The 57,671-nt window shown below is 57.6% G+C and carries 45 protein-coding genes (2 of these 45 cut by a window edge); 36 read left to right on the forward strand and 9 right to left on the reverse strand.

From position 1 onward, the window contains the following. Both QN062_RS00225 and QN062_RS00230 read left to right on the forward strand, forming a co-directional pair. On the forward strand, positions 1–358 hold the final stretch of the coding sequence (locus tag QN062_RS00225; RefSeq protein WP_369341649.1) for an L-lactate dehydrogenase. The gene continues 605 nt to the left of window position 1, outside the view; 358 of the gene's 963 nt are visible here — the last part of the coding sequence; its start codon lies off the left edge, out of view; the stop codon is at positions 356–358. Between the two features lie 195 nt (positions 359–553). Then, positions 554–1,492, forward strand: a complete 939-nt coding sequence (locus QN062_RS00230) for a cation diffusion facilitator family transporter (protein WP_369341650.1) — start codon at positions 554–556, stop codon at positions 1,490–1,492. Positions 1,493–1,721: 229 nt separating this feature from the next. Here the strand turns inward: QN062_RS00230 and lexA are convergent, their stop codons facing one another. Then, positions 1,722–2,546: a transcriptional repressor LexA gene (gene lexA / locus QN062_RS00235; protein WP_369342607.1), complete on the reverse strand. Its 825-nt coding sequence runs from the start codon at positions 2,544–2,546 to the stop codon at positions 1,722–1,724. A gap of 526 nt (positions 2,547–3,072) precedes the next feature. Between lexA and QN062_RS00240 the strand changes: the two genes are divergently transcribed. Then, a complete protein-coding gene (locus QN062_RS00240; RefSeq protein ID WP_369341651.1) occupies positions 3,073–3,339 on the forward strand; it encodes a LysM peptidoglycan-binding domain-containing protein in 267 nt (88 codons plus the stop codon). Between the two features lie 530 nt (positions 3,340–3,869). Further along, positions 3,870–4,346 carry a transcriptional regulator NrdR gene (gene nrdR / locus QN062_RS00245; RefSeq protein ID WP_369341652.1) on the forward strand — a complete coding sequence of 159 codons (477 nt, stop codon included), beginning with the start codon at positions 3,870–3,872 and terminating at the stop codon, positions 4,344–4,346. A 111-nt stretch (positions 4,347–4,457) separates the two neighbouring features. Here nrdR and serA read toward each other — a convergent pair whose 3' ends face one another. Both serA and QN062_RS00255 read right to left on the reverse strand, forming a co-directional pair. Next, on the reverse strand, positions 4,458–5,657 hold the full coding sequence (serA, locus tag QN062_RS00250; RefSeq protein WP_369341653.1) for a phosphoglycerate dehydrogenase: 1,200 nt from the start codon (positions 5,655–5,657) through the stop codon (positions 4,458–4,460). A 10-nt stretch (positions 5,658–5,667) separates the two neighbouring features. Continuing rightward, positions 5,668–7,947 carry a 3'-5' exonuclease gene (locus QN062_RS00255; RefSeq protein WP_369341654.1) on the reverse strand — a complete coding sequence of 760 codons (2,280 nt, stop codon included), beginning with the start codon at positions 7,945–7,947 and terminating at the stop codon, positions 5,668–5,670. Positions 7,948–8,408: 461 nt separating this feature from the next. Here QN062_RS00255 and mraZ point away from each other — a divergent pair, with 461 nt between their 5' ends. The 12 genes from mraZ (at position 8,409) to QN062_RS00315 (ending at position 23,276) form a co-directional block, all read left to right on the forward strand. Further along, positions 8,409–8,852 (forward strand): division/cell wall cluster transcriptional repressor MraZ, encoded by a 444-nt coding sequence (mraZ, locus tag QN062_RS00260; RefSeq protein ID WP_369342608.1) that lies wholly within the window; start codon positions 8,409–8,411, stop codon positions 8,850–8,852. Next, a complete protein-coding gene (gene rsmH, locus QN062_RS00265; protein ID WP_369341655.1) occupies positions 8,852–9,859 on the forward strand; it encodes a 16S rRNA (cytosine(1402)-N(4))-methyltransferase RsmH in 1,008 nt (335 codons plus the stop codon). The genes mraZ and rsmH overlap by 1 nt, the downstream gene beginning before the upstream one ends. Position 9,860: 1 nt before the next feature. Beyond that, a complete protein-coding gene (locus QN062_RS00270; protein ID WP_369341656.1) occupies positions 9,861–10,322 on the forward strand; it encodes a hypothetical protein in 462 nt (153 codons plus the stop codon). Beyond that, positions 10,319–12,118, forward strand: coding sequence for a peptidoglycan D,D-transpeptidase FtsI family protein (locus QN062_RS00275; protein ID WP_369341657.1), 1,800 nt, complete (start codon positions 10,319–10,321; stop codon positions 12,116–12,118). Before QN062_RS00270 ends, QN062_RS00275 begins: the two co-directional genes overlap by 4 nt. 90 nt (positions 12,119–12,208) lie before the next feature. Then, positions 12,209–13,297 (forward strand): UDP-N-acetylmuramyl peptide synthase, encoded by a 1,089-nt coding sequence (locus tag QN062_RS00280; RefSeq protein WP_369341658.1) that lies wholly within the window; start codon positions 12,209–12,211, stop codon positions 13,295–13,297. Between the two features lie 134 nt (positions 13,298–13,431). Next, positions 13,432–15,027 carry a UDP-N-acetylmuramoyl-tripeptide--D-alanyl-D-alanine ligase gene (gene murF / locus QN062_RS00285; RefSeq protein ID WP_369342609.1) on the forward strand — a complete coding sequence of 532 codons (1,596 nt, stop codon included), beginning with the start codon at positions 13,432–13,434 and terminating at the stop codon, positions 15,025–15,027. A 115-nt stretch (positions 15,028–15,142) separates the two neighbouring features. Continuing rightward, positions 15,143–16,246: a phospho-N-acetylmuramoyl-pentapeptide-transferase gene (gene mraY, locus QN062_RS00290; RefSeq protein ID WP_369341659.1), complete on the forward strand. Its 1,104-nt coding sequence runs from the start codon at positions 15,143–15,145 to the stop codon at positions 16,244–16,246. 60 nt (positions 16,247–16,306) lie between these two features. Beyond that, positions 16,307–17,737, forward strand: coding sequence for a UDP-N-acetylmuramoyl-L-alanine--D-glutamate ligase (murD, locus tag QN062_RS00295; RefSeq protein WP_369341660.1), 1,431 nt, complete (start codon positions 16,307–16,309; stop codon positions 17,735–17,737). Next, on the forward strand, positions 17,721–19,022 hold the full coding sequence (locus QN062_RS00300) for an FtsW/RodA/SpoVE family cell cycle protein (protein ID WP_369341661.1): 1,302 nt from the start codon (positions 17,721–17,723) through the stop codon (positions 19,020–19,022). Before murD ends, QN062_RS00300 begins: the two co-directional genes overlap by 17 nt. 164 nt (positions 19,023–19,186) lie before the next feature. Then, positions 19,187–20,362 (forward strand): undecaprenyldiphospho-muramoylpentapeptide beta-N-acetylglucosaminyltransferase, encoded by a 1,176-nt coding sequence (murG, locus tag QN062_RS00305; protein WP_369341662.1) that lies wholly within the window; start codon positions 19,187–19,189, stop codon positions 20,360–20,362. Between the two features lie 174 nt (positions 20,363–20,536). Then, positions 20,537–22,216 carry a UDP-N-acetylmuramate--L-alanine ligase gene (gene murC / locus QN062_RS00310; RefSeq protein ID WP_369341663.1) on the forward strand — a complete coding sequence of 560 codons (1,680 nt, stop codon included), beginning with the start codon at positions 20,537–20,539 and terminating at the stop codon, positions 22,214–22,216. 19 nt (positions 22,217–22,235) lie between these two features. Further along, positions 22,236–23,276 (forward strand): cell division protein FtsQ/DivIB, encoded by a 1,041-nt coding sequence (locus QN062_RS00315; RefSeq protein WP_369341664.1) that lies wholly within the window; start codon positions 22,236–22,238, stop codon positions 23,274–23,276. Positions 23,277–23,298: 22 nt separating this feature from the next. On the opposite strand, the gene dtd is transcribed toward QN062_RS00315, so the two are convergent. Together dtd and rpsT are read right to left on the reverse strand one after the other, a co-directional pair. Beyond that, positions 23,299–23,757, reverse strand: coding sequence for a D-aminoacyl-tRNA deacylase (dtd, locus tag QN062_RS00320; RefSeq protein WP_369341665.1), 459 nt, complete (start codon positions 23,755–23,757; stop codon positions 23,299–23,301). A 336-nt stretch (positions 23,758–24,093) separates the two neighbouring features. After that, entirely contained in the window at positions 24,094–24,354 is a 261-nt protein-coding gene (gene rpsT, locus QN062_RS00325) for a 30S ribosomal protein S20 (protein WP_094693493.1), read from the reverse strand. Positions 24,355–24,666: 312 nt separating this feature from the next. On the opposite strand from rpsT, the gene lepA reads away from it, so the two are divergent. The 11 genes from lepA (at position 24,667) to metF (ending at position 42,060) form a co-directional block, all read left to right on the forward strand. Continuing rightward, entirely contained in the window at positions 24,667–26,544 is a 1,878-nt protein-coding gene (gene lepA, locus QN062_RS00330) for a translation elongation factor 4 (protein ID WP_369341666.1), read from the forward strand. A 29-nt stretch (positions 26,545–26,573) separates the two neighbouring features. Next, a complete protein-coding gene (gene hemW, locus QN062_RS00335; protein ID WP_369341667.1) occupies positions 26,574–27,833 on the forward strand; it encodes a radical SAM family heme chaperone HemW in 1,260 nt (419 codons plus the stop codon). Between the two features lie 137 nt (positions 27,834–27,970). Next, positions 27,971–32,542: a glutamate synthase large subunit gene (gene gltB, locus QN062_RS00340; protein WP_369341668.1), complete on the forward strand. Its 4,572-nt coding sequence runs from the start codon at positions 27,971–27,973 to the stop codon at positions 32,540–32,542. A gap of 1 nt (position 32,543) precedes the next feature. Then, positions 32,544–34,076 carry a glutamate synthase subunit beta gene (locus QN062_RS00345; protein ID WP_369341669.1) on the forward strand — a complete coding sequence of 511 codons (1,533 nt, stop codon included), beginning with the start codon at positions 32,544–32,546 and terminating at the stop codon, positions 34,074–34,076. 113 nt (positions 34,077–34,189) lie between these two features. Then, a complete protein-coding gene (locus tag QN062_RS00350; protein WP_369341670.1) occupies positions 34,190–34,642 on the forward strand; it encodes a tripartite tricarboxylate transporter TctB family protein in 453 nt (150 codons plus the stop codon). Positions 34,643–34,685: 43 nt separating this feature from the next. After that, the gene (glgA, locus tag QN062_RS00355; protein ID WP_369341671.1) at positions 34,686–35,921 is read left to right on the forward strand and encodes a glycogen synthase; all 1,236 of its coding nucleotides are present in this window, start codon (positions 34,686–34,688) and stop codon (positions 35,919–35,921) included. 1 nt (position 35,922) lies between these two features. Next, entirely contained in the window at positions 35,923–36,768 is an 846-nt protein-coding gene (locus tag QN062_RS00360) for an ABC transporter ATP-binding protein (protein WP_369341672.1), read from the forward strand. A gap of 72 nt (positions 36,769–36,840) precedes the next feature. After that, a complete protein-coding gene (locus QN062_RS00365; RefSeq protein ID WP_394854708.1) occupies positions 36,841–37,956 on the forward strand; it encodes a tRNA (adenine-N1)-methyltransferase in 1,116 nt (371 codons plus the stop codon). A 62-nt stretch (positions 37,957–38,018) separates the two neighbouring features. Next, positions 38,019–38,579, forward strand: coding sequence for a histidine phosphatase family protein (locus tag QN062_RS00370; protein WP_369341673.1), 561 nt, complete (start codon positions 38,019–38,021; stop codon positions 38,577–38,579). Between the two features lie 317 nt (positions 38,580–38,896). Next, entirely contained in the window at positions 38,897–41,209 is a 2,313-nt protein-coding gene (gene metE / locus QN062_RS00375; protein ID WP_369341674.1) for a 5-methyltetrahydropteroyltriglutamate--homocysteine S-methyltransferase, read from the forward strand. A gap of 2 nt (positions 41,210–41,211) precedes the next feature. Next, a complete protein-coding gene (gene metF, locus QN062_RS00380) occupies positions 41,212–42,060 on the forward strand; it encodes a methylenetetrahydrofolate reductase [NAD(P)H] (RefSeq protein ID WP_369341675.1) in 849 nt (282 codons plus the stop codon). A gap of 140 nt (positions 42,061–42,200) precedes the next feature. On the opposite strand, the gene QN062_RS00385 is transcribed toward metF, so the two are convergent. Continuing rightward, entirely contained in the window at positions 42,201–42,740 is a 540-nt protein-coding gene (locus QN062_RS00385) for an N-acetyltransferase family protein (RefSeq protein ID WP_369341676.1), read from the reverse strand. A 116-nt stretch (positions 42,741–42,856) separates the two neighbouring features. Here QN062_RS00385 and QN062_RS00390 point away from each other — a divergent pair, with 116 nt between their 5' ends. The 9 genes from QN062_RS00390 (at position 42,857) to QN062_RS00430 (ending at position 55,787) form a co-directional block, all read left to right on the forward strand. Beyond that, complete coding sequence (locus QN062_RS00390; RefSeq protein ID WP_369341677.1) at positions 42,857–46,066, forward strand: bifunctional [glutamine synthetase] adenylyltransferase/[glutamine synthetase]-adenylyl-L-tyrosine phosphorylase; 3,210 nt, start codon at positions 42,857–42,859, stop codon at positions 46,064–46,066. Positions 46,067–46,444: 378 nt separating this feature from the next. Continuing rightward, on the forward strand, positions 46,445–47,428 hold the full coding sequence (gene pyrB / locus QN062_RS00395) for an aspartate carbamoyltransferase (RefSeq protein ID WP_369342611.1): 984 nt from the start codon (positions 46,445–46,447) through the stop codon (positions 47,426–47,428). Then, complete coding sequence (locus QN062_RS00400) at positions 47,428–47,847, forward strand: aspartate carbamoyltransferase regulatory subunit (protein ID WP_369341678.1); 420 nt, start codon at positions 47,428–47,430, stop codon at positions 47,845–47,847. The genes pyrB and QN062_RS00400 overlap by 1 nt, the downstream gene beginning before the upstream one ends. A gap of 14 nt (positions 47,848–47,861) precedes the next feature. Beyond that, the gene (locus QN062_RS00405) at positions 47,862–49,571 is read left to right on the forward strand and encodes a dihydroorotase (RefSeq protein ID WP_394854727.1); all 1,710 of its coding nucleotides are present in this window, start codon (positions 47,862–47,864) and stop codon (positions 49,569–49,571) included. A 207-nt stretch (positions 49,572–49,778) separates the two neighbouring features. Further along, positions 49,779–50,852, forward strand: coding sequence for an orotidine-5'-phosphate decarboxylase (pyrF, locus tag QN062_RS00410; RefSeq protein ID WP_369341680.1), 1,074 nt, complete (start codon positions 49,779–49,781; stop codon positions 50,850–50,852). Between the two features lie 71 nt (positions 50,853–50,923). Then, the gene (locus QN062_RS00415; RefSeq protein ID WP_394854728.1) at positions 50,924–51,844 is read left to right on the forward strand and encodes a dihydroorotate dehydrogenase electron transfer subunit; all 921 of its coding nucleotides are present in this window, start codon (positions 50,924–50,926) and stop codon (positions 51,842–51,844) included. Beyond that, positions 51,841–52,803, forward strand: coding sequence for a dihydroorotate dehydrogenase (locus tag QN062_RS00420; protein WP_369341682.1), 963 nt, complete (start codon positions 51,841–51,843; stop codon positions 52,801–52,803). Before QN062_RS00415 ends, QN062_RS00420 begins: the two co-directional genes overlap by 4 nt. Next, entirely contained in the window at positions 52,797–53,513 is a 717-nt protein-coding gene (gene pyrE, locus QN062_RS00425) for an orotate phosphoribosyltransferase (protein WP_369341683.1), read from the forward strand. The genes QN062_RS00420 and pyrE overlap by 7 nt, the downstream gene beginning before the upstream one ends. A 540-nt stretch (positions 53,514–54,053) precedes the next feature. Then, positions 54,054–55,787, forward strand: coding sequence for a pyruvate oxidase (locus QN062_RS00430; RefSeq protein WP_369341684.1), 1,734 nt, complete (start codon positions 54,054–54,056; stop codon positions 55,785–55,787). A gap of 215 nt (positions 55,788–56,002) precedes the next feature. Here QN062_RS00430 and QN062_RS00435 read toward each other — a convergent pair whose 3' ends face one another. From QN062_RS00435 to QN062_RS00445, 3 genes are all read right to left on the reverse strand, one after another. Further along, positions 56,003–56,368 carry an iron chaperone gene (locus QN062_RS00435; RefSeq protein WP_369341685.1) on the reverse strand — a complete coding sequence of 122 codons (366 nt, stop codon included), beginning with the start codon at positions 56,366–56,368 and terminating at the stop codon, positions 56,003–56,005. 56 nt (positions 56,369–56,424) lie between these two features. Continuing rightward, complete coding sequence (locus QN062_RS00440; protein ID WP_369341686.1) at positions 56,425–56,892, reverse strand: hypothetical protein; 468 nt, start codon at positions 56,890–56,892, stop codon at positions 56,425–56,427. Between the two features lie 104 nt (positions 56,893–56,996). Continuing rightward, positions 56,997–57,671, reverse strand: the 3' portion of a protein-coding gene (locus tag QN062_RS00445; protein ID WP_369341687.1) for a LysR family transcriptional regulator. Its footprint extends 249 nt past the window's final position; only the last 675 of its 924 coding nucleotides appear in the window; its start codon lies off the right edge, out of view — the gene reads right to left on this strand; it ends in the stop codon at positions 56,997–56,999.

The raw sequence follows: 57,671 nt of genomic DNA on the forward strand, positions 1-57,671 counted from the left end.
GAAGGCACTTGACGGGCACGCTCCGCTTGATGAGAAGACTCGCGAGAGCATCCATCAGGAGGTGAAGAACGCCGCCTACAAGATCATCGAGGGCAAGGGCGCTACCAACTACGCGATTGCGATGTCGGGCGTTGACATCATCGAGTCCATCATGCATGACACCAACCGCATCCTTCCCGTGAGCTCCTGGCTGAAGGACTTCCACGGAATCTCCGACGTGTGCATGTCGGTTCCGAGCGTTCTCAACCGTTCCGGTGTGAACACCCAGATCAACACGCCACTCAGCGACGGCGAGCTTGCAGCACTGACGCGTTCTGCCGAGACACTGAAGGAAACGGCCAGCAAGTTTGGCTTCTGATTCCTTTCGCCAAGGCGATGGTGGGGATTCCCTCTAGGGGGAGTCCCCACTTTCATTGTTGCGCGCAGGAGCTCCGATGATCTTGGTCCTTCGTGACCTATGGAGAAGCGCCGTCAGACTCGCCATATGACAACGATTGGGCTGGTAAATGGCCAACCAAGCCTGTATCGTGGGCAGTCCAGGGATTGGAGTGGCATGGAATCGGCACGTGAGCGGACAGATGAAAGACAGGCCAGACAGCATCAGCGAACGTTGAGCCTTACCCTCGGTCTGACCTTCACCGTATTCATTGCAGAATTCGTTGGCGTTGTACTTACCGGCAGCCTTGCCCTGCTCGTTGACGTCGGCCATATGCTGACCGACGTGTCCGTACTGATAGCATCCACCATAACCGCCGCATTGATGCGTCGGCGTCCAACCGAAAACAAGACCTGGGGCTGGGCCCGTCTTGAAGTGATCACTGCCGCTGCAGGGTCCACCGTATTGCTCCTCGTCGGCATATATGCACTCGTGGAATCGGCTTTGCGCCTGATCGGAGTCCAGACAGCCGAAGTGCGCGATATAGATCTGATGCTGGTGTTCGGCGTGATCGGTCTGCTCGCGAACATCGCGTCGCTGTTTATCCTGCAATCGTCACACAACGATAATCTGAACATGCGCGCAGCCTTTCTCGAGGTGACGAACGATGCATTGGGATCGGTTGGCGTCATCGTTGCAGCGCTCGTCGTGATCTTCACTGGATGGACGGACGCCGATGCGCTCGCCGGTGGCGTCATCGCCTTGCTCATGATTCCACGCGCGCTTCGACTGATTACGAAAAGTCTCAAGGTTCTTCTTGAGGAGACGCCACGAGGGCTGGATCTGAAGGCGGTCCGCGATCATCTTGACCGTGTGCCCGGCGTCGTGGCGGTTCATGATTTGCATGCCAGCACGGTTGCCACCGGCATGACACAGCTGAGTGCCCACGTCGTGGTGCATGGCGACCTTAGCGATGGTCAGCGAGCCGAGATACTCCGAAGCATGCAAGTCTGCCTAAGAACTCACTTTCCAGTGAGCATCGACCACACCACCTTCCAGATCGAGCCTGAAGGCTACGAGCAGCGATATGAGGCGACGATGCAGATTCACGTCTGAGTGCGGATCGTTTCTATTGCCTGATTCCATGTGAGCATGGGTCTGTCGTCTGTCATCTGTCATCTGCCGCATGTCATCTGTCGTCGGAGGGGAGTGCCGTCTGCGTCACGGTTCCTACGTTGCCATTGAGATAGGAAAGAATCGAGATAGAAAATAATCGAGGCAGGAATAATTGTGGCCAGACTATTTGTGGCCGGAGATAAAGGAAGAGACGAAGGAAGAGGAAGCCTCATACCTTACGCAATACGGTGACCACAATGCCCATGATTCTGGCATGCGTGCCATCGATGGGTGAATAGGCAGGGTTGTGGGGCATCAGCCAGACGTGTCCATGATCCTGACGGAAGGTCTTGACCGTGGCCTCATCATCAAGAAGCGCAGCGACGATCTCGCCCGTCTGCGCGGTGCTCTGTTCTCGAACCACGACAAAGTCACCATCGCATATTGCGGCATCGATCATCGAGTCTCCATGGACTTCGAGCATGAACAGATTTCCGTTGCCGGTAAGGCGTTGCGGCAGACGCATCACATCGTCGACATGCTGCTCCGCGGTTATCGGGGCGCCTGCGGCGATGCGGCCTACGAGTGGGACATCGCGGGATTCGGCTATGGAAGAGCTTTCGGATTCCATCGAGGGGAAGGGAAAGATCGTTGCTGTTCGAGGGAATTCGGGTGATTCGGTGTTGGCTGATGACTTGGTGCTGGCTGATGACTCGCTGTTGCCCGAACCCATCTGTGAAGCGTGGCGCGTCTGAACAAACCTGCCGTATTGAGAATCATCCGATTTGCCACCGCGGAGAGCACCATCGCTGGATCGGCGATTGGCTTCATCGATGTCGTGGCTTGGCGACTCGACAAGTTCGATTGCGCGACCCTTGTTCGCGCTGATTCGGATGAGGCCTCTTTCCTCAAGTGCTCCTAGCTGGTGTTTCACGGAGGAAGTGCTTTTCAGCCCTGCGGCATCGCCTATCTCTCTGAATGATGGAGCGAAGCCATGCTCGCTCACATGCTTGCGGATTGCCTGCAGCACCATTCGCTGCCGCTTCGAAAGCATGCTCTCGTCTACTGTGCCATGTTCGGCCTTGTTTTCGACAGCTTTGTTCTCGGACACTGTCTTCTCGACCACTGTGCCATGCGTCGGCATCTCTGGCATCGAGCCCGCTTCGTTCGCAGCGCGCGTCGCGAAGTTCTTCTTGGACACCGCTTCGTTGGTTTGCGGACGGAACGGGATGGTGCTCACAAGGGGCTCCTTTCGATTGACACTCCCGAGTCTACCGTGTCAATTCTGTGAAATCAAACATATGTTCGAAATAGTGCTTGGAAAAATCCCTGTCGTATGCCACAATGAGAACATACGTTCGATAGAACAAATGTTCGAAGGAGTCAAGATGTCCATGACTATGCAATCAGGAGAACTTCTCCCATCCTCCAATGGATCCAGATACGTGTCCAGGTATGGATCGAGCAATGCATCGAGCCACGTATTGAGCCAAGCATCTGGAAACGGTCCGAGATTTCGAAGCGATGCGCGCGCTGCTGCAGGTCGCACCCGCATGAGGCTGACTCTCCGAGGAAAGATTGTGACAGGGTTGCTCGCAGCATTGATGTGCTTTGCAGGATTGACTGTCGGCGTTCGTCAGGCACAGTCCTCGACCCTTCCTCAGCAGGTTACAAGCTACACGGTTCGACCGGGTGAAACGATGTGGTCCTATGCCTCTGACATCACCCCGGCAGGTGGCAACGTCAATGAAACCATCGACAGACTTGTCAGGCTGAACAAATTGCATTCCACCAATCTGCAGGTTGGTCAGAGGATTATCGTTCCGCAGCAGGATGCTGAAGGCTAGAACGAAGCGATAAGTATGGAACGAAGCGAAAATGCAGCGACACACGAAGCGATCTCAGCTTCTTGAACCACTCCCTGGTATATGCGGGCTCTGCAAACGCATGATGCCCATCATGCAGAGCAGCACATTAGGGGAGCATCACATTAGGGGGATCGTTATCGTGAATCCAGTGAGCAGGTACTCAACGCCACAGTGTTGTTATTGATACAGTGATGTTCTTGATTCAGTGATGTTCGTGATACAGGGATGCTCTTGATAGGAGGTCGGCCGATCGAAAGGCGTGTGCAACGGCGCGGTCGGACTTATTGAGCTTGCTTGACCTTTCACGACCTTGCCTGACTCTTCACTACATTGCCTGACTCTTCACGACAGTGTTTGGTCTGCGCTGCGATGGCTGGATTGGCATGATGCCATATGAAGCAATCCGTCGGAACTACTCGGTTCTATGACATCTTCACCATAGAGACATCTTCACCATAGAATTTCATTCACAGTGATGATTATTCGAGCTGTGGGTTACTCTTGTATCTATGCATTGTCCTTTTTGCCAGAATTCCGAAACAAAAGTAGTCGATACGCGAATCAGCGATGACGGTTTTGCGATTCGTCGTCGGCGCGAATGTCCAAAATGCGGGAGAAGATTCACCACAGTCGAAACCGCCAGCCTCATGGTGGTCAAGCGTTCCGGTAATTCCGAGGCATTCAACAGGGACAAGGTCATCTCCGGTGTGCGTAAGGCATGCCAGGGTAGGCCCATCAATGAAGATGATCTGAAGGCCCTTGGGCAGAAGGTCGAAGAGGACCTACGTGCCAGTGGAGCCGCGCAGGTCAATTCTGACGAGGTGGGCAAGGCGATCCTCAAGCCGCTTCGCAAGCTTGATGAAGTGGCGTATCTGCGGTTCGCGAGTGTGTATCAGAACTTCGATGGTCTTGCGGACTTCGAGCATGCCATCGATGACCTGCGAAGCGAAGACCGTTCGGAAAGGCATGATACGGAAATCGCCTGATGCTTCCGTCACTGATCCTGCGTCGCCATGATCGATGGCTGGAAGAGATCATATGGCAGGAAAAAATCAAGTTCCTGGAAAGCACCAATTGAAGCGGCGCAATCCCAGGGACTATTTCAGCGTTCTCATGCGAACCCTGCCATAAAGATTCTGCAATGATTCGAATGCGGCCTTGCTTGGCATGCTGGAGACATCGGTGACGACATAGCCCAATTCGTCTTCGGTGGCGAGGGATTGTGCGTTCACGTTGATGTTCTCCTCTCCGAGTATGCGATTTACCTGTGCGAGCACTCCCGGAAGGTTCTTGTGGAGGTGTGCTATGCGGACAACTCCTGAAATGGGTCCGAGCGTCAGTTCTGGCAAGTTGACGGACAGCGTTGTGGAACCCTTCTCCCAGTAGTCCAGGAGTCGCTGGGAGACAAAGTGGCCTATGGATTCCTGAGCTTCCAGTGTGGAGCCACCGATGTGTGGCGTCAGAATGATGTTGTCCTCAGTGTTGAGCGAGGACTCGAATGAGTCACCGCTCCTGCGTGGCTCACTTGGGAAGACGTCGATCGCCGCTCCCGAAAGGTGTCCGGACTCCAGATGACGTTTCAAGGCATCCAGATCCGCAACGAATCCGCGAGAGATATTGATGAAGATGGCGCCCTGCTTCATATGGGAGAACTGATCCTCGCCAAAGAAACCAGTGTTCGACTTTCTCCCGTCGACATGGAGCGTCACCGCATCCGATTGCAGCAGAAGCTCTTCCAGACTTCCTGCCCTGTGGGCATTGCCAAGTGCCAGCTTCTCGTCAAGGTCATAGAACACGACGCGCATCCCCAGGGCCTCTGCCAATACGGAAAGCTGGGCGCCTATGTTTCCATAGCCTATGATTCCCAGTGTCTTCCCTCGGACTTCGTGGGATCCTGCTGCAGACTTGTCCCACACGCCGTCGCGCATGCGATGCGAGTGGGCCGGAATTCTTCTCATCAGGCTGATGATGTCACTGATGACCAGTTCGACGACGGAGCGTGTGTTCGAATACGGCGCATTGAAGACGCCGATGCCCTGAGTCCCGGCATATCCGAGGTCGACCTGGTTGGTTCCGATGCAGAAGCAGCCAATCGAAGTCAGATTGGGTCTGGCGTCGAGAACACGCCTCGTGACATTGGTCTTCGAGCGGATTCCCAGAACGTCGACGCCGTCCAATGCTGCGATCAGATCCTTCTCATCGAGCGCGCCGGATTGCGTGAGAACCTCGAATCCATGATTGCGCAAGGATTCGGCTGCAAACGGATGAATGTTTTCAAGTAACAGAGCTGTAGGCATATCACATACCTTATAGTGGGAGGTCGTCAGTATCTTGTTGTGTTCGAATGATGACAAGTCTCTGCGTCGGACGAGTCATTGAAACGTACAGGTCGGAAGCGGCAACGATCCTTGAAGGCGCTCCGTTTTCCATCAGACCTGGTTCGACGAGGACGACGGCATCGAATTCGAGACCCTTGACCTCGTCGGTGGTGTACACGTTGATCTGTCTGTCCCACGAATGCTGAGACTGCAGACGGGAACGATCGTCGTCGCTGATTCTTGTGGCGATATAGGCATCCAGAAGGTCTGTGAGGTCTTTGACCATGCTGCCGTCGGCAATGATGGCGATTCGACCGCTGCCGTCAGAGGAGACGAATTCCGGCATCAGCCCGTCCAATGCTTCGAGAATGCGCGTGCCCAGACTTGATCTGTCTGGAACCGCGATCCTCTGCACCGAATCTGGAATTGCGCGCACTGCGTTGACCGTTGAGATGTAGAGCCCTTCCTGCCTTGCGAAACCGGATGAGAGCTCGGACACTTCCTTCGGGTTCCTATAGTTGATGGTGAGCTCGTTGAGCGTCCAATTGCGTTCGCCAAAGAGCGGGTTCATCGTTTTCTGCCAGGATCTTGAACCACCCAGTGCCGAAGTCTGCGCGATGTCACCCACGATGGTGAATGAGCGCGAAGGGCATCTGCGAACCAGCATGCGCCAGTCCATGGCTGTGAGTTCCTGGGCTTCGTCAACGACAATATGACCATAGGTCCACTCTCGATCCGATGCTGCACGCTGCACCATGGTCTCATCGTCATCGGCCGTCATCTGATCGACCAGCATCTGGGATGTGACGATGCCATTGCCGATTCCGGCCTGTCCCAGCGTCTCGGACGCAATCTGCTCATCTCGGGCACGCTGGGCGGCCTGTGCAGGGGAGCCCCCGTCAGCCTTGGGATCGGGCCCTAGGACATCCATCGCCTCATCAAGAAGCGGTATGTCCGAAGCGGTGAATGCGGACCCCTTCGCGCGGGTGAGCATGCGAATCTGGTCTTCGCTCAGCCAAGGGGCGAAGCGCCGCAGATGCTGGGGCTTTGCCCACATATCGGATATCAGCCAGACTGCGTTCATCGGCAGCCAAGCCAGATTCAGCGTCTTGCGCACGTCATCGTTCATTCGGAAGACGGAAGTCGCATGCGATAGTTCCGATTGCTCAGGAGCATAGTCGAGTTGTTCGGCGTAACGGTTGGTGAGTGAATGCATCATCGCCCTGACGAAGCTTTTCCTCGCCTTGTTATGAGGTTGATGCGTGCGCAGCGCGTCTTCCTGCGCCTGCTGAATGTCCGATGCAAGGAGCGGCACGACAATGCCGTTCACATGGATCTTGGGAAGCTTCGGTGGTATTCGCACTCGTGCGGCGACGGCATTGGCTATCGCATGCCTCATCCGAATGTCTCCCTTCAGCGCAGCGGCGCGTGGAGATTCCTGCGCCGTTGCCACGATCCCAGGAATCAGGTCGCCGATGGTGCGACTGATCACTCCCGTCTCGCCAAGGGATGGCAGCACCTGATCGATGTAATGGAGGAATGCCGAGCTCGGTCCGACGATCAGCACGCCGGAGCGCTGCAGCGTGCGACGATGCGTATAGAGCAAATATGCGGCGCGATGCAGGGCAACCGCAGTCTTGCCTGTTCCGGGTCCTCCCTGCACCACAACGGCATGAGCCATGTCGGAGCGAATGATCCTGTCTTGCTCTGCCTGGATCGTGGCTACGATGTCGGTCATCTTTCCTGTCCGCCGAGAGCTCAGCGAAGCAAGCAACGCTCCCTCGCCGGTAAGGGTGCCAGATTTCGAAGCGACATTCACCGTCGGCGAGTCCATGTCAAGAATCTCATCCTCGATGGCCACGACGTCGCGAAAGCTCAGCGTGATGTGTCGGCGCATCACGATATCTCCATGGTTGGAGGGAGTGGCCTCATAGAATGGCCGAGCGGCGTCGGCGCGCCAATCGGTGAGAATTGGCTCATGGTCCTCGCTTGACAGTCCTATTCGGCCGACATAGCGATGGTCGCCCTTGGCGCTGTCCAATCGACCGAAGACGAGTCTGTCTTCGACTGAACGCAGCTGTGCGAGCCGGTCCTCGTACAAGGTTGCAAACGAGTCGCGTTCCGTGCGCTGCGTGGGAGATCCATGCGATCCTGCCGCACGCACCTTGTCAAGGCGCGACCGTATCTGACTCCGCAGGGAATCCAACCGTGCATAGGCGCGATCGGTTGCGCGCTGTTCATCCTGTAATTGAGAAGAGTATTGCGACATTCGTATCCATTCCTCTTACAAACTGGGCAATCCAATATATCTCACAGCCTTGTCATTGCTGCCTTGCTTTGAACGGCGGCGTTGCTCATCCCCAAACCGCGCAACCCCGGTTTCGCTCTGCCGGGCCTCCGGTCTTGTTCGGGCTCGTTTCCATGGAACGTCGCTTCCATGGTCGCTGACCCCTCGATTGTTACCTTCCCCACAGAAAGGAGGACATGGAGGAATATTTGAGTGCAAGTGGGGAAAAGTGGAGTGTTATGGGGTAAAGTGGGGAAACAGAAACGATTTCTGCACGATGCACGGGATGGGGGTGCGACATGACGGACGACTTCGCTCCGCGTGAGCAGCCTGATTCCGCGCCGCAAAACCCATTGAACGAAGGTGGACGTGCCCGGCGCTCATCGACGTCGCATGATTCCCCACTTTCCTCCAATCGCATCTCGGATGATGATGGGTTTGCGATGCCAGCACTGTTGCTGGGCACCTACACGCCGAAGATCGACGACAAGGGCCGCATGGCACTTCCAGCCAAGCTGCGCTCGCAATTCGGTGACGGTCTGGTGATGGCACGAGGTCAGGAACGCTGCGTCTATCTTCTTCCCCAAAGCGAGTTCCGGCGTGTGGCGGTGCAGATCCAGCGCACATCGATGGGGAACAAGGCTGCCCGTGACTATCTTCGCGTGTTTCTCTCCGGCGCGGTCGACGAAGTGCCAGACAGGCAGGGACGCGTTCTTGTCCCACAGATGCTCAGATCATATGCGCGGTTGGATACCGATGTCGTCGTCATCGGAGTCGGCACGCGTGCGGAGCTGTGGGACAGCGCTTCGTGGCAAAGCTACCTTGAAAGCAAGGAGCAGGGGTATTCAGACATCGCCGATGACGTGCTGCCGGAGGTTGATTTCTGATGACAGACTTGAATTCCATACATCAGCCGGTTCTCCTTGATGAATGCGTGCGTCTCGTTTCTCCGGCTCTGGATCATGCGAACGCGGTGGTCGTAGACTGCACGCTTGGCTTGGCGGGTCATGCGATCGCTGTGCTCAGGTCAGCCCCTCAGGCACATCTCATCGGCATCGACAGGGATGAGGAGGCACTGCGGCTTGCAGGCGAACGGATGAGGCGAGAGGGTCTGTCAGACAGATTCACTCCCGTGCATGCCGCATTCGATGAACTCGAAGATGTTCTCGGTGGCGAAGGAATCAAGGAAATCGATGCCGCATTCATGGATCTTGGGCTGTCCAGTCTGCAGATCGACGAAACGGAGCGCGGCTTCTCCTACGCACATGACGCTCCACTCGACATGCGCATGGATACCGGGCAGACCCTCACGGCCGCGGACATTCTCTCGAGCTATTCCATGCAGAGGCTGACGACGATCTTCAGGGAATACGGCGAGGAACGCTTCAGCCGACCGATAGCGAGGGCCATCGTCGACTCGCGTGAATCCGCGCCACTGCGTACGTCGAAGGATCTGAACGAGCTGGTGGACGCAACCGTTCCCAAGGCCCATCGACCGGCAGGCAATCCAGCCAAGCGCGTGTTCCAGGCATTGCGCATCGAGGTGAACGGGGAATTGGAGAAGCTGTCCCAGACACTGCCCCAGATTGCGGCGCATCTTAAGCTTCACGGACGAATCGTCGTCGAATCCTACCATTCGCTCGAAGATCGCACGGTCAAGAGGTTCATGACTGCAGGGACACGGGTGAACGTCCCGCCAGGACTGCCGATAATCCCGAAGGAGGCGCAGCCTTACTTCAAGGATCTGACCCATGGCGCGGTCATGGCGGATGAAGCTCAGATTGCCGACAATCCAAGGTCTGCCTCAGTCAGGCTGAGAGCGGTCGAGTTGATTCGCAGGATTCCAGAACAGACCTTAAGGCAATACGAAGAGGACAGAAAGGGAAGGGGATAGCATGCCAGCAGCAGCAAGACGCATACAGTCCGGTGCGCGACGTGACAAGCGCCGCCCGGATTCGAAGCAGCAGGAAACGAGACCGGAATTGCAGCTGCTCACCAATCGACGGGTCAGCCAGCACACCCTTTCCGAGCGCGCCCAGCAGCTCATTCATTGGACGCGGACGCGCAGGACTCCGATGTTCCATTTCATGATCGCCTTTTCGGTGCTCGGTGCAAGCCTGATTGGCTCGCTGATGCTGAGAACCCAGATGATGGAGAATTCGTTCGAGGCCACACGTGAGCAGCAGTCCATCAGTCGGTTGACGCAGGACATCGAGGACGACCGAAGCACGCTCGACAGCCTGCAGGCATCCTTGCCGGAGAAGGCCGAGAAGATGGGCATGGTGCCTCAGCAAAGCTCGATTTCGATTGATTTGCAAGGTTACAAGGCTTCAACGAGTTCGGGAGACAAACAATGAAGATGCCCTTGACCATCTGGTGGAAGAATGCTTCGGAGTTCATGAAGCGAACGGTCTGCGTCGCGGCGCTCCTTGCGATAATCGCGTCCGGGGCTGTCGCCAAGCTGACCTATGTACAGCTGATCGCAGGAAAGACGACTGCCGAGGCCGCTACGGCGAGCCGTACGGTAAGCACCACGCTCAGCGCGCAACGCGGGGAGATCACCGATTCCAACGGCATCGTTCTGGCTCAGAGCGTTGAACGCTACACGATCATCGGCGATCCCAAGGCAGCCTCCACATTCGAACCGACCACGTGCACCAAGGCCACCGAGGATAATTGCCAGAGCATAGATGGCAAGCCGGTGGGGACGACAGGTCCGGCAGCGGTCGCCAAGCTTCTCGCACCGGTTCTCGGCATGAACGCGATGGAGCTCGGCGCGATGCTTACCGGCACCAGTCAATATGTGGTCATCAAGAAGGATGTGGTGCCGACCGTCAAGCGCAGCATCGACAAATTGAATCTCAGCGGCGTCATCTCGACCGAGCTCACATCGGACCGGGTTTATCCGAACGGGACCTTGATGGGATCGCTTCTTGGAGGCGTCGACGATGCTGGAACAGGCGTCGCGGGCATCGAGCAGATGGAGAACAAGCTCCTCACTGGAACGAACGGATACACCAAGTATCAGCGTGGAAATGACGGGCAGCAGATTCCCGGCACCCAGACGGAGTCCGTCGCTGCCGTCGACGGAGACAACGTCCAGCTCACGATCGACCGCGATGTGCAATGGTACGTCGAACAGGCACTCGAGGCGGGCAAGGAAAAGTACAAGGCAGACTGGGCTGTGGCTTCGGTCCAGGAGGTCTCCACAGGGAAGATCCTCGCACTTGCCGACACGGAATCAGAGGAGGCCGGAAGCTCTTCCGCAAAGCTCAATCCTTCCCATGCGGTGACGGAAACGTTCGAACCAGGCTCTGTAGGCAAGCTGATCACGCTTTCGGGACTGCTTCAGGAGAAGCAGCAGTCCATGAGCAATAAATTCAGCGTCCCCTACAGCATCGATGTGAATGGTCAGACGTATCACGACTCAGAGACCCATGGAACCGAAAAGTGGACGCTTGCGGGCATATTGCAGCACTCCTCGAACGTTGGCGTCATCATGGCCTCTTCGAAGTATTCCCTCGCGCAGAGATATTCATATCTCACCAAATTCGGGATCGGACAGTCGTCGGGCATCGGCCTGCCTGGTGAATCCGACGGATTGCTTTCAAAGGACACCAGCTGGGACAAGCGCACGCAGAACACTGTGCTCTTCGGACAGGGGTATGCGACCAATGTGCTGCAGGTGAGCAACGTCGCCGCGACCATAGCGAACAAGGGTGTGAAGAATCAGCAATCCATAATTGCAAACGTCAAGGATGAGAACGGCAAGGAGGTCTCCACGCAGACATCCCAGTCGACCAGGGTGATCGATTCCTCCGTCGCGTCGCAGATGATGAACGCCATGGAATCGGTTGCAGAGGGCTACCAGAGCGTCGCAGGCGTTTCCGGCTATCGTGTCGCTGCCAAGACAGGAACGGCCGAGGTCGCTGGATCGGATGGTTCATTGACTGGCATCGTCGCTGACTGGGTCGGCGTGCTGCCCGCGGATAATCCAAAGTACGTGGTGACCGTGGTTCTGAAGAATCCGGAAGGAACATATGGAGGTTTGACCGCCGGTCCGATCTTTGCGAATATTGGTGAATTCCTTATGCAGAAATACGAAGTTCCCACTTCCACGCCGCGTACAGGTGCTATTCCAGTGACTTGGTGACTTTCTGCGAAGCCTGGCCGATGCGTGGCGATGCCGTCAGCTGGCCGGGCACCGCAGATGCCGGTCATCTGCAAGAAGAGAGGCAGAACGATGAGTTCTTTAGGTGAGACCATGTCGCAGAGAATGACTTTGGGATACCTTGGCAATCATTATGGTCTCGCGATACGTCCAAGGTTCTGCGAGCCAGTGACCGTCACCTCCCTGGCAGACGACGCCCAGTCCGTGCGTCCAGGTGCATTGTTCGTTCCTTCCCGGGGCACGGTGGCTGCCTCGGACATAGCAGAGGCGGAAGCACGGGGAGCGTATGCGGTCGTGCTTTCGCAAGAGCAGCAATCATTGGCCGGGAGCACCCAGATTCCAGTCCTGATCGGTGGCCTGGATGCCGAACAGCTTGGGCAGCTGGCATCGGATGTTGCAGGCGAGCCTTCGGAGTCGTTGGCCGTGTTCACCATCGCAGAGGACGACAGTGCGAGATATGTCAAGAAATTGGCCGAATTCCTTCATACGCTGGGCAATCCCGTCGGAGTCGTCAGCGCAGCGGGGTCATATTCCCTGGACCGCCCCCTCGATGTCGACTATCCAGTGAGCATGTTCGACATGGAACGGCTGATGTCGGTGTGCCTGGAAGACGGCGCTGCAGCGGTCATCGTTGCAGTCAATCCCCAGACCTTGAAGCCAGATGCGCTGCAAGCCGTGAAGGTCGACGTCGTCAGCCTGGCGTCTTCGAAGTCGGCGGTCGATGAAATCTCCAGGAGGGCGCGGGAGGCAACCGATGAAGCCGCCAGAAAGGCCGACATGCAATCCAGGATCAAGTCCGCGGCTCAGGCGGATTTCACTCAGACGGTCGCGATTCCGGTCGACGAACTGCATCATGAAAAGCGCCGTGAGCATGAGGAGAAACGGAAGTTCGAGGCTCTTGCTGCCAGCAGGAATCAGATGCGTCAGGCGGAGAGCCGCAGGCTAAAGCAGATATGCAAGACATATGGACTGAACCTCAGGAAAGACACCAAGGTCGCTGCGAGAACAGAGGAGTCCGATTCATTGTCGAGACAGGCCGGCATCAGCGAAGACGGTGATTCCCAGAGGCAGCTGTCGCTGAGCATATCGATGACGATGGCCGCAGGCGTGAGGAAAAACAACATCAAAAGCGCCTTGCGCGTTTCCAAAGAGCTATCTTGAGGAGAACATTGAACGAGCGGGGTTACGAAATGGGAGACACAGAAGGATTGCCTGAGGGAGATTCGACATCTAAGGAAGGTGTGGTGACGGTGAATGGGAGCGATGTCGAATCTTCCAACGCCGTCGAGCCTGAAATGATGCCGATGGATATCGGCGAGATCGCGGATGCGGTTTCAGGCAATGTCGTTTCAGGTGCTGTCGATCCGCATGGTGACGGTTTGCATGATGCCGCAGTTGTGACGAGCGTGACGACCGATTCCAGGGAGGCGAAGCCCGGTTCCTTGTTCGTTGCGATTCCCGGCGCTCGGGTGGATGGGCATGACTTTGTCGCCGTAGCCGCCGGAAATGGTGCCGTCGCGGCGCTGGTCGAGCATACGGTGCCCGGCTCCGACATTCCCCAGATAGTCGTGGGCGATTCGGTAAAGGCGCTTGGAGTCCTGGCACGGCATAACATCGATCGCCGTCGGGAGTTGCCTGAACCATTCACGATCATCGGAATCACGGGATCTGTCGGAAAGACGACGACCAAGGATCTGCTGCATTCGCTGCTCACACGTCTTGGAAGGACGGTATCTCCGGTCGGCTCGTTCAACAATGAGATCGGTCTGCCATTGACAGCGCTGAAGGTTCACGCATCCACCCGCTTCTTCACCGCGGAGATGGGCGCTTCCCACATAGGCGACATCGACTATCTGACAGCCATAGCTCCGCCGGACATTTCGATCGCGCTTATCGTAGGCGTGGCTCATCTCGGTGAATTCGGATCTGTCGACAACATAGCGATTGCAAAGAGCGAGATCATTCGCAATCTGCTTCCCGGTGGAATCTCGGTGCTCAATGCCGATGATCCTCGGGTGAGTGCCATGAGAAGATATTCCCCAGGAAAGATCCTCTGGTTCGGCGAGCACGGGGATCATCTTCCAGACGGTTCCTGCATGAACATGTATGCCACAGACCTGAATGTCGATTCGATGGATCACCCCACCTTCCTGATGCATGTGCGTGCCGATGCGCATGCCACTGCGTATGCCACTACCAACGCGGAGGGTGATTCCCAGCCAGGTGACGAGCAGACTCAGCAGGTGACTCTTGGAATTCGTGGCTCGCACAATGTGATGAATGCCCTTGCCGCCTCGGCCGTCGCCCATGAGCTCGGCCTGCCGTTGACCGAGATTGCCGACGTTCTTCGAAAGCAGCGGCACATCAGCCCTCATCGCATGGCCGTATCCAACATTGCCGAAAGTGGATTCGCCTTCACCCTCATAGATGATTCGTTCAATGCCAACCCGAATTCGGTCACTGCGGGGGTTCGGAGCCTGGCAGAGTGGGGGGCTCATCAGGATTCACGCCCATTCCGCGTGGCAGTGCTCGGTGCGATGCTTGAACTGGGCGCGGATGAGAGACGCTTGCACGCAGACATGGGTGCACTCTGCTCAAGACTCGGAATCGACCAGTTGATAGCCGTCGGAGGTAACGACGAGCTCGATTCCCTTGCGAGGGACATCGTCGCGGGCGCCGATGCGGCAAGTGGGACGACGGCATCGAACGATGTCTCCGCCCACGCAATCGAGAGCCGATTCGCTCACGACATTGATGAAGCCGAAGCCATGGTCGCAGAGGCATCTTCCCATCATCCGCACACGGTCGTCCTGCTCAAGGGCTCGCATGCCTCTGGACTGAGCGCACTCGCGGACCGGTGGGCATCGTCGCAGACGGATCGTGAGTCATGATGGTTCCCTATCGCGCTGCGAAGGCATGTCACCTCAATATGGACCATCTGCGATCGCAAAGATATCGGGGGATATCGTACGATGGAACAAACGAAGCAATGAACGGGGTTCTCAAGTGATTTCACTCATTATTGGAATTGTGGTTTCTCTGGCGGTGACGGTCATAGGCACACCTCTGCTTATCAATCTCGTGCATCGTCTGCATTACGGTCAATACATCCGTCAGGATGGCCCGAAATCGCATCTGGTGAAGCGTGGAACCCCAACCATGGGCGGCGTGATCATCAATCTCGCGATCGTTCTGGGATGGGTGGCATCGGCGACGTATCGTTTCATCTTCTATCACACGGCTCCCTCCTGGTCGGCGATTCTTGTATTGTTTGCGATGGTCTCGATGGGCTTCCTCGGATTCATCGATGACTTCGCAAAGGTAAGGAAAAAGCAGAATCTGGGTCTTTCCGTCCGGGCAAAATTCCTTGGACAGTTCATTTTCGCCACCATCTATGCAGTGCTTTCGCTGATCGTGCCTACGAAGTCCGGATATCCCAGCGCACAGGCAGGCATGGCGTTCATCGAGAAGCCGTTCTTCAGCTTCGACTTCGCAGGCCGCTTCGTCGCCATCATAATCTTCGTGGTCTGGGTCAACTTCCTGATGGCTGCCTGGACCAATGCGGTGAATCTCAACGACGGCTTGGACGGACTTGCTTCCGGCAGCTCCATGATCGCCTTCGTGGGATATGCCATCATAGCGTTCTGGGAGAGCTACCACATCAAGGGGGGTGCGCATCTAGGCTTCACCTACGCCGTTTCCGATCCGCTCGATCTTTCCATCATTGCGGTGTGCGCCGCCACTGCATGCTTTGGATTCCTCTGGTACAACACCAAGCCTGCGACGATATTCATGGGCGATACCGGATCCTTGGCGCTTGGTGGATTGTTCGCAGCGCTCTCCATATCCACGCATACTGAATTCCTCGCGATAATCATGGGAGGCCTGTTCGTCATCGAGGCAATGTCCGATGTGATTCAGGTGGGGTACTTCAAGATGACACATAAACGCGTGTTCAAGATGGCGCCCATCCACCATCATTTCGAACTGATGGGATGGCCGGAGTCTAAGGTCGTGGTGAGATTCTGGATGGTCGAGTTCATGTTTGTGCTCATTGGCATGGTCGTCTTCTATGGAGACTGGGTTGCGAGATCCGGTCTCGTCGGATGATTCACCGCTGACGGACATACATGCGAATACTTGAGGCAATGAAGGGGTGGAGCTGACATCATGGTTGTTGACAATGCAACGGTTTTGGTTGCAGGACTGGGGATCTCGGGAAAAAGTTCGTGTGCCGTGCTGGCTGGCCGCGCACATAGGGTGATCACGGTCGATGAGCACAAGGCCGAGGCGGATCTGCATGGTTTCGAAGACATTCCCTGGGATTCGATTGACCTTGTGGTTACCTCGCCGGTATTCAACCCTCGCACCCCGTTCATCCTCGAGGCTCAGCGACGTTCCATTCCCGTCGTGAGCGAGGTCGAGCTCGCATGGCGGCTCAGGGTGCCTTCGGTCGCGACGGGAGAGCCCGCACCATGGATTGGCATTACCGGGACCAACGGAAAAACGTCGACCACTGAGATGACCTCCGCGATGCTGAGTGATTCAGGCTTCGTCGCTCCTGCGGTAGGCAATATCGGCAAGGCCGTTTCCCTTGCCGCGGTCGACCCATCCAATCAGGCCCTATGCGTCGAGCTGAGTTCGTTCCAGCTTCATTTCACCAGTTCGCTGAGACTGACCTGCGCTGCGATCACGAATCTTGCCGACGACCATTTGGACTGGCACGGTGGATTTGCGCGCTATGCCGCAGATAAGGCGAAGGTGTATCGTGGCGTGACGAAAACCTTGGTCTATAACGCCGATGACAGCAGGGTCACTGAGCTGGCCGAAGCGGCACATCCCGCTCCGGGATGCAGAAAGGTCGGATTCACCCTCAAGCCTCCCGTCAGAGGTCAGATAGGGGTCGAGGACGGTTGGATCGTGGACTCGAGCGGTGTGGTCAATGGCACGGAGTCCCCAGTCAGAGTCGCGAAGGTCAGCGAGTTCAGACACATGTGCGAGCCTGATGGCACTGTCTATCCGCATCTGGTTGCGGATTCGCTCTGCGCCTTGGCTCTTGCACTCGGATTCGGCGTTGCGGTGCAGGATGCAATCGCCGCATTGAGGAATTTCACTCCGGGAGGTCACCGAATTCAGACGGTTGCGACTGCGCAGCTCACCGATGGCAGCATTCGCTTCGTCGACGATTCGAAGGCAACGAATGCGCATGCGGCTGCCGCGTCGCTCTCAAGCTTTGCCGATCGCAGCGTCGTATGGGTCGCTGGGGGACTGGCGAAGGGTGCTCAGTTCGAAGGGCTTGTCAGAGATCAGAAGACGAAGATCAAGGCCGCGGTTATCATAGGCAAGGATCAGCGGGCCTTCCAGGAGGCATTCGCCTCTTCGGCGCCGCAGATTCCTACGACGCTGATCGATCCTGAGGACAACGAAAGCGTCATGCGCCGCGCAGTGGATGCCTGCGGCTCATACGCGGCTGCCGGCGACGTCGTTCTGATGGCTCCGGCGTGCGCTTCGATGGATCAGTTCGTCTCATACGCAGACAGGGGAGACCAGTTCAGGAAGCAGGCATCGCGTTGGGTTCTGGAACATGCCCAGAATAACTAGATCCGGCAGGAAATCAGTGAAGGGGACCGGCGCATCGGCGTCAGACCTCCGTTCCACAGACGGCAATGCCCACGATCGCTACCGGAGGCTGGGCGATGCCGATGATGCCTCCGAATCCGTGAATCGTGTCGACTACTCGGGATGGCGCAATATCTTCAACCCGGTGTGGTGCTACAACGGATTCGTTACATGCGTGGTCGCACTGACTGTCTTCGGCTTCATCATGGTGTTCTCAAGTTCCTCTGTCAGCATGGTCGCGGCCGGAAAGTCGCCTTGGGCACAGGCGGCCAACCAGACGATCTATGGAATATTCGGTCTCATAGTCACCGCGGTCGCCGCCCATATCAAGGCTGAATGGTACAGGCGCGCCTCCTTCTTCCTGCTGCTCGGAGCAATGTTTCTCCAGCTTCTGACATTGACGCCCCTGGGAAGGAACGTCAACGGAAATACTGGATGGATCGGCATAGGCTCACTCACCCTTCAGCCGGCGGAGGCCCTGAAGCTGGCATTGTGCATATGGCTTCCCCTGGCATTGAGCGTCGCAGGCAGGCGCGCCAAGACCGTCGGCCTCCTGCAGGCGTACTGGATTCCGATCGTCATGTTCGCCGCATCCGTCGGCTTCGTCCTGATCGGCAAGGATCTCGGAACTGCCATGATCCTCATCATCATAGGCTTCGTCGCCTTCCTTGTCGGCGGCTTCTCGATGTGGCTGCTTTTCTCGATGAGCGCCCTTGCAGCGGTCGGCATAGTGTTCGTGTTCGTATTCGGTTCTACAAATCGCATGAATCGAATCCTTGCCGCGTATCTTCCATGCAATGCCGAAAGCTCCCAGGGCGTCTGCTATCAGTCGATCCACAGCATGTATGCGATGGCCTCAGGTGGTCTGACAGGTGTCGGACTTGGCAACTCAAGGGAAAAGTGGAACTATCTTCCCGAGGCCCACAACGATTTCATCTTTGCTGTCATAGGTGAGGAGCTCGGCTTCATAGGCACTTCGCTCGTCGTGCTGACCTTCATCATCATGGGCTGGTGTCTCATGCGGGTCGCATTGCAATCTCACGATTCGTTCACCAGGCTCGTGCTGGTCTGCATCGCGACTTGGATCGTAAGCCAGGGGCTGATCAACATCTGCGTGGTCCTCGGGCTGCTGCCTGTCATGGGCCTGCCACTTCCATTCGTTTCTGCGGGAGGCACGGCATTGATCATGTGTCTTTGCGCTTCCGGCGTTGCAATGAGTATGATGAAGAGCCTGCCGGAGATTAGTTCCGCGCAGTCCAAGCCCTGATCAGGGCTTGCGAAGAGAGTCACAGGGGAAGAATGAGTCCGTTCGGTCTATCAGAGGCATGAGCGATGAGTCAGCCGCATGCCTCATAGAGATTTTGACAGAAAAACCAAAAGTTATCTGAATGTCGGCACTGAATGGACTGAATAGGGGATATGCTCAGGGATATGGGAACAGAAGAAGAGAAAATCCGGGTCGTTCTTGCTGGAGGGGGCACTGCGGGACACGTCAATCCGCTGTTGAGCGTTGCCAGGGCACTCAGGCAACGCAATCCTCACGATCAGATCAGCGTGATTGGAACGGCTGCGGGTCTTGAGCATGAACTTGTTCCGCAGGCGGGTTTCGACCTTGACACCATCGAGAAGGTTCCCTTTCCTCGGTCCCTGAACCTGGCACTGTTCAGCTTCCCCTTCAGATGGATGCGAGAGGTGCGCAAGGTCAAGCGGATTCTGCGGGAGCGTCGTGCCCAGGTGGTCGTCGGCTTTGGAGGCTATGCTTCGGCACCTGTGTATCGAGCCGCGCATCTGATGCATATTCCGATAGTGATTCATGAGCAGAATGCCAAGGCAGGCATGGCCAACAAGCTTGGTGCGCGTTGGGCTGACTTCATTGGTACCGTGTACGAGAATACTGGCTTGCAGGCTCGCAAGGGGGCATCGATCGAGCGCGTCGGGCTGCCGTTGAGGCCCACGATTTCGGAATTGGCGAATCGTATCGAGGACAATGCAAAGCTTGCCCGCATCGAGGCGTCATCGGCTCTTGGCATCGATACGTCACGTCCGCTGATCCTGGTGACCGGTGGTTCGCTCGGTGCCGTGAGCCTGAACCAATCCGTCGCGAAATCCGCGCCGGAACTGCTCAAATACGTTCAGGTCATTCATCTGACCGGCAAGGGCAAGGGCAGTGAGGTTCGGTCGATAGTCGAATCGGAAGTCGGGAAGACGGCCGTCAATAGCTTGGGGATCGGGAAAACAGGCCAGGGCGACTATCATATCGTCGAATACCTGGAACGGATCGATCTGGCTTTTGCATGCGCGGATCTTGTGATTTGCAGGTCTGGGGCGGGAACGGTCAGCGAGCTGACCGCCCTTGGAATTCCTGCCATCTATGTGCCTCTGCCCATAGGCAACGGTGAGCAGCGCTTCAACGCGCAGCCGGTCGTCGATGCGCACGGAGGCATCCTGGTCGAAGATGACGTGTTTACGCCATCATGGATAACCCAGCATGTGATTCCTCTTCTGCAGAATCATCGGGATCTGCAGGACATGGGAAAGGCCGCATGGGCCTATGGGACTCGTGACGCTGCCGAGACCATGGCCGTACGCGTAGAATCATTTGCGTGAGGCTCAACGTTTCAGGAATCCCTCATTTTCTTCCCGATCGTCGTCCAGACCTTGCTCCGGTCGTCGATGTCGGGGTATTTTGTTGTGCCCAACGGCAATAATGGTTGATGCGGAACGATCGAGGAGCCGGTATTCGTGATAGATGAATCGATGCATGGAGTGGTGATTGAAAGAATGAGTGATTCCAAGACAGCGCAGGACAGCGGGCAGCCAGTCCAAGGGCAGGCGGTTCACCTGGATCCGACTTTGGATGCCTTTGGACTTGGATCTTCCCAGGCGCCGGATTCATCCACGCGTGCTGACGCCGCGTTCAATGAGCTTGGCCGCACGTTCTTCATAGGCATCGGCGGTGCGGGCATGAGCGTGCTTGCAGAGATGCTGCACCAGGAGGGTGTTGCCGTCAGCGGTTCCGATGTCCAGGAGAGCGCGAAGACCAGACATCTGGAATCCATGGGAATTCCCGTGCATATCGGGCAGCAGGCGGAAAACCTCGGACAATCGCATACCGTGGTGTGGTCGAGCGCAATAAAGCCCGACAATCCTGAGATCGTCGAGGCATTCCGCCGGCATCTGCATCTGGTCCATCGAAGTGATGTCCTCGGACTGCTGATGTCGAGGAAAAGAGCGGTTACCGTAGCAGGGGCCCACGGGAAGACGACGACGAGCGCCCTTCTCTCCCATATTCTGATCCACGCAGCCGGGTCCGTCGAGGCGCTCGGCTCTCCAAGCTATGCGATTGGTGGCTCGGTTCAGGGGATCGATGGTCCGATGGATGGCGGACATGCCGATGAAGGTTCGGTTTTCGTGGCTGAGGCCGATGAATCGGATGGCAGCTTCCTGAAGTACCGTCCGGAGATTGCAATCATCACCAATGCCGAAGCAGATCATCTTGACCATTACGGCACCGCCGAAGCCTATCGAAATGCCTTCATCGCCCATGCGCGCAAGGCCAAGGGCCATGTGGTCATCACCGGCGACGATGCAGGGGCACAGGAGATCATCGACAGGCTCGACGGTGAGACCGCAAGGAATGCGATCGTCTACACCACTGAGGACGATTCAAGCCTTGAGCGCTTCCCTGGCTCAGTGGTTCGCATCGTGTCTGAGTCGGAGCATCAGGGAAGCGGCGAGGAACGCTTCGATATCATCGTCCCTCCCAGCCTGGCAGATGGACGGGCGCGGAAGGTCAGCGTTGCGCTGAAGATTCCGGGACTGCACAACGCCCGGAATGCCACCGCGGCAATCATCGCCGCGGGCTTGCTCGGAATCGACATGGATGCAGCGGCGACCGCAGCCGCATCGTTCCTCGGTGCCGTGCGACGTTTCCAAGTCAGGGGTCAGATTGACGAAGTGACGGTCATAGATGACTATGCGCACCATCCGACGGAGATCGAAGCCCTGCTGGATGCGGCTCGAAGAAGATACCCATCTGCGACGATCCATGTCATCTTCCAACCGCATCTGTTCTCCCGAACGCAGTTCTTCGCCGCCGATTTCGGGCAGGCGCTGTGCAAGGCCGACGATGTGATAGTCACCGGAATCTTCCCTGCTCGGGAAAGGCAGGCGGATTATCCAGATGTCGGTCCGTGGAGCATAGTAGACGCCGTGAATGCAGCCACTGCAGGCATTGCAGCCACTGCAGCCGGCAAGGCGTCAACGAGAATGAGTGCCGTTGAAGACATGAACCAGGCAGCGCAGATGATTGCCATGCGGGCAGAGCCAGGTGACGTCGTGATCACGGCTGGTGCGGGGGACATCAATTCGGTCGTTCCCGTCATACTGCACGTTCTCGAAGCGAGAGTCGGTCATATGGGCGCGGAGCATGTCGATGCCCGAATTCCCCTTGACCGGTAACTGGTGGGAAGGCTGAACCATGGTTCGAAAGACTGTCAGCTCCGAGCATTCGCCGCATCTCGATTCCAAGGGAAGATCGGTTCGTACCGCCAAATCATACGGCGGTGGGCAGGCTGAAGAAGAACGAAAGGGTCCAAGAGTCACCAGATCCGGAGCGAATGCCAGCTCGTCTGCAGGTGACTTCGTGGATGCCAGGGGACTTGACGCGTCAGAATCCGTAGATGAGCGCGTCGCAAGGTCCTTGCACGAGGAATCGTATGAAGGCGAGGGGTCCAGACCCGTCGCTGGATTGTTCACTAGGCCCAAGGTTGTCGATTTCACCGCGAGACTGAAGGAACGTCGCAAGGCCGGACTCTACAGATCGCTGACGCGGGTGTCGATCGTGGTCGGGACGGCCGCGCTTGTAGCGCTCGTCGTCTGGCTTCTGTTCTTCTCTGCGGTTTTTCGCTTCGAGATTTCCGGCATCCAGGTAGTCGGCGCCAACCAATGGGTCTCCTCCAATGAGGTCAGCGCGATAGCATCGAGACAATCAGGAAAGTCCCTGCTTCTCGTCTCGGCGCAGACGATCGAAAGTCAGGTCGGTGCACTTCCGGGCGTCACCACGGCTCAGGCGGAGAAGCTGTTTCCGCATGGAATTCGAATAACCTTGAAATCCGAGAAGCCGGCTGCGGTGCTGAAGTCCTCTGACGGCGAGCTGACTGCCGTGGACAGCGAGGGGCGCATTCTCAACACCGTCACTGCTGCGACGGTCAAGGGAATACCCGAAATAGAAGTCGAGACGCTGAAAAATGGTCTGACTGACTCAGCGGTCAAGCAGGCGTTGAAGGTGCTGGCGTCCCTCCCCGAAAGCATGCGACAGTCCATCACCAAGGTCACGGCCAAGACACAGGATTCAATCACCACCGTCATCGGCTCTTCCAAATACACGATCGTCTGGGGCGATGCCTCGCAGCTCGAGCTCAAGAAAGCCGTGGTCGACAAGATCATCAACGATTCCTCGAAGATCGGTTCGAAGCATAATGTGGATGTTTCCGCACCACTGCGACCGATAATCCACTGAGCCGCAGCGCTGTCCGCACGCCTCAGCGTTCCAGGATCAGAGTCACCGGACCATCGTTGACAAGGCTGACCTTCATGTGTGCGCCGAATCTTCCAGTGCGTACGGCAATCCCCTGACTTCGCAATGCCTGGTTGAGCTGGTTCCATATGCGTTCCGCATGTTCCGGTCTTCCGGCGGCGACGAAGCTTGGACGATTGCCTTTGTTCGCGTCACCATACAGGGTGAATTGGGATATCGAAAGAATCTCGCCACCCACATCCTCGATGGATCGGTTCATCTTCATGCCTTCGTCCTCGAAAATGCGTAGCTTGGATATCTTATGCGCCATCCATGTGACCGCATCGTCGTCATCCTCGTCACTTACCCCCACGAGCAGCATAAGGCCCGCTTCGATGCGCTGTGGCTCGAAATCCGAAACTTCTCCATGCTCGGCGACGATGCTTACCGAGGCTGAGGCAACCCTCTGCAAAACCACTCTCATGATTCACCAGAATAGCCCTGGTATTGTCGATGGATCCAGATCTCTCGATATGCTGGGTCTTTTTGATATAACTGCTTTTCCGCGTTTCGTCAGTGTCTGCGAAGGCCTGGCATGATCGCGACATGGTCCGCCGCGTGGTCAGCAGTGCATTAACAGTGCACTCCACAGTGCCGCTCCACAGCGCCGCTCTACAGTGAACTAGACAGTGCACTCACCGCACATTTCAGCGGGAGCCTTAGGACTGCGGCGATAAACCGCAAGCGTCACCGTGGCTTGCGATATGAAAGGCCCGCATCCTCATCAGAGGATGCGGGCCTTGACTTGCTGATAAACAGCTCAGAGAGCGTTCACGGCGGTAGCGAGACCGGACTTGCGGTTTGCAGCCTGATTCTTGTGAATCACGCCCTTGCCTGCAGCTCTGTCGAGACTGCGTGCGGCGACCTGATAAGCGGTCTGCGCGCTTTCCTTGTCTCCGGCACTGATTGCCTCGCGTGCCGCACGAACGGCTGTCTTTACTTCGCTTTTCACCGATACGTTACGAAGATGTGCGTTCTCGTTGGTGATGACGCGCTTCTTCTGCGACTTGATGTTTGCCACTGTTACTCCAAACGACGTTATGCTATATCCTTATAGACAAACAAACAGGTTACCATGCATCCTGCACATTGACCAATATCATGCCGGTTTCGCCAGGCGGCGGCCTCCAGACATGGGGGATGAAAGTGGTTCCCCATGTCTGCATTGACTGCGGATGACAATGGAGGCGTCCTCCCTGCGCGCAGTGTCTGCGGCCCTGAGCTTCCCTAGGCATCGCGCCCCATCTGCCATGATGGTGGCTTTCCCCAATCGCCGTTCTGGCTGTGGCTGCGGGTAGAATTCCGTAAGTTCAAACTTTTTGGAAGGAGCACGGTGGCGGTTCAGCATAATCAGCCCGGATTCACCGATCAGTCCTTGATACGCAATTTCTGCATCATCGCGCACATCGATCATGGCAAGTCAACCGTCGCCGACCGCATCCTGCAGCTGAGCGGCATAGTGTCTGACCGTGAGATGCACGATCAGTTCCTCGATCGCATGGACATCGAACAGGAACGCGGCATCACCATAAAGTCGCAGGCCGTTCGAGTCCCGTGGACCGCAGATGGCACGGAATATACCCTTGGCATGATCGACACCCCAGGCCATGTCGATTTCACCTACGAGGTATCCCGCGCGCTTGCGGCATGCGAAGGGGCAGTGCTGCTGGTCGATGCCACGCAGGGCATCGAAGCGCAGACCCTCTCGAATCTCTATATGGCCATAGATCACGATCTGACGATCATTCCCGTGCTCAACAAGATCGATCTGCCAAGCGCCGAACCCGATAAGCACGCCGAGGAGCTGGCGGGTCTGCTGGGCTGCGATACGAGCGAGGTCCTGCGGGTTTCCGGCAAGACCGGAGAAGGAATCAGGGAACTGCTCGACCGCATCGTCCTTGAGGTGCCGCCTCCAAGGGGCGATGCCAAGGCACCTGCGCGTGCGATGATCTTCGATTCGGTCTATGACTCGTATCGGGGCATCGTCACCTATATCCGCATGATCGACGGCGAGATCAGGTCCCGCCAGAAGATTCGCATGATGAGCCTGGGTACGGTGCATGACCCGATCGAACTTGGTGTCATCAGCCCCGACATGACGCCGACCAAGGCTCTCGGCGCTGGCGAGGTCGGCTATGTGATAACCGGCGTGAAGGACGTCGCCCAGTCAAAGGTGGGCGACACCGTCACCACAGAGGCGAACGGTGCGACAGAGGCCCTGCCTGGATACCGCGACCCCCACCCGATGGTCTACGCGGGGCTGTTCCCCGTGGATAACGCTGACTTTCCGGATCTTCGAGAGACTCTGGACAAGCTCAAGCTGAATGATGCCGCGCTCATCTATGAGCCAGAAACCTCAGTCGCACTCGGCTTTGGCTTCCGTTGCGGTTTCCTTGGCTTGCTGCACATGGAGATCGTCGCCGAACGTCTGAGCCGCGAATTCGGTCTCGACCTGATCTCGACGGCGCCGAACGTGACCTATGACGTGACGATGGAAGATGGCAAGCTGCATCATGTGACCAACCCCAGCGAATTCCCGGACGGCAAGGTCAGGAAGATCGTGGAGCCCGTGGTTTCTGCCGACATCATCACGCCGAAGGAGTTCATCGGTTCGGTCATGGAACTGTGCCAGGACCACCGCGGTCAGATGGGGACGATGGAATACATCAGTCCAGAGCGCGTAGAAATGCATTACACGATGCCGCTCGCAGAGATCGTATTCGACTTCTTTGACCAGTTGAAAAGCCGCACCAAGGGGTACGCAAGTCTCGACTACCACGAGTCTGGCGAGCAGTCCGCCGACCTGGTGAAGGTCGATATCCTGATTCAGGGTGAGAAGGTAGACGCCTTCAGCGCCGTGGTCCATCGCGATAAGGCATACGCATACGGCGTGATGATGACGAAGAAGCTGCGCGAGCTGATTCCGCGTCAGCAATTCGAGATTCCGATTCAGGCGGCCATCGGTTCGCGCATCATTGCGCGTGAAACGATTCGAGCCCTGCGCAAGGACGTGCTCGCCAAGTGCTACGGCGGCGACATCACACGAAAGCGCAAACTGCTTGAGAAGCAGAAGGCCGGCAAGAAGCGCATGAAGATGCTCGGCAGGGTGGAGGTGCCGCAGGAGGCATTCATCGCGGCGCTGAGCACCGACGATTCCACTGACAGGGACACTCGCGACAAGATTCGCGCCGCGGCCAAGAAAGACAGCTAGACAAACGCTCCATTGCATTGGGGGATGCCATGACATTCAGTCTGTACATTCATGTGCCATTTTGCTTGAAACGGTGCGGATACTGCGATTTCAACACCTATACGTCGATGGATATGGGCGAAGGTGCGAGCGTGGACCATTATGCGAGCATGATCATCGAAGAAATGGCCTTGCTCAAGCGTTGGCAGGAAGAGAACGGCATCGCTCAAGAGCCGATTTCGACGATATTCTTCGGCGGCGGCACGCCCACGGTGCTCAAGGCCATCGATCTCGTCCGCATGGTCCAGACCGCCGCGCATGAGTGGGGCATCATCGCCGATCCTGAAGTCACCACCGAAGCCAACCCCGACACGGTCGATGCAGGCTACCTGCGCACGCTCAAGGCGGGCGGGTTCACCAGGATCTCGTTCGGCATGCAGTCAGCGGTTCCCCATGTGCTGAAAACGCTCGACCGCACCCACACGCCGGAAAATGTGGTGACGAATGTCAAGGCGGCTCAGGAGCTTGGACTCGAATGCAGCGTTGACCTGATCTATGGCACACCTGGCGAAAGCATAGAGGATTGGAAAACCAGCGTTCGCAGCGCCTCGGACATGCATCCGACGCATATATCCGCGTATGCGCTCACCTTGGAACCGACCACGCCAATGGGCAGAAAAGTCGATTATGGCATACTTCCCAAGCCCAACGATGACGATGAGGCGGAGAAATATGAGCTAGCCGATTCGCTGTTTTCCGAGCAGGGCCTGCAGTGGTACGAGATTTCGAATTGGGCCGTTCCAGGCCACGAATGCCGCCACAATCTCGGTTACTGGCGCAACGTCGATTGGGCTGGCTTGGGTCCGGGCGCACATTCGCATTTCAGCCATCTGAACCCAGCGACGACCTTGCCGCAGGGGGCGTATGCCGTCGACGACCATGACGGCTTCACCCGTCAGCATCGGAATCTGCCGCCGGACTGCTCGTCGATACGTGCCTGGGACATACGGCATCCAAGGCGCTGGGCACATATGATCCATCAGCGAAGCGTGCCCTGGCAGGGAGCCGAGACCCTGAATCGCGATGCCGCGCTGGAAGAGGCAATCATGCTTGGCGTACGGCTGCGCGAAGGCTTGGACATCGAGCGAGTGGACGCGGTTGCCGGGCATCGTCCACACACTGAGATACTTGGGGAGCTGCAAGCCGAAGGCTTAATCGAGAGTGCGTCGTCTCCGGTCGTTCCCACGCTCAAAGGGCGGCTTTTGAATGATTTGATCGTAGAGAGACTTCTTGATTCGTATGCCCGCTAGCTGATATGCGCGCCGCAAAACATGGTCCAAGCGACACGAAATGCGAACTTGTGTCCTAAAATGACACATTCACACGGTATTCTGTTCTATCAAAGCGTTCCATTCGGGCTTCCGCCCACCCTAGAGAGGTGATATCAGTGACTTTCAGAGCACCACTTGATCTTACTGTTCATAATGCACAGGGATTATACGATCCTGCCAACGAGCATGACGCATGTGGTGTCGGTATGGTCACTACCTTGAACGGGGTGCCGGAACGTTCCATCGTGGACAAGGCGATAGAGGTTCTTGTCAATCTCGATCATCGCGGTGCGGTCGGGGCTGAGAAGAACACCGGTGACGGTGCTGGAATCCTGATCACGATGCCGGACGAATTCATGCGTGCGACCGTCGAGACAGAGCTTCCCGAGCAGGGAGGCTATGCAGCGGGCATCGTCTTTCTGGACCGAGACATCGCTCTGGGCGCCCAGCAGGAGCAGGCGATCGCCTCGATAGTCGAAGAGGAAGGCCTTTCCGTCCTCGCATGGCGCGACGTGCCGACGAATCCGAATGGACTGGGACTGCAGGCTCTGAGTACGATGCCCGCCTTCAAGACCTTGGTCATCGCAGATTCCGATGGCAGCGTGAAGGGGATGGACCTGGAGCGCCGAGCCTTCCGCGTCCGGAAGCGAGTCGAGCATGCGGTGGGCGTGTACTTCGCTTCGCTTTCGACAAAGACCATCACCTACAAGGGCATGCTCACCACGATGCAGCTTCAGCCCTTCTTCCCGGATCTGTCGAATCCGCTGATGAAGGCCCGCATCGCCATCGTCCATTCGCGCTTCTCGACCAACACCTTCCCCAGCTGGCCACTTGCCCAGCCATTCAGGCTGCTTGCCCATAACGGCGAGATCAACACCATCCAGGGCAACCGTAACTGGGTCTCCGCGCGTGAAGGCCGTCTGAGCTCGGAGCTGCTCGGCGACATCTCACAGCTGCTGCCCATCAACACTCCTGGGTATTCCGATTCCGGTACCTTCGATGAAACCCTGGAGTTGCTGTATCTGGCAGGCCGGTCGCTGCCTCACGCAGTATCCATGATGCTGCCGCCCGCCTGGGAGAAGGACAAGACTCTTGATCCCGATGTCCGGGCGTTCTATGAATACAACAACACCCTTATCGAGCCTTGGGACGGACCTGCCAACATCATCTTCACGGACGGCGATCTGGTCGGCGCGCAGCTTGACCGCAACGGACTGCGCCCCGGTCGCTGGCAGCTGATGGACGACGGGTATCTCGTCCTCGCATCGGAGACCGGCGTCCTGGACAGGATTCCGCAAAGCGGCATAGCTCGCAAGGGGCGTCTGGAACCGGGCAAGATGTTCCTGGTCGATGTCAATGCCGGGCGGATAGTTCCCGATCCTGAGATTCGCAGGAAACTAGCCGAACAGCACCCATACCGGTCTTGGGTCGAGGGCAATTCCGTCGAGATGAGCGAACTGCCGTCCCGAGCGCATGTCAGCCATTCCGGCATGTCCGTGCAGCGTCGTCAGCGAGCGTTCGGATACACCGAGGAGGACCTGAAGATCCTGCTTGCCCCGATGGCCAATGGCGGCAAGGAACCACTGGGAGCCATGGGCAACGACACTCCCATGGCGGTGCTGTCCTCGCGTTCGAGAATGCTGTTCGACTACTTCACCCAGAAATTCGCGCAGGTAACGAATCCACCCCTTGACTGGGAGCGCGAAGAGATAGTCACCTGCCTGGAATCGGCGATCGGTCCGGAGCCGAACCTGCTCGAGGACTCGGAGCTGCATGCCAAGAAGATACTGATTCCGAATCCGGTCGTGGACTCTGACCAGATGGCTCAGCTGAAGCGTCTCGACAAGGCCCGGATACTCGATAACTACTACAAGCCATTCGTGGTGAAGGGACTCTATCAGGTCGCCGGAGGCGGCAAGGCGCTCAAGGCACGGCTTGACGAGATATTCCAGCAGATCGACGATGCGATCGAGGCGGGAAAGAACTTCATCGTGCTGTCCGACCGAGATTCGAACCATACCTGGGGTCCGATACCCTCGCTGCTGATGACCAGCGCAGTGCAGCACCATCTGCTGCGTCGACACACCAGGACGCAGGTCTCGCTGGCGGTCGAGGCCGGAGACGTGCGTGAGGTGCATCATGTGGCACTGCTCATCGCCTATGGCGCCGCATGCGTGAATCCATATCTTGCCTTGGAATCCGTGGAGAATCTTTCCGAGCGCGGCTATCTGAACGTATCCGGCGAGCAAGCCGCCAAGAATCTGATCAAGGCGCTGAGCACAGGCGTCCTGAAGATCATGAGCAAGATGGGTGTGAGCACGATCATGTCGTACCGTGGCTCGCAACTGTTCGAGGCGATTGGCCTGAGTCAGGACATCGTGGACAAGTACTTCACAGGGACTACGTCTCGTGTCGGGGGCACCGGACTTGACGAGATCGCCGAGGAGGTGGCGATACGCCACCGGGTCGCGTATCCGACCCAATGGACCGCGCGTCCGCACAGAAACCTGCGCTCTGGTGGCGACTACAAGTGGCGCAGGACCGGCGAGGAGCATCTCAACGACCCTGAGTCGATATTCCTGCTGCAGCAGTCCACCCAGCGTGGCGACTATGACATGTTCAAGCAGTATTCGCATCACATCAACGACACCTCGAACCGTCTGATGACGCTTCGAGGCCTGATGAAGTTCAATCACAACCGCAAGCCCATCGATATTAGCGAGGTCGAACCCGCATCGGAGATAGTCAAGCGCTTCTCGACCGGAGCGATGAGCTACGGTTCGATCTCCCAGGAGGCGCACGAGACCCTTGCCAAGGCGATGAACAGGCTTGGGGCGCGTTCGAACTCCGGTGAGGGCGGCGAATCCCAGGATCGCATCGAGGACCCGTCAAGAACGAGCCGCATCAAGCAGATCGCCTCGGCGCGCTTCGGCGTGACCAGCGACTATCTCGTCTCTGCGACCGATCTGCAGATCAAGCTTGCGCAGGGCGCCAAGCCTGGCGAAGGCGGTCATCTGCCCGGTGCGAAGGTGCCGCCATGGATCGCCGAGGTCCGAAGGGCGACCCCAGGCGTTGAGCTGATCTCTCCGCCACCTCACCATGACATCTATTCGATCGAGGATCTGAAGCAGCTGATCAATGATGCCAAGATGGCCAACCCGAAGGCACGCATCCATGTCAAGCTCGTTTCCGAGTTCGGAGTCGGCACCATCGCCGCAGGAGTCGCGAAATGCTATGCGGACGTGGTGCTGATATCCGGCTATGACGGTGGTACCGGTGCAGCGCCTCTCAACGCCATCAAGCATGCGGGCACGCCTTGGGAGATCGGTCTCTCCGAAACGCAGCAGACGCTGATTCTCAACGGTCTGCGCAGCCGCATCGTTGTCCAGTGCGACGGCGAGCTGAAGACAGGCAGGGATGTCGTGGTGGCGGCGCTTCTTGGCGCGGAGGAATTCGGCTTCGCCACCGCCGCGCTTATCGTGGAAGGCTGCGTGATGATGCGCGTATGCCATCTGAACACCTGCCCTCAGGGCATAGCCACGCAGGATCCTGAGCTGCGCGCCCGCTTCCGTGGCAAGCCCGAGCATGTCGTGAACTTCTTCATGTTCATCGCCGAGGAGGTCCGTGAGATCCTCGCGGAGCTTGGCTTCCACACCTTGGAGGAAGCGGTCGGCCACGTCGAGATGCTCGATCAGAACGAGGCGATCAGCCGCTGGAAGTCCGGTGGCATCGATCTGTCGAATGTCCTGATGCAGGCAGGGCCGACGCCCGGCACGATCCTGCATCACACCATCGATCAGAACCATGAGCTTGAGAAGGCCCTCGACAATCGTCTGATTCAGCTTGCCGAGCCCGCCCTGGAACGCAGGGAGCCGGTGCTGATAGACGTGCCGATTCGTAACGTCAACAGAACCGTCGGCACGATGCTCGGCTATGAGATCACCCGACGCTACAAGGCGCAGGGTCTGCCCGATGACACCATCGACATCACCCTTCACGGTTCGGGTGGGCAGTCCATCGGCGCATTCATTCCGCGCGGCGAGACTCTGCGCATCTATGGCGAGGTCAATGACTATGCCGGAAAGGGACTCTCCGGCGGACGCATCATCGTGCGCCCGGCCGAGGACATCCATTTCGATCCGCACGAGAACGTCATCTGCGGCAATGTGACGGGCTTCGGCGCGACCTCCGGGCAGATGCTGATCGCAGGCAAGGCTGGGGAGCGCTTCGCGGTCAGAAACGGCGGTGCAAGCTTCGTCGTGGAGGGCGTCGGCGATCATGGCTGCGAATACATGACTGGCGGAACGGTTGCGATTCTGGGGCCGACCGGTCGAAACTTCGGAGCCGGGTTCTCCGGCGGCAATGCGTATGTGCTTGACTTGGACATGCGCAAGGTGAATCCATCGGCGAGCGTCAATGGCTCCCTGAAGTTCCTTCCAGTCGAGGGGGAGTATGCAGTCGAGCTTCACTCCCTGGTCAAGCAGCATGCGGAGGAGACCGGTTCGCAGACGGCCATGAAATTGCTGGAGGACTGGGAATCGGGTCTGAGCCGTTTCACCCACGTCGTGCCAACGCAATATCTCGCGATGAAGAAGGCCATGGAGCAGGCGCATAGGGAACATGTAGATTTCAACCAGCCTGGGGCCTGGGAATCGTTGTACGAGCGGGTTGTGGAAGGAGCGCACTGAAATGACTGATCCAAGGGGATTTTTGAAGGTTCGCACACGCAGGGAGCTCAAGGAACGTCCGGTTTCAGAGCGCATCAAGGACTGGCAGGATGTCCACGCCGAGTTCGGTCTGCAGGACTTCACGAAGAATCAGGCGGCCCGCTGCATGGATTGCGGCACGCCATTCTGCATGACAGGCTGCCCGCTCGGCAATCTGATACCCGAATTCAACGATCTGGTCCGTCAGGGCAAGTGGGAGGACGGATACAACCGCCTTTCCGTCACCAACAACTTCCCTGAGGTCACCGGACGTGTCTGCCCCGCTCCATGCGAGCAGGCATGCGTTCTGGCGATACACCAGCCCGCGACGATGATCAAGCTCGATGAGCAGACGATCATCGATGAGGCATGGAAGCTTGGATACGTCAAGCCTCAGCCACCACAGCGCCTTACCGACATGACCGTCGCCATCGTCGGATCCGGCCCTGCCGGACTGGCATGCGCACAGCAGCTTACAAGGGCTGGCCACACCGTGGTCGTCTATGAGCGCGCGGATGCCATCGGAGGACTGATGCGCTATGGAATTCCGAACTTCAAGCTTGACAAGTCGCTTATCGACATGCGCCAGGAGCAGATGGAGGCGGAGGGAACCCGCTTCCGCACCAACGTCGAGATTGGCAAGGACATCAGCTGGGACGAGCTCCGCAGCCGCTACGATGCGGTCATAGTCGCCATCGGCTCGACGGTTCCCAGGAACATTTCAATCCCGGGCAGGGAATTGAAGGGAATCCATTTCGCCATGGACTTCCTGCCCGATGCGACGCGCATGGTGTGGGGCAAGAAGCCCATCAACGGCATCACCGCGAAGGACAAGCATGTGGTCATCATCGGCGGTGGCGACACCGGATCCGACTGCCTGGGAACCTCGATACGTCAGGGAGCGAAGTCCGTGACGGTCCTGCAGATCAATCCCAAGGAACCTGACCATCGTCCGGACAAGGATCCGTGGCCGACATATGCGCGCACCTATCAGAAGACCTCGTCCATGGAAGAAGGCGGACAGTACCTCTACAGCACCGACTCCGTCGAATTCGAGGCGGATGAGGCAGGTGACACCGCCGTCGACATTCAGGAACACGCCACGGCTGAAAGCTTCATCGCCGACGAGAACGGTCATATCACAGGTCTGAAGGTCGTTGACGTCGCTCCCGGGGACAATGGCCCATTCACGCGCCAGCACGGGACGGAACGCATCCTCCCAGCCGATCTGGTACTCATCTCCATCGGGTTCCTGCACCCAGACACCGAGACCTTGGTCGATCAGCTTCCAGTGGAACTCGACAAGCGCGGGAACGTCGCCAGAGACAACGACTTCGCCACGTCGCAGGAAGGCATGTTCGTCTGTGGAGATGCCGGCAGAGGTCAGTCCCTCGTCGTCTGGGCCATTTCCGAGGGACGCAGCTGCGCTGCGGCAGTCGACAAGTTCCTGACCGGCAACACCGAGCTGCCAGCGCCGATCACCGCAACGCAACGCCCGATGATGCTTCCGCGATAAGCCGTTACACTTAGGGCTAGGAGCAGTCCGTCGTTCGGCATCCAGCCACCCGTTCGGTTGGATGCCGTCTGCTGAGCACGGACTCCGAGCTTGCATGGTGTGAGAGGAGCAATATGCCTAACCGTTCCCAACGCAGGGCCAATGCGCGCAACGAGCGCAAGGGAATACCAAGTCAGTACGATCAGACCCGAGGTCGCGGGCGTGGCGGCATGATAGATGAACAGTCGCTTCAGGAAAAGTCGCGCAGGATTCAAGCCAAGGAAGATGGCGCGTGGAAGCCGACGTCTCATGTCGATGTAGACATTCAGAAGACGGCAAGCGATACGCGTGCGATGCCATCAATCGAGGCGCCGCGCAGCGTGAGGCAATGGCTCCGCATTCTATGCTGGACACTGATAGTCATTTCGGCATGCGCCTTCGTCGTGATCATGTGGATTTCCAGCACACCGCTATGGCTCGTCATCACAGTATCGGTCGCCTTCGCGGTTGGAGTGCTCAGCCTGATCCTTGTGGGAGGATCCCCACGAGACAATCCCAATCTTGACGACAACGGGACTGCGGTCTGACCATGGCAATCGCACGGAATCGTGCAGTAAGGAAGAGATTGATATGAAGGTCGACATACTGACACGTGAATATCCTCCGCATATCTATGGTGGTGCCGGAGTCCATGTCGAAGAACTGTCCAAGGTCCTGGCGGAACGGATCGATGTGACCGTCCGAGCCTTCGATGGAGCTCGAACGGCTGCCGACATTCCTGCGATTCCCGGCGGCAATCATTCCGGAAGCCTGCATCTCGTGGGCTATGACGCACCGGAATATCTGGAGGACAGCAATGCCGCGCTGAAGACCTTTGGCGTCGATCTGAGCATCGCATCGGATGTCAAGGCAGACCTGGTCCATGCCCATACGTGGTACACCTGTCTCGCAGGCCGCGTCGCGGCTCAGCTCAACGACATACCACTGGTCATCACCGCGCATAGTCTGGAACCCTTCCGCCCGTGGAAGGCCGAGCAGCTGGGGGGCGGCTATCGTCTGAGTTCATGGGCAGAGAAGGACGCCTATGAGTCGGCCGACCGCATCATCGCCGTTTCCGCAGGCATGCGCAAGGATATCCTGACTGCATATCCCCAGGTCGATCCAGAGCGGGTATGCGTGGTACATAACGGCATCACGCTCGGTGATTTCACACGTCCCGCGGAAGATGACGATGCCTGGAATGTGTTTGACCGCTATCACATCGATCGCAACAGGCCGACGCTGCTGTTCGTCGGCAGAATCACCAGGCAGAAAGGGCTGCCATATCTGCTCAGCGCCTTGCATCTGATTGACAGGGACATTCAGGTGGTGCTCTGCGCGGGTGCCCCTGACACTCCCGAAATCGCAAGCGAGGTCAGAAACGCGTTCAGGAAGCTGGATGAGGAGCGGGGCAATATCGTCTGGATCGAAGAGATGCTTCCCCGTCCTGAACTGAGAGCCTTGGAACATGGCTGCGATGCCTTCGTATGTCCGAGCATCTACGAACCGCTTGGCATCGTGAATCTTGAGGCGATGGCGTGCGGACTTCCGGTCGTCGCGAGTGCAACCGGTGGCATACCCGAGGTCGTCGTCGATGGAGAGACCGGATATCTGGTGCCGATCGAGCAGCTTCAGGATGGCACGGGCACGCCGATCCATCCGGATGCATACGTCCATGACCTCGCCGAGGCGATAGACAGGATGTTCTCTGACCTGCAGCAGGCGGAACGCATGGGAGAGTGCGGCTATGAGCGTGCCCGCGACAGATTCTCCTGGGAAAGCATCGCCGATCAGACCATCGATGTGTACAGACAGGCGTTGAGGTGACATGGAAGTCCTTGCACTGAAGGATGTTGAGTTCCGTCGTCAGCGTCGAGTCATTCTCCGCGACGTCAATCTGACGGTTCAACAAGGGGAGAAGTGGATTCTCTTCGGTCCCAGTGGCATCGGCAAGTCAAGCCTGGTGGCGATGATGAGTACGCGAGGATTCCCGAGCTCCGGGTCCGTCGACATTCTCGGCAACAGACTGGGTAAGGTCGATGTGTTCTCGTACCGGCATCGCATAGGGCTGTCTTCGGCGGAACTCTCACGGGCCTTTCCTCCGCAGGAGGATCCGCTCGACATCGTCGTGACTGCGCTCACCGCGACGACCGGCAAGTGGCGCGACTCATATACCGATGCGGAGTATGGGCGTGCTCGTTCGCTGATGCGTGAATTCGGCATTGAATACCTTGAGGGCAAGCAGATGTTCAAGCTATCCGAGGGGGAGAGAACCCGAGTGCTGATCTGCAGGGCGTTGATGGCGGACCCCGACCTGCTGATCCTTGACGAGCCGACGACAGGTCTCGATCTGGGCGGGCGCGAGCTTGTTCTCCAAGCCCTGGGGCGCATCGGAGCGGATCCGCACAGAACGGTGCTGCTTGTCACGCATAGGCTTGAAGAGATTCCTCAGGGGTTCGATCACGTTGCGATCATGGGGCGGTTGTCTGGCAATGAGGCGGACGCCCACCAGGATGCGGTCACTGGCCGCGATCCGGAGCCGGGAACGATAATCTATCAGGGCGATCTGGAACATGGCTTCACGGCCGAGAGACTCAGCGAGATATTTGGCATCGACCTGTCTGTTTCCTCGGCCCAAGGGCGGTGGGCTGCATACGCTCGGCATCGGGACTGAACCGAACTGCGACCGTGTGGAGCTTCGCACGACGCTGTATAATTCTCGACCGAACGGTGATATGGAGGAATTATGCCGAAGAGAGGTCCCCTTTGCGTGGGGGAAAAAGTGCAGCTGACCGATCGCAAGGGAGCAATGATCACGGCCCTGCTTGAGCATGGTGAGGTCGTGCAGACGCAGCGAGGGGTGATACCCCATGACGATGTGATCGGTCTGGTCGAGGGGTCCATCGTGACGACGCGAAGCGCGGCCGCGTTGCATCAGATGCAGCTGGGGCAGGGTGCAGGCATGGCGCCAGCATCGACGGGCGATGACGACGGGTCCATCCAAGATGCGAAGAAGCCTTGGAAGGCGGCACGACGGCTTGGTGGCTGGTCATATACGGTCATGAGGCCGCGCTTGGCGGATTATGTGCTTTCGATGCCTCGCGGCGCGCAGATCATGTACCCGAAGGACATCGCCCAGGTATTGACGATGGGGGATATCCGCTCCGGCATGCGTGTGCTGGAGTCAGGCGCGGGTTCTGGTGCGATGAGCCTGAACCTGTTGGATGCAGTCGGTTCCGAAGGTCATCTAACGACCATCGAAAGGCGTTCGGAGTTTGCACGCATCGCGGGATTGAATGCTTCCGTGTACTTCGGTGGAATGCCGAAGCGCTGGGAGCTGCTCACGGGTGATTTTGACACGGTTGCCAAGGATTGCACGGAGCATGGCTATGACCGCGTCGTCTTGGACATGCTTGATCCCTGGAACAGGCTGGAAGCGGTTGAGCGACTTATCGTTCCCGGAGGCGTGCTCAGCGCCTACGTGACGACGACCACGCAGATGAGTCGTCTTGTCGAGCAGATGCGCGAGCGCGGTTCGTGGACGGAGCCGGAAGTGTCCGAAACCCTGCAGCGGGACTGGAAGGTTCAGGGCTTGGCGGTGCGTCCGAACCATCAAATGATAGGGCACACCGGCTTCATCGTTGTCTCTCGGGCGATGAGTCCCGGCATCGAGGCGTTGCGCAAGCGCGAGCGGGCGACCAAGGACACCTATGCCGACATTGATGGTGCGACTGCGGCAGAGTCTCTGGAAGAGCTCGAGCTGCGCGATATTTCCGATCGGAAGCTGCGCAAGGTCCTGCGCGACCTGGAGCACCAGGCAACTGTAGTAGAGTCAGGAATGGAGCAGGGGGCTCTTGAATAGGTCGTTGCATTCAGACAGCGGATCGTTGCTGCGATGCTGAATGAGTTGCTGAGGAGTTGCTGATGAACGTCAACCTTCGAAAGCTGAAGAAAAGTCTTCGTTCTCGTGCGTATGTGCTCATCGTCATGAGACATGCGAAGGCCGAGTCGCTGGGTGAGGATGGCGACCGGACTCGCAGAATAACCGATAAGGGGAAGAAGCAGGCGAAGGAAGTCGCAAAGGGGCTTGACTTCCTTGACCTGGTTCCTGACCGGATCGCCACCTCGAGCGCTGACCGAACCATGGAAACGCTGAACCGGATGCTTCGGTATTTCGGGGATGGTCCCAAGGTCGATGTCAGACTCAGCCTGTACCAGGGAGGCATTCAGTCGGTGCTTGATGAGATTCAAGCCACCAAGCCAAAGCGACGCGTTCTCATGATCCTTGGTCATGAACCCACCGTTTCCGTGAGCTGCGAATGGCTGGCGACCTCGGATTCCGATCCGAGCCAGCTTGATCTGTTGAATCTTGGACTGTCGCCTGCAAGTCTGGCGATCTTCGCCTGTGACAGGCCCTTCAACGAATGGACGGTGCACGGCGCCGAACTCATTGCGGTGCTGACGCCGCATGATTTCAATTCTTGAACGCATCGTCTGCACATGCTGCTCGTGGCATGGTGGCATCGTGTCATCATCACCGTGCAGGCCCCGCCATCGGTGGCATCGTGCGTCAAGGCGGCTGCAGATGGCTCGGATTGGCACGGCATCGTCATATGGATGTCGATGTTGAGTCCCTATACTTGCAGATGAGCAAGGCAACCGCAATCACGTGTTGGACTGGGAGTGCATGTGCAGCAGGGTATAGATTTTGGTTATAACGACACACCATTCATTATAATTACCTGTAGAGGCTATCGCTTGATACCCTTCTTGGGGTTGCAACATCATACATTGGAGGAAGCATGTCCGCACTCACTTCGGTAATCGGTTTCCCGCGCATCGGTTCGAACAGGGAACTGAAACGGTCGATAGAAAGTTATTGGAGAGGCAAATCGACTCTGGAGGATATGCAGGGCACGGCTCGCGAGCTGCGTGCGAAGCATTGGAAGCTTCAACGGGATGCCGGAATCGATCTGATTCCAAGCAACGATTTCAGCTATTATGACCAGCTGCTGGATACATCCATCCTGCTGGGCGCTGTCCCGCAGCGATACAGCAAGCTCTCGCTCGGCGCGGAGGATACCCTCTTCGCAATGGGACGCGGCTATCAGGGAGAGCGAGGCGATGTCACCGCCCTGCCAATGAAGAAGTGGTTCACGACGAACTATCACTATCTGGTTCCTGAAATCGACGATTCCGAAGAAATCGCGCTCAATGGCACCAAGCCCTTTGACGAATTCAACGAGGCCAAGGAACTGGGCATCGTCACCAAGCCGGTGCTGATCGGCCCCTACACCTTCCTCAAGCTCGCCCGTCGTCCTGAAGGGGCGCCACTCACGCTCGACAAGGGCCTTGTCAACGCAGTCGCCCGGGTCTATGCGCAGGTGCTTGCCCGCTTTGCCGAGTTGGGTGCCCAATGGGTCCAGTTCGATGAGCCATATCTCGTGCTGGACAAGTCCGAGGGCGACGTGGAACTGTTCAAGACCCTCTATGCGAAGATTCTTCCAGCCAGAGATGGCGACAATGGTTCGGTGAAGCTGCTGCTGCAGACCTATTTCGGTCACATCGCGGATATCTATGAAACTGTAAGGCTCTTTGAATTCGACGGCGTGGGACTTGATTTCGTCGAAGGGGCTGACGACAACCTCGCCGCATTGAAGAAATTCGGTGTGGCCGAAAGGACAACGATTTTCGCCGGTGTCGTCAATGGTCGAAACATATGGCGCAACGACTACGCCGACAGCCTTGGGGTGCTCGATGCAGTGCGCCAGGTAACCGACCGCGTTGTGGTCTCCACGGGATGTTCGCTGCTCCATGTTCCATTCAGCGTGGAAGGTGAGGATGGACTGAGTCCTGAGGTGCGCCGACATTTCGCATTCGCTGTCGAGAAGCTGCAGGAGCTCAAGGAAATCGCAGCATTGTCTTCGAATAACGAAGCCGCCCTGAAGAATTCCAAGGAACTCGCCGCCAACCAGTCATTGTTCGACGGTCATCGCGTCGAAGCCGATGCGAAGGTCTCCGAACGCATCGAAGCCCTTCAAACCAGTGACTTCACCCGTCTTCCTGAGCGCAGGGAACGCCAGGCCGAGCAGCGTGAGGAACTGGCATTGCCACTGCTTCCCACGACGACAATCGGGTCGTTCCCCCAGACCAGGGAGATACGTGCCGAACGCGCGCAATTCCGCAAGCACGAGATTTCGCAGGATGAATACGATACCTTCATCAAGCGGCACATCGACGAGGTCCTCGAAAGGCAGGAACGCATCGGTCTCGACGTGCTGGTGCATGGCGAATTCGAGCGCAACGACATGGTCGAATACTTCGGCCAGCATCTCAATGGCTTCCTCTTCACCAGGAACGCATGGGTCCAGTCCTATGGAACCCGCTGTGTCAAGCCTCCGATCGTCTGGTCCGATGTTTCCCGCGCGCAGCCCATCACGGTCGCATGGAGCGCATATGCGCAGTCACGCACGACGCGTCTGGTCAAGGGCATGCTCACCGGTCCTGTCACGATCCTGAACTGGTCCTGGCCGCGCGAGGATGTCAGCCATAAGCTGCAGACCACGCAGCTTGCCCTTGCCATCCGAGACGAAGTGCTCGATCTGGAGGATGCGGGAATCAAGGTCATTCAGATCGATGAGGCAGCCCTGCGCGAAAAGCTGCCGCTGCGCCGCAGCGACTGGCACAAGCGCTATCTCGACTGGGCGATCCCGGCCTTCAGGCTGGTGCATTCCGGCGTCAGGCCGACGACTCAGATCCACACGCATATGTGCTACTCGGAGTTCAATGACATCATCAAGGACATAGATGCGATGGATGCCGATGTTATCTCGTTCGAAGCATCCCGTTCCGATCTTACGGTTCTGGACGCCATCCACGACGCCCACTTCGAAACCGAGGCCGGACCCGGCGTATATGACATCCATTCGCCACGCATCCCTTCCGAGGCAGAGATCGAGACCCGAATCGACGAGATCCTTGACAAGATGGATTCGTCCGCGGTCTGGATCAATCCTGACTGTGGCCTGAAGACCCGTGGCGATGCCGAAACATGGCCAAGTTTGGAGCATATGGTGGCCGCCGCCCAGGCAGTCCGCGCGAGGTTGGAGCGCTAGCCATGCATGCTCCGATGTTCTCTCTTGAGGTCTTTCCGCCGCGCAGAACCGCGCCTGTCGGAACCATCTATGACACGATGGACGGGCTGCAGGGCATGCATCCCGACTTCATCTCGGTCACCTATGGCACCGGAAAGCAGGCCGACCGCACGGCGACGGCGCGCATCGCGAATACGATTCGCGCGGAATATGGGATTCCTGCAGTCGCACATCTGACAGCGCGCTACGCAGACCGGGACGAGATAGACCGTGAGCTCGACCTGTTCGAGGATGCGGGGGTGAAGGCGACGCTGGCCTTGCGCGGCGATTCGCGGGTGGATACGGATCCATGCGGAGAATTCAAGCATGCCAGCGATCTTGTCAGCTACATTCGTGAGCGCAAGCCCGAAATGAAGGTGTATGCGGCCTGCTATCCGGAAGGCCATCCTGAGGCCGCGAATCTCGATGCCGACATCGACAATCTGAAGACCAAGGTCGATGCAGGGGTCGATCATCTGATATCGCAGCTTTTCTTCGACAACGAGGACTATCTGCGATTCCTTGACAAGGTTCGCAAGGCTGGCATCGGCGTACCCATCGAGGCTGGCATCATGCCCGTCACCAATGCCTCCCGCGTCAGGCATATGGTCGGCATGTGCGGGTCACGGATTCCCTCCACGGTCGAGAAGATGATCGAGCGTTGGGGTGACGATCCTGATGCGATGCAGGAGGCTGGCATCATCTATGCCTCTGCTCAGATTTCCGACCTTGTCGCGCGAGGCGTCGACGGCATCCATCTCTATACGATGAATAAGGCCGTGACGACCCGGCGCATCTGGAACAACGTAAGGCCGCTGTTCCATTCGCGATAGGCTGTTCGCCAGATGCACGATGCATGGCTGCGGATCGCTGCAGGCATGCGTGCGGATATTCGAGCATGGCCCCGGGCAAGAAGCTCAGGGCTGCTGTCTGTGGTTTCCTACGGCATTCGTGCCAGGCGCGGATGCTTCGGTCAGTCCTGGCTGGCTGTTCTGGGACGGTCGTGTCCGTGCTGAAGCCCCAGCGGGCCATTGGTCATTTCCAGACTCTGCGTATCGAAGTCGTCCGGGATGAGGTGACCGGTCGAGCGGAAACCCATATGTTTATAGAAGCCGATGGCGTGGGCATTGCCAGTGAATACCGTCAGGGCGGCGTATGGCTCAGGCATTATGGAGAGCGCGGCATCGATGAGACGTGTCCCGACGCCCTCATGCTGGGCGGATCTGAGCACATAGAGCGCGCCTATCTCGGATGCGTGCGGTGTGACCAGCTCCTCGCCCGTCTGGGGAAGATACTCCACAAAGCCCACTATCGCGTCATGCCTCACAGCCACGAGCGTGTATCGGGGGTCATGCCGCTTCGTGACCCTGAGTGCGAATTCGGGTGTGACGAGCGAGACGAATTCGTCCGGGAGCATACCCTCATAGGTCTCATGCCATGTCAGTGAGTGGACGACAGCCTTCTCCTCGAAACGTTCCGGAGTGAGTTCTTCGATGGTTAACGGTGATTCCATGGCTTTCATGATAGCCGCACCGAATTTGCCATTCCTGTCATGGTTCGTTTGTCATGGTTCGTTTGCCACCAGGAACTTCCGACATGGTGGGAAGTGGCATGGGGTAGATTGACTGTATGGAGAACATCAATGCCGTGCTTGGCTCAAAGAATCTGATTCGTGCAGGGTTGCAGCATCTGGAATCCGCCCGAACTGCCTTGGAACAGCTCTGCGGCGAAGGACTTGATGAGCGGTGCGTCTCCCACCTCCTTGAGAGCATCGCAGAGGTATGCGATCCCGATATGGCCTTGAGAAGCCTTCAAGACATCATTCGTTCATACCATCAGCGTGGCGCTCGTCTGCGCCAAAGCCTGCCTGAGGACTCACAGTTGTCGAATCTGATTGGGGTGCTTGGCGTGTCCAAGGCGATGGGCTTTCTGATGATGAGCCGACCGGATCTGGTCGAATCGGCGGGAAGAGACCCGCACGGGACGCTTGACTACGATGCGGCGCAACGTTGCTCTACGATGCTGGCTGCCTCAGGCTGTCGCATGGAGGCGGAAGATGGCAGCGAAGGGGAGCGGAACAACTGCGAACGGTATGGGAACGCCGCTGGTCTGGTCAATGCCGAGGAAGATTCGGTCGGCACGGATTCAACGGGCAGCACTGCGCCGTATCGGGCTGCGGCCCCATCCCTGCCGGATGCGGTGAACGGCCTACGCCGTGAATACTATCGCCAGCTTGCTGCCATCATGGCCTTCGACGCTCGCAGCCACAATCCGATCGACATTCAGCCGAAGGTCAGCACCATGCTTTCGGCTCTTGCCGATGCTGCCCTCGAAGCGGCGCTTTCCATTGCCAAGCGCAACGTCGAGCATGGCGACGTCTGTCGATTCGCGATAATCGGCATGGGCAAGCTGGGATCGAAAGAGCTGAACTATGTTTCGGACGTCGATCTGATATATGTCGTCGAACCTGCGGCTGAAGGCGTTGACAATCAGCGATTGATACGCGTGGGCAGCAGGATCGCCACGATGCTTCAGAAAATCTGCCAGTCCGTCATTCCAGGCGTCACCGAACCAGCTCTCTGGCAGATCGACGGGGGACTGCGCCCAGAGGGGAAGGACGGTCCACTCGTTCGACGTCTGCAATCTCACCTGGGATATTACGAACAGTGGGCGGAAAGCTGGGAATTCCAAGCATTGCTGAAAGCTCGGCCGGTGGCTGGCGATGCGGAGCTCGGCAAGGCATACTATGGTTCGACACGTCCCTTCGTATGGAGTGCCTCGAAGCGGAGCAACTTCGTGTATGACTGCCAGCGCATGCGCAAGCGAGTCGAATCGCTGATTCCAGACGCGTTGAAGGACCGTGAGATCAAGCTCGGCCGTGGAGGGTTGCGCGACGTCGAGTTCACGGTTCAGATGCTGCAGCTGGTCCACGGCAGGACCGACTCGAGTCTGAGAACCGCCTCGACGCTGGAATCGCTGCGGGCACTTGCCGATGGTGGATATGTCTCTCGCAGACAGGCGACGCAGCTGTCGCAGGACTACCGCTTTGAGCGGGTTCTTGAACACCGTCAGCAGATGTGGGAGCTGAAGCGGACCCATCTCTTCCCGGATATGGGAAAGGGCAGCTATGGAGGCATGGAACGCGTGCGTGAGATAACGCGGGAGGAATTGGATGCGAATGTCGATCTTCGCAGACTCGCCCGCGCATTCAATATCCATCCCGATGAGTTGATGAACCGCTTCGATGCCACCCGGCGGGAAATTCGCAGACTGCATCAGGATATCTATTATCGTCCCATGCTGCCCATAAGCGCCCAGACGCAGACTGAAGACATCAGATTGAGCAGTCAGGCGGCGGAGGATCGATTTGCATCCATTGGCTTCGCCGATCCGCAATCGGCGATGCGACATGTGGAATCGCTCACGACTGGTCTTTCAAGAGCCTCGAAAATCAACCGCATCCTGCTTCCCGCCGTGCTGGAATGGCTTGGTGAAGGGCAGAATCCGGATATGGGCCTACTCGGTTGGAGAAGCATTGAGGAGCGCTTTGGCACGGGAAGCCAGTATCTGGGATTCCTTCGTGACTCGCCGTCCGCGGCGCAGCGCCTGTGTCACATCCTGTCGAATTCAAGATTTCTTGGAGAGGCCTTGCGAAAGTCTTCCGAATCCATCACCTGGCTTGGCAACGATCAGCAGTTGCAGCTTCGATCTGACGAAAGCCTGCGCACGCAGACTCGCTCGGCTGTCGAGCGCTTTGCCGACAGACCAGCGGAGTTCGCAAACTCCATACGTGCCATGCGACGCCATGAGATAGAGCGCATCGGCCTCGGATGGATGAGCCATGTGCTGAACGACAACGAATGCCTTCAGGGCATGACAGACGTTTATGATGCGATCCTATCCGCCTCCTTGCGGTGGGCGATCGAAAGGCAGGCCGATCAGTCAGGGGTGGTGCAGAGCCCCGCGAAGCTCGTGATCGTAGCGATGGGACGATATGGCGGCAACGAGGTGAATTTCAGCTCGGATGCGGACATAATCGCCGTCTACGAGCCCAATGATGGCGTCGATCCACGTGAGGCGAATCTATTCGCGCTGCATGTGCTTGACGATATGCGCCTTGTGCTGTCCGGTGCCGTAAGCGTCGAGGAAAAGATCGATCTTGACATGGATCTGCGGCCCGAAGGCAAGAATGGGCCATTGGTCCGGTCATATGAATCGTGTCGCGAATACTATCATTCCTGGGCAAGCACATGGGAGTCACAGGCACTGCTCAGAGCGCGCGTGGCGGCGGGTGACACGGGCTTGGGAGACAGACTCATGAGCGAGGTCATCGATCCGATCCGATACCCCAGACAGACACTTCATGAGGAGCAGATCGCCGAAATACGCAGGCTCAAGGCGAGAATGGAGGCCGAACGCCTGCCTCGAGGAGTCAGAAGGGACAGACATATCAAACTGGGCAAGGGAGGTCTGTCCGACATCGAATGGACGGTGCAGCTGCACCAATTGCAGCATGCGAACGAGATTTCGACCTTGCGGACCACATCGACCCTGCCTGCGCTTGAGGCCTTGCGCGATGCCGGTCTCATCAACGCCGAGGACGCGGATAACCTTCGCGAGGCCTGGATGCTGTGCACGGCAGCGCGCAACGGCAACTATCTGTGGTCAGGCCGCGCCTCGCGCGCTGACATCCTGCCGGATGACGGCTACTCCCTGGGCGGCATAGGAATATATCTCGGCTACGCCGCGCATCAGGGCCAGCGCTTCGAGAATGACATGCTCGGGAAGATGCGCCGGTGCAGGGAAATCACAGATCGGCTGTTCTATGGCATCATGTGACGTCTTCTGACTCCCAGAATGCAAGTTTTTGGCACTTCCCACAGTATGCACGGGCTGAATCCCTGATATCTGGCTCAGATTCGCACGGCATTTCAGGCAATTCGTGAATCCATACCTTGACAAGTGCCAAAAACTTGCAAACTCGCTTGAAATGGTGGGGATCATGCTGCCTTGGAGCTCACCCGTGCTGAGATGCCACCAAAACATGCCTTTGTTGCGTTGTTAACAAAACTTGCCTATTGTTGACTAGGTCACGTCAATGTGGCCACCTTATCGCAGAAAGGTGAGCCGTTGCCCGACAATAACAATTCGGATTTCCCAGCAGAAACTTCATCTGCCCGTGCTGAATCCACATCACAGTCGGTTACGCAAGCTGGTATTTCGGGGAATACCTCCACACTAGTAGGTCACAGCGTCGTCACACTGGATGATCTTTCAGTTCAACAAATCAGTGAGCTGCTTCGCAAGGCCGAATACATCGATTCGCATCGGAAGCAGGTGATGCACGCCTGTGACGGAAGGATTCTCGCCACGCTGTTCTATGAGCCGAGCACCAGAACCCGTCTGAGCTTCGAAACCGCGATGCTTCGTCTCGGAGGGAGCGTCATCGGCTTCGCAGGGGCGCAGCTGTCGAGCGTCTCCAAGGGCGAATCCATATCCGATACCTTGAAGACCGTCAGCAACTACGCCGATGTCGTCTCGATTCGTCATCCAAAGGAGGGCGCCGCGCTGGTGGCCTCGCGTGCCGCGAACGTTCCGGTCATCAATGCAGGCGATGGCGGGCACATGCATCCGACCCAGACGCTGGCAGACCTCGCCACGCTGACCTCGCGGTTCGGCAGAGTCACGGATCTTACCGTCGGACTGTGCGGTGACCTGACATTCGGACGAACCGTGCATTCGTTGATTTCCACGCTCTGCCGATTCGGCAACGTCCGTTTCGTGCTCATCAGCCCGGAGGAGTTGAAGACGCCGCAGTATGTGTTGGATCGCATCAACGACACGCCCAGCTGCTCCTATGTGCAGACACGCGATCTGGCAGGCGTCATAGGCGATTTGGACGTGCTGTACATGACCCGCGTGCAGAAGGAGCGCTTTTTCAACGAAGACGACTATCTCCGTCTGCGCGATACATACATCCTGGATGAGGGAAAGCTGAGATTCGCCAAGCCAGACATGGCAGTGCTTCACCCGTTGCCCAGGGTCAACGAGATTGCGGTCGAGGTTGACGACGATCCGCGCGCCGCATATTTCGAACAGGTCAAGAATGGCATGCTCATGCGGATGGCACTCGAAAGCTCCGTCCTGGGAGATGAGCTTCCAGGCTATGATGCCTGGGCAGGGAAGGAGGTGGCCGCCTGATGGAAGTCACCAGCGTCACCAACGGAATCATCATCGATCATGTTCCGGCAGGAACGGCACTGAAGGTGCTGCAGTTCCTCCACATCGATCCCGCAAAGGCCAAGCTTGCGCTCATCATGAATGCGAGCAGCAGACGCTATGGCAGCAAGGACATCATCAAGATCGAGGACGAGACCGGCGTCGACCTGAATGTGCTGGGCCTCATCGCTCGCCAGGCGACGGTGGACATCGTCAAGGGTGGCAGGATCATCGACAAGCAGAGGCCAAGCCTTCCCGAACATGTCGTCAACGTCATCAACTGTGCGAATCCAAGATGCGTCACCACCACGGAGCATGGCATCGATCAGATGTTCCATCTGATGCACACCGAACGTCAGGAATACCGTTGCGATTATTGCGACGAGGAGGCAAAGATCTGATGGCTGCCGCATCAATGCAGCCGCCGGATGCCTCTCGACATGCTGCCCGTGGTCTGTTCCGCGTCGTTTTCCATGGACTCCGCGTCTGGAATAGCGGTGAAATCATTGATGTGGCATTGCCACCGGCGGCATTGAACGATGCCATCGATGACGGGGGACTGTTCTCCAATCTGCAGACCCCCGCGACCCAGGGCGGCGGATCGGCAAGGACGGCCCTTTCGCAGCAGCCGGTCCTTCCGAATGGTTCAGTCTGCGAACGAAGCATTCACATCGACGCAGATGGGCTCACGATTGCGCCTGGACTGTGCGATCCGCACGTTCATTTCCGCGATCCAGGTCAGCGTGACAAGGAGGACATGCTTTCGGGCTGCCGCGCCGCTGCGGCAGGCGGGTTCACCACCGTCCTGCTGATGCCGAACACAGCTCCAGCCATGGACGGAAGACATGTCGATGTCGCCTCGGCAGGATCGGACGATGCAGATGGCATACAAGACATGCGCGAGTCAGGCCATGATTCGGTGATCGATTATCTTCAGCATTACGCGCAGTCGCATGGTGTCGTTCTGCCTGCAAAGTTCCTGCTCAGTGTGTGCGCAAGCGTCGGAAGGTCTGGGCTCAAGGCAAGCGATCCTCAGGACTGGATGCGATATCTGCGCTCTGAGATCGCCCTGGACCCGTCGGATGCGGCGATGGCCGAACATCCGCTGGTTGCGATAAGCGATGACGGTTCCGCGGTGACCTCACGGACCTTGGCCGAGGTCGGCGCCAATGCCAGGCGCTTCTCGCTGCCGATACTCGATCATTGCGAGCACCACGAGACGGGCGTGATGAATGATGGCGTGACTTCGAGGCATCTCGGTCTGCCAGGCATCCCCGCTGCCACGGAGCTTGCCATAGTCGCCCGGGACATCGAGTTCGCACGGCAGACCGGCACGCACATGCACTTGCAGCATGTGAGCACCGCGCTTGCCTTCGACGCCATACGCAAGGCCAAGGGCGAAGGGCTGCCGGTCACATGTGAGACGGCACCGCATTATCTGGCCCTTTGTGACGAGGATGTGCAGCGTTTCCAGACCTTGGCGAAGATGAATCCGCCGTTGCGAAGCGCCGCCGACCGCGATGCCACGATTGCTGCCGTGGCCGACGGGACGGTGGACATGCTTGCCACCGACCATGCGCCACACACCATGCACGAGAAGATGCAGGGCATGGTGAAGTCGCCCAATGGCATCATCGGCTTGGAGACTGCCTATGGCGTATGCCATCGGGTTCTGGTCGATAGCGGAGCGATCGACGACGAGCGGCTTATCGAGCTGATGTCGGTTGCCCCTGCGAGGCTGATGGGCTTCGAAGCCCCTGACATTCCTCGGCTGCTGGACACGCAGGCCGCAACGGCAGAGGACTCCGACAACGTCGAGGCCGAATCCCAAGGCAATGGTTCGGACAGAGGAGCCCCTGAACGCCGAATCCTGGATCTGAGCGGGTTGAATCGCAGCGCAGTGAATTCCAGCGCCTTTGATTACACGATTCTTGACACACGTGGCACATGGACGGTCAAGTCGGCGAACTTCCATTCGAAGGCGCGCAATACGCCATTCGAGGGCATGAAGGTTTCCGGCAGGGCACAGGCGACGATCCTCGATGGGCGGATCGCCTTCAGCCGGATCCCTGCGTCGCGGCTGACTGAAGTTTCGCGGCTGACCGGTGAAGACAAGCTTCGGTGATGCTGACCTCCATGCCGGCGGCGACCTTGGTGATGAGTTTGGCGGCGACCTTGGTGACGACTTCGATGACGCTGAACGGACCGAGATGGCTCGTCGCTCGTCCTTAGGAGCCATTCGACAAGGGCAAGGCAAGAACAGGGCCAAGGCAAGGAAAAACAGAGCAAGACAAGACAGAGCAAGACAAGACAGAGGGCATGGAAAGGGATTATGGACAAACTAGTCGAAGCCATACGGAATTTCGATAACCCGAGCGTCGTGGGCCTGGACCCCACGGTCTCCCTGCTTCCACCGCAGCTGCTGGAGGGCATGGAAGCAGGGATCGGAGACTTTGATACGGTGAAGGGCCAGGAGCTGTGGGTCGCCGCACTGAATCAGCGATTCATGGACTTCAACGCCAGCATCATCGACGCAGTGAAGGATATCGTTCCTGCCGTAAAGGTTCAGATTGCGATGTACGAGGCCTTGGGGCCTGCGGGCGTGCTCACCTTCGCGCAGACATGTCGGATGGCGCATGATGCTGGCCTCCATGTGATCGGCGATATCAAGCGCGGAGATATCGGTTCGACGGCGGCCGCATACGCGTCTCATCTTTCGGGCATCGCTCGTCCGAAAGATGAGACGGCACAGCCTTCACGCGAAGCCGCCAGCGCTGGTGCCAATGCGGCTGCAACGGATGCCGCGGCGGTCCACGCTTCGCATTCAGACCGGGAAATCGGATCATTCCCTTGGTTCGAGGATTCTGTGACGGTCAACCCATATCTCGGTTCGGATGGCATAGTCCCATTCGTCGATGCCGCCGATGAGGCCGACAAGGACATCTTTGTGCTTGTACGCACATCGAATCCGTCAAGCGACGAATTCCAGGAATTGATGACCGAGAACGGGGAGCGACTCTACGAACATGTTGCCGACCGGGTGGAGCAATGGGGCGCCGAATCCCTTGGGACGCATGGTTTCTCGCGTGTCGGGGCAGTCGTCGGTGCGACGCATCCGCAAGTCGGTGCGGCGCTTCGAGCCCGGATGCCGCATACGATGTTCCTTATCCCAGGCTATGGCGCGCAGGGGGGGACAGCGTCTGACGTGGCCGCTATGTTTGATATTCATGGTGAGGGTGCGATTGTGAACTCTTCGCGGGGCATCATCGGTGCCTGGCGCAAGGATCCGGCTTGCAAGGGCCCGCTTTCCATCGAAGATTCCCTGCATCTTGTGGGGATGAACGCTCGCCGGGCGGCGCTCGACATGCGAGCGAAGCTGAACACAGCATTGAACGAAAGGCCCTGATGCCGAACCAATTCATCCCGACGCGGATCAAGGCTTCGAACGAGGATTCCTCAGCTGAGAGATATGGGCACATGAGTCCGAATCATGAGAATTGTCCACATAATGAGATTTCTGGACTTTCGGTGTCTGCACGGGATGCAAGCTGCAGTGAAGCCTCTCGGCAGGGCGGTCTTGCCCACGGCGGTGGGAGCTCAGACGTCGTGATCGACGGTGCCAGCTATCTTCCGTCAAGGCATACGGTTCCGATAGTCAGCGTCGACATGCTTGACGAGGGCGTGGTGCAGCTTGTCATCCGAGACCGATACATCGCCGAACACGCGCAGCCTGCACAGTTTGCGAACCTCTATACGCATGACGGGCTTCGACTCATGCCGCGACCATTCGGCATATGCGAGATTCACGGCGACGAGGTGAGCTTCGTGTTTGCTATTGTCGGAGCAGGAACCGCACAGTTCTCGCGCCTGAAGGCAGGGGATCGGATCGATGTGCTGGGGCCTTTGGGCACAAGCTTTGACCTGGATGCCTCAGCCCGCTATCTGCTCGTCGGTGGAGGTCTTGGCGTACCCCCGCTGATTCAGGCAGCGCAGGAACTCCATCGCGAGGGCCGCACAGAGCAGGTCACGGCGATCTTTGGATATCGGAGGAATCATTTCGCCGATGCGATCGTCGGCCGATACACCGAGGATGTGCGCAGCATCGATGAGACGGAAGGCAATGTGATTACCGTGCTCGACAGGATGGAAGATGAACTGGCGCAGGGTTCGGATCGAATCGTCATACTTTCCTGCGGTCCTACGCCGATGATGAAGGCCATCGCAGGTTGGGCATCAAGACGCTCGATCCCCACGCAGTTCAACCTGGAGGAGCGCATGGGCTGCGGATACGGAACCTGTGTGGTGTGCGTCGTGGACACGATTCACGGCCGCAAGAAAGTCTGCCTCGATGGACCCGTGTTCACCGCACAGGAACTGGGATGGGAGGACGAAAAATGACATCTGTGACGACAGCACCATCGCCTCAGAATCTGCAGGGGATGGTGACGAAGCCATGGAAGCATTCGACCATGGTCGCAGGAGTGCCATGGAAGAATCTCGTGGGAACGGCATCGGGAACCTTCAACGTGGAGGCGTGCAGCAGATTCTATGATGTCTCTCAGATGGGCGCCGTCTCGACGAAGGGCGTCTCGATCGTTCCATGGGAAGGCAACCCGACGCCAAGAACCGCGGAGACCCCGGCAGGCACCGTGAACTCGGTCGGACTGCAGAACCCCGGCCTCGATCACTATCTGGCCAACGATCTGCCGATTCTCAAGCGCATGGGCGCGAATGTCATCACCAATGTCGCCGGTCACAGCGACGAGGACTACATCAGGGTGGTGGAACGCCTGGCCGACAAGCCATGCGACATGCTGGAAATCAATGTGAGCTGTCCGAACGTCTCGCATGGGGGAATGTCAGTGGGAACCGATGTGAACGCGCTGCATCACCTCATATCACAGCTCCGTGGCATAACGGACAAGCCCATGATCGTCAAGCTTTCTCCCAATGTCACCGATATCGTCAGCATCGCCAAGGCTGCCGTCGATGCCGGAGCCGATGCCCTGAGTCTCATCAATACCCTGGTTGGCATGAGAATCGACACGCGCACGGGAAAGCCGATTCTTGCCAACGTAACCGGTGGCGTCTCCGGCCCGTGCATATTCCCGATCGCCCTTGGCTTTGTATGGCGGGTTCGCAGAGCGCTGCCCGATATTCCAATCATTGGCATCGGTGGCATCTCGAGCGGTGACAATGCTTTGGAGTACCTTTATGCGGGAGCGAATGCAGTGGAGGTCGGAGCTGCGGCTTTGCTCGATCCTATAGCGCCTCTGCGAATCGCACGGGAGCTTGACGATCTGTTGGACACTCGACCTGAGTTGGCCGAGAAACTTGCGGAAGGACGCACATGGTAGCTTTTGACCCAATCAATGGTGAGACGATCAGTCAGAGGTTCACCTCGTTCCTTTTGCAGGTTGGAGCCTTGCGATTTGGCGACTTTACGCTGAAATCAGGCAGAAAGTCACCATACTTCATCAACGCCGGTGCTTTCGACAATGGCGAGAAGATAGCGCTTCTGGGTGAATTCTACGCACAGACCATCGTGCAGGCCGTCAAGAGCGGCGATCTGCCCGTCGACATCGACACGGTCTTCGGTCCGGCATACAAGGGCATTCCACTGGCTGTCTCGACATCGATTGCGCTCGCATCAGCACATGACATGCCCGTGGGATATACCTTTGACCGCAAGGAAGCCAAGGATCACGGCGATGGCGGCATCATGGTCGGAACGCAGCTTCGCGATGGCATGAAGGTACTGCTTGTCGACGATGTGATGACTGCCGGCACGGCCATCCACGAAGTGGTTCCGAAGCTGAAGAGCCAGGCGGATGTAGAGATCGTGGGATTGGTGCTGAGCGTCGATCGCATGGAGCATATCAATGGCTCAAAGCTGTCTGCGGTGGCATCGGTGGAGAAGGAGTTCGGATTCCCGGTGTTCAGCATCGCGAACGTTCAGGAGATCTTCGACACGGCAGCTCAGATGACCGAGGCCGACGGCACGCCCATCATCTCGGAGCAACTTCAGGAGCAGGCGCATGACTACTTCATCGAATATGGCTGCTGATCGGGCGCAAAGGTCCGATGCCGCACTCGCGGCGACGCAGGAGACGGCACGATTCTGCCGGAATGCCCGCATCTGACTCGAACGATCTTCCGCATCGGCCGACATGTCAAGTTTTGAGAACTTGCTCAAGTAGCAAAGCCCAAAAACTGCATCGGATCGACCGTCATGACGCCGTTTTCAACGGTTTATACTCAGCCAAGTTCTCAAAACTTGAATTCTCGATGTGGAATTCGATATATATGGCAAAAAACAGTTGCATCGAACTCGCTGAACGAGCTCTGACTTCTCGATCATTTCCAGAATCCGAACAGCGCCTTGCCGCATGACTGTGCCCTTCGTCACATTGCGATGACTCGGAACCACCGACTTTCCGCGGAAAATGGCGAAACATCATCTGCCATGCGATTGAAGTGTAATGAAGTAGACATTGGAAATCCGGCCTTGGACGCATGCGCCTCACTAACATACATGTATGTAGAACCGCTATTTTTGGGGAAACAACACGCATAACAGCACGCGTTAGCAAAAAGGGGAATGTAGATGTCGACAAAAGCGGCTGATCAGCTGGTCAGTGTTCTGATGAACTGGAATGTCAAGCATGTGTATGGCTTGCCCGGTGATTCGATTGATACCACGGTGGACGCCTTGCGCCGCAACCAGGACAAAATCAAGTTCGTGCAGGTCAGGCATGAGGAAGTCGCGGCACTCGCAGCGGCGTCCAGCGCCAAACTAACCGGGGGACTGGGAGTCTGCCTTTCCATCGGCGGTCCTGGTGCGATTCACATGCTGAACGGTCTGTATGACGCGAAGATGGATCATGTCCCTGTGCTTGCGCTGCTCGGTCAGGTGACGACCGGCGACATCAACGAGGGCTACTTCCAGGAGGTCAACACCCCGAAGCTTTTCGACGACGTAGCTGTCTTCAACAAGACCATCAGCGCATCCGACAATCTTGGAAAGATAGTCGATTCCGCAATCCGTGCAGCCATGACGAAGAAGGGCGTCGCCGTGCTGACGATTCCCGATGACCTTCCCGATCACAAGGTCAGCGGAAGCTATCAGGACAGCGCCACTGCATTCGGACTGAATGCCCCCAAGGTTGACGACGCCCAGATAGATCAGATCGCCACGATGCTAGCGCAGTCCCAGAAGCCACTCGCCTTGATTGGCAAGGGCGCGGAGCATGCGGGCAAGGAACTGCAACGCCTCGTCGAGACGAACCATATTCCGTTCATCCTCACGATGCCTGCCAAGGGAACGATTGCCGATGACCATGCGAACAGCTTGGGCAACGTCGGCAAGCTGGGCACCAAGCCTGCATACGAAGCCATGAAGTCGACGGATCTGCTGCTTATGGTCGGGACGAACTACCCGTACACCCCGTATCTGCCAGCAGAGGGCCAGGCAAAGTGCATCCAGATCGATACCTGCCCCGAGAACCTGGGCAGCCGGTATGCACTTGACGTCGCCATCGATGGCGACGCCGCTGCCGTCATCTCGCAGTTGAATGAGAAGGGCGCGGTGCGCACCGATGACCGCTTCCTGACCGCATGCCAGAAGGATATGGATAGCTGGAACAGGTGGATGTCGGAGAAGCGTGGACTGAACACCTCTCCCGCATCGCCAGAGGCAGTGTTTGCCGCAGTCGACGAGACCGCGCCGAAGGATGCCGTCTATTCAATCGACGTGGGCACGTCAACGTCGTGGGGGGCGCGTTTCCTCCACGTTCAGCCAACGCAGAAATACTCCATCTCCGCATGGCTTGGCACCATGGGCTGTGGCCTGCCAAGCGCCATCGCCGGAGCCGAGGCATTCCCGGAAAGAAAGAACATCAGCATCTCCGGTGATGGTGCCTTTGCCATGGTCATGCAGGACTTCGTGACCGCAGTCAAGTACAAGCTGCCGATCATCCAGGTCGTCATCAACAACCAGAAGCTCGCCTTCATCGAGTATGAACAGCAGAGTGCCGGTCAGCTGAACTACGAGATAGATCTGGAAGACATGGATTACGCCAAGTTCGCCGAGGCTGCCGGTGGCGTCGGCTACACCGCCCGCAGCAATGCCGAATTCAAGGATGCACTGGCGAAGGCTTATGGGGAAAGCGACAGGCCGGTGCTCATCAACGTCTATGTGAAGGACAATGCGCCACTGCCGGGCAAGATCGTCGGCGAGGAGGCCAAGGGGTACACGAAGTATGGCACCCAATACCTTGAGAACTATTGGAAGATTCCTTCGATGCCACCGTTGAAGGACATCATGCGCCAGTTCTTCTAAAGCCTGAGGATCGGGCATGTCCGATCGAAGGGCTGTTCGCGAGGGGTGGACCGAATTACGATTCGGTCCACCCCTTTCGTGACTTTGGGGCACACGCCTGAAAATCGACATAGGGGAAAACGCATTCAATCGTTCCACTGCGATGAACCCATGGATCGGCCGGATGTCTCGCATTGCGTCCGCATCGGGAGGATGTCGGATAAATGCGATCTGGATCAGCGGGCGTTATGGTCCTTGCTCCAGAGTGCAATTTCCCGAATGAGATCAAGGGGGACAGGACTGCCATTGGGGATCTGGATGGTCCCCTTGCTGGTTCTGTATGCCGTCAGGCTGTCCTTGAACGCTTCGATGGCCTTGCTGCCTGGATAGATGCCGATATGCCTGGTGAAGGCGGCGAAGTGAATCAGATTCCTTCCCTGCCAGAAGGTTGGAATTCCATACGCCATTTTCTCCGTGGCCTCGGGAAGCGCCGACTTGATTGCCTGATGCACCGCGTATAGGCGAGACTGCATGTCAGCCGGTTGCAAGGCGATGTAATCGCCAATGGGATCCGTGATCGGTGGCAACGCTGCTGTGTCCATAGTCTTCCTTTCGTGGCGTGCTGAAAGATCTCAATGCCCTTGCCTATCCGGGGCCGCTATCGTTCTGTTCCGGATTGCGGAGCGGACTTGGACGACACGGAATTCCCCGAAGACGCGGAATTCCGTGAAGACATGGAAGTCTTGGGAATCTTGGGGGCCTTGGAGGTTCGCGCACTTCTTTGCCTTTTCTTCGGTATCTGCGTGACTTCCTCGAGCCGTGCGATTACTGGCAGCGCGAGCTCCCGGTTTTCGAAGTCGAGAATGTAATGCACCTTTGCACCTGGATAGGGTATGCCGCGTTCGGCATCGCTCATCAGATCCTCGATGCAAGGCAACATCTTGACGTACACGATGCTGTCGCAGAGGAGCAGCAGCGGCCTGTCGTTGACATAGACCATGTAGTCGCCGAACATTTTGCGGTATCGAACGGCGCCCGCCTCACGAACTTCGTCGCACACATACTCGACGAATTCCAAGCTTGTCCCCATCGCACCCCCATCATTCGATATGGAATTCATTTCCATGCACCATTATCCATGAGTCAACCGGCAGCGGGAAGCGAATTTCACAGTGTTCATGGTTCGAATGCCTGCACGATGGCGGGAGTGCCTTGACGGTGGTCGCTGATTCAGTCGATTATGTCGTAGCCGTGCGAGTCCACGACGCTGCGAAGCTTGTCGAGATACATGCTCGCCGCACTGGAAAGCTTGGCACGTTCGTTGGTGATCCAGCCAACCAGCATCGACTCCTCCGATTCAAGAGGCACCGTGACTATCTTCTCGTTGTTCAGGTCCTCGTTGTCGATGCCGGTGCAGACGGTGTAGCCATTGAGTCCCACGATGAAGTTCAAGATGGTGGCTCGATCCGTGACGTTGATCTGCTTGGGGGAGTATTCCGGCCAGACGGCCTCCTCCGCGAAGTAGAAGCTGCCCTCCTCGCCCTGTTCGTATTGCAGGAAGGGATATGGTTCCAGATCCTTCATCGTGATCTTCGACTTTGCGGCGAGAGGATTGTTTCTTGACAGGAACACATGCAATCCTGCCCTGAACAGCGGGTGGAATTCAAGATGCTTGCCGCGAAGCAGCTTTCCCAGCACATCCTTGTTGAAATCGGAAAGATAGATGATGCCGATCTCCGACTGCATGTTCGCGACCTGATTGATGATGTCCTTCGTGCGCGTCTCACGAATGGTGAATTCATATTCGTCCGAATTCGTCGAGCTTATCATCTCGACGAAAGCCTCGACGGCGAACATGTAATGCTGGGTGGAAACACGGCAGAGCTGCTTGCGAGGCTTCGCATT

Origin of the sequence: Bifidobacterium sp. WK012_4_13, from assembly GCF_041080835.1 — a bacterium.
Classification (GTDB): Bacteria; Actinomycetota; Actinomycetes; order Actinomycetales; family Bifidobacteriaceae; genus Bombiscardovia; species Bombiscardovia fermentum.

Coding starts and splice junctions, on each gene's coding strand:
- QN062_RS00230 (WP_369341650.1), top strand. CDS start 554: ATGGAATCGGCACGTGAGCGGACAGATGAAAGACAGGCCAGACAGCAT.
- lexA (WP_369342607.1), bottom strand. CDS start 2,546: ATGCTTTCGAAGCGGCAGCGAATGGTGCTGCAGGCAATCCGCAAGCAT.
- nrdR (WP_369341652.1), top strand. CDS start 3,870: ATGCATTGTCCTTTTTGCCAGAATTCCGAAACAAAAGTAGTCGATACG.
- serA (WP_369341653.1), bottom strand. CDS start 5,657: ATGCCTACAGCTCTGTTACTTGAAAACATTCATCCGTTTGCAGCCGAA.
- QN062_RS00255 (WP_369341654.1), bottom strand. CDS start 7,947: ATGTCGCAATACTCTTCTCAATTACAGGATGAACAGCGCGCAACCGAT.
- mraZ (WP_369342608.1), top strand. CDS start 8,409: ATGCCAGCACTGTTGCTGGGCACCTACACGCCGAAGATCGACGACAAG.
- rsmH (WP_369341655.1), top strand. CDS start 8,852: ATGACAGACTTGAATTCCATACATCAGCCGGTTCTCCTTGATGAATGC.
- QN062_RS00270 (WP_369341656.1), top strand. CDS start 9,861: ATGCCAGCAGCAGCAAGACGCATACAGTCCGGTGCGCGACGTGACAAG.
- QN062_RS00275 (WP_369341657.1), top strand. CDS start 10,319: ATGAAGATGCCCTTGACCATCTGGTGGAAGAATGCTTCGGAGTTCATG.
- QN062_RS00280 (WP_369341658.1), top strand. CDS start 12,209: ATGAGTTCTTTAGGTGAGACCATGTCGCAGAGAATGACTTTGGGATAC.
- murF (WP_369342609.1), top strand. CDS start 13,432: ATGATGCCGATGGATATCGGCGAGATCGCGGATGCGGTTTCAGGCAAT.
- murD (WP_369341660.1), top strand. CDS start 16,307: ATGGTTGTTGACAATGCAACGGTTTTGGTTGCAGGACTGGGGATCTCG.
- QN062_RS00300 (WP_369341661.1), top strand. CDS start 17,721: ATGCCCAGAATAACTAGATCCGGCAGGAAATCAGTGAAGGGGACCGGC.
- murG (WP_369341662.1), top strand. CDS start 19,187: ATGGGAACAGAAGAAGAGAAAATCCGGGTCGTTCTTGCTGGAGGGGGC.
- murC (WP_369341663.1), top strand. CDS start 20,537: ATGAGTGATTCCAAGACAGCGCAGGACAGCGGGCAGCCAGTCCAAGGG.
- QN062_RS00315 (WP_369341664.1), top strand. CDS start 22,236: ATGGTTCGAAAGACTGTCAGCTCCGAGCATTCGCCGCATCTCGATTCC.
- dtd (WP_369341665.1), bottom strand. CDS start 23,757: ATGAGAGTGGTTTTGCAGAGGGTTGCCTCAGCCTCGGTAAGCATCGTC.
- hemW (WP_369341667.1), top strand. CDS start 26,574: ATGACATTCAGTCTGTACATTCATGTGCCATTTTGCTTGAAACGGTGC.
- QN062_RS00345 (WP_369341669.1), top strand. CDS start 32,544: ATGACTGATCCAAGGGGATTTTTGAAGGTTCGCACACGCAGGGAGCTC.
- QN062_RS00350 (WP_369341670.1), top strand. CDS start 34,190: ATGCCTAACCGTTCCCAACGCAGGGCCAATGCGCGCAACGAGCGCAAG.
- glgA (WP_369341671.1), top strand. CDS start 34,686: ATGAAGGTCGACATACTGACACGTGAATATCCTCCGCATATCTATGGT.
- QN062_RS00360 (WP_369341672.1), top strand. CDS start 35,923: ATGGAAGTCCTTGCACTGAAGGATGTTGAGTTCCGTCGTCAGCGTCGA.
- QN062_RS00365 (WP_394854708.1), top strand. CDS start 36,841: ATGCCGAAGAGAGGTCCCCTTTGCGTGGGGGAAAAAGTGCAGCTGACC.
- QN062_RS00370 (WP_369341673.1), top strand. CDS start 38,019: ATGAACGTCAACCTTCGAAAGCTGAAGAAAAGTCTTCGTTCTCGTGCG.
- metE (WP_369341674.1), top strand. CDS start 38,897: ATGTCCGCACTCACTTCGGTAATCGGTTTCCCGCGCATCGGTTCGAAC.
- metF (WP_369341675.1), top strand. CDS start 41,212: ATGCATGCTCCGATGTTCTCTCTTGAGGTCTTTCCGCCGCGCAGAACC.
- QN062_RS00385 (WP_369341676.1), bottom strand. CDS start 42,740: ATGGAATCACCGTTAACCATCGAAGAACTCACTCCGGAACGTTTCGAG.
- QN062_RS00390 (WP_369341677.1), top strand. CDS start 42,857: ATGGAGAACATCAATGCCGTGCTTGGCTCAAAGAATCTGATTCGTGCA.
- QN062_RS00400 (WP_369341678.1), top strand. CDS start 47,428: ATGGAAGTCACCAGCGTCACCAACGGAATCATCATCGATCATGTTCCG.
- QN062_RS00405 (WP_394854727.1), top strand. CDS start 47,862: ATGCAGCCGCCGGATGCCTCTCGACATGCTGCCCGTGGTCTGTTCCGC.
- pyrF (WP_369341680.1), top strand. CDS start 49,779: ATGGACAAACTAGTCGAAGCCATACGGAATTTCGATAACCCGAGCGTC.
- QN062_RS00415 (WP_394854728.1), top strand. CDS start 50,924: ATGAGTCCGAATCATGAGAATTGTCCACATAATGAGATTTCTGGACTT.
- QN062_RS00420 (WP_369341682.1), top strand. CDS start 51,841: ATGACATCTGTGACGACAGCACCATCGCCTCAGAATCTGCAGGGGATG.
- pyrE (WP_369341683.1), top strand. CDS start 52,797: ATGGTAGCTTTTGACCCAATCAATGGTGAGACGATCAGTCAGAGGTTC.
- QN062_RS00430 (WP_369341684.1), top strand. CDS start 54,054: ATGTCGACAAAAGCGGCTGATCAGCTGGTCAGTGTTCTGATGAACTGG.
- QN062_RS00435 (WP_369341685.1), bottom strand. CDS start 56,368: ATGGACACAGCAGCGTTGCCACCGATCACGGATCCCATTGGCGATTAC.
- QN062_RS00440 (WP_369341686.1), bottom strand. CDS start 56,892: ATGGAAATGAATTCCATATCGAATGATGGGGGTGCGATGGGGACAAGC.